The organism is Bradyrhizobium sp. 27S5, assembly GCF_037217225.1.
GTDB lineage: Bacteria > Pseudomonadota > Alphaproteobacteria > Rhizobiales > Xanthobacteraceae > Bradyrhizobium > Bradyrhizobium septentrionale.
Window position 1 is genome coordinate 5740991 of record NZ_CP147714.1, and the last position, 55500, is coordinate 5796490.

General features: G+C 64.9%; 55 protein-coding genes, 1 pseudogene and 1 riboswitch (2 of these 57 only partly in view). Of the genes and pseudogenes, 22 read left to right on the forward strand and 34 right to left on the reverse strand.

Annotation, left to right across the window (positions count from 1 at the left end; all coding sequences use genetic code 11):
• Positions 1-729, forward strand: partial view of a threonine aldolase family protein gene (locus WDM24_RS27095; RefSeq protein ID WP_338827877.1) — the 3' portion only. It extends 339 nt beyond the left edge of the window; 729 of the gene's 1068 nt are visible here — the last part of the coding sequence; its start codon lies off the left edge, out of view; its stop codon occupies positions 727-729.
• A 44-nt stretch (positions 730-773) separates the two neighbouring features.
• Here WDM24_RS27095 and WDM24_RS27100 read toward each other — a convergent pair whose 3' ends face one another.
• The 5 genes from WDM24_RS27100 to grxD form a co-directional block, all read right to left on the reverse strand.
• The gene (locus WDM24_RS27100) at positions 774-2279 is read right to left on the reverse strand and encodes a serine hydrolase (RefSeq protein ID WP_338827879.1); all 1506 of its coding nucleotides are present in this window, start codon (positions 2277-2279) and stop codon (positions 774-776) included.
• Positions 2280-2300: 21 nt separating this feature from the next.
• Complete coding sequence (locus WDM24_RS27105; RefSeq protein ID WP_338832453.1) at positions 2301-3563, reverse strand: serine hydrolase domain-containing protein; 1263 nt, start codon at positions 3561-3563, stop codon at positions 2301-2303.
• Between the two features lie 97 nt (positions 3564-3660).
• Positions 3661-4941 carry a serine hydrolase domain-containing protein gene (locus WDM24_RS27110; RefSeq protein ID WP_338827881.1) on the reverse strand — a complete coding sequence of 427 codons (1281 nt, stop codon included), beginning with the start codon at positions 4939-4941 and terminating at the stop codon, positions 3661-3663.
• Positions 4942-4990: 49 nt separating this feature from the next.
• On the reverse strand, positions 4991-5542 hold the full coding sequence (locus tag WDM24_RS27115; RefSeq protein WP_166307171.1) for an O-acetyl-ADP-ribose deacetylase: 552 nt from the start codon (positions 5540-5542) through the stop codon (positions 4991-4993).
• Positions 5539-5871, reverse strand: a complete 333-nt coding sequence (gene grxD / locus WDM24_RS27120) for a Grx4 family monothiol glutaredoxin (RefSeq protein WP_166298133.1) — start codon at positions 5869-5871, stop codon at positions 5539-5541. The genes WDM24_RS27115 and grxD overlap by 4 nt, the downstream gene beginning before the upstream one ends.
• A gap of 294 nt (positions 5872-6165) precedes the next feature.
• On the opposite strand from grxD, the gene egtB reads away from it, so the two are divergent.
• From egtB to WDM24_RS27135, 3 genes are read left to right on the forward strand one after another with little or no spacing between them, the layout of a single operon-like run.
• Positions 6166-7419 carry an ergothioneine biosynthesis protein EgtB gene (gene egtB, locus WDM24_RS27125; protein WP_338827883.1) on the forward strand — a complete coding sequence of 418 codons (1254 nt, stop codon included), beginning with the start codon at positions 6166-6168 and terminating at the stop codon, positions 7417-7419.
• Positions 7420-7472: 53 nt separating this feature from the next.
• On the forward strand, positions 7473-8441 hold the full coding sequence (egtD, locus tag WDM24_RS27130; RefSeq protein ID WP_338827884.1) for an L-histidine N(alpha)-methyltransferase: 969 nt from the start codon (positions 7473-7475) through the stop codon (positions 8439-8441).
• Positions 8442-8475: 34 nt separating this feature from the next.
• A complete protein-coding gene (locus WDM24_RS27135; protein ID WP_338827887.1) occupies positions 8476-8874 on the forward strand; it encodes a DUF4345 domain-containing protein in 399 nt (132 codons plus the stop codon).
• Positions 8875-8886: 12 nt separating this feature from the next.
• Here WDM24_RS27135 and WDM24_RS27140 read toward each other — a convergent pair whose 3' ends face one another.
• The 3 genes from WDM24_RS27140 to WDM24_RS27150 are packed head-to-tail and all read right to left on the reverse strand — an operon-like array spanning position 8887 to position 10765.
• Entirely contained in the window at positions 8887-9309 is a 423-nt protein-coding gene (locus tag WDM24_RS27140) for a hypothetical protein (protein WP_338827889.1), read from the reverse strand.
• 7 nt (positions 9310-9316) lie between these two features.
• Positions 9317-10498, reverse strand: a complete 1182-nt coding sequence (locus WDM24_RS27145) for a low temperature requirement protein A (RefSeq protein WP_338827891.1) — start codon at positions 10496-10498, stop codon at positions 9317-9319.
• A 30-nt stretch (positions 10499-10528) separates the two neighbouring features.
• Positions 10529-10765: a BolA family protein gene (locus tag WDM24_RS27150; protein WP_016843470.1), complete on the reverse strand. Its 237-nt coding sequence runs from the start codon at positions 10763-10765 to the stop codon at positions 10529-10531.
• 187 nt (positions 10766-10952) lie between these two features.
• Here WDM24_RS27150 and WDM24_RS27155 point away from each other — a divergent pair, with 187 nt between their 5' ends.
• Entirely contained in the window at positions 10953-11312 is a 360-nt protein-coding gene (locus tag WDM24_RS27155) for a DUF427 domain-containing protein (RefSeq protein WP_016843469.1), read from the forward strand.
• Positions 11313-11401: 89 nt separating this feature from the next.
• Here the strand turns inward: WDM24_RS27155 and WDM24_RS27160 are convergent, their stop codons facing one another.
• Positions 11402-11575, reverse strand: coding sequence for a DUF1328 domain-containing protein (locus WDM24_RS27160; protein ID WP_166298137.1), 174 nt, complete (start codon positions 11573-11575; stop codon positions 11402-11404).
• Positions 11576-11763: 188 nt separating this feature from the next.
• Between WDM24_RS27160 and WDM24_RS27165 the strand changes: the two genes are divergently transcribed.
• Together WDM24_RS27165 and WDM24_RS27170 are read left to right on the forward strand one after the other, a co-directional pair.
• Positions 11764-12948 carry an acyltransferase family protein gene (locus tag WDM24_RS27165; RefSeq protein ID WP_166298138.1) on the forward strand — a complete coding sequence of 395 codons (1185 nt, stop codon included), beginning with the start codon at positions 11764-11766 and terminating at the stop codon, positions 12946-12948.
• A gap of 199 nt (positions 12949-13147) precedes the next feature.
• Positions 13148-13408 carry a GlsB/YeaQ/YmgE family stress response membrane protein gene (locus tag WDM24_RS27170; RefSeq protein ID WP_338827894.1) on the forward strand — a complete coding sequence of 87 codons (261 nt, stop codon included), beginning with the start codon at positions 13148-13150 and terminating at the stop codon, positions 13406-13408.
• 169 nt (positions 13409-13577) lie between these two features.
• Here WDM24_RS27170 and purL read toward each other — a convergent pair whose 3' ends face one another.
• A complete protein-coding gene (gene purL, locus WDM24_RS27175; protein ID WP_338827896.1) occupies positions 13578-15797 on the reverse strand; it encodes a phosphoribosylformylglycinamidine synthase subunit PurL in 2220 nt (739 codons plus the stop codon).
• 249 nt (positions 15798-16046) lie between these two features.
• Between purL and WDM24_RS27180 the strand changes: the two genes are divergently transcribed.
• Together WDM24_RS27180 and WDM24_RS27185 are read left to right on the forward strand one after the other, a co-directional pair.
• Positions 16047-16520 carry a PaaI family thioesterase gene (locus WDM24_RS27180; RefSeq protein ID WP_166298141.1) on the forward strand — a complete coding sequence of 158 codons (474 nt, stop codon included), beginning with the start codon at positions 16047-16049 and terminating at the stop codon, positions 16518-16520.
• 92 nt (positions 16521-16612) lie between these two features.
• Positions 16613-17590 (forward strand): DMT family transporter, encoded by a 978-nt coding sequence (locus WDM24_RS27185; protein ID WP_338827898.1) that lies wholly within the window; start codon positions 16613-16615, stop codon positions 17588-17590.
• Between the two features lie 7 nt (positions 17591-17597).
• Here WDM24_RS27185 and WDM24_RS27190 read toward each other — a convergent pair whose 3' ends face one another.
• The 6 genes from WDM24_RS27190 to purC form a co-directional block, all read right to left on the reverse strand.
• Positions 17598-18335 carry a tetratricopeptide repeat protein gene (locus WDM24_RS27190; protein WP_338827900.1) on the reverse strand — a complete coding sequence of 246 codons (738 nt, stop codon included), beginning with the start codon at positions 18333-18335 and terminating at the stop codon, positions 17598-17600.
• Positions 18336-18536: 201 nt separating this feature from the next.
• Positions 18537-19499 (reverse strand): tripartite tricarboxylate transporter substrate binding protein BugD, encoded by a 963-nt coding sequence (locus WDM24_RS27195; RefSeq protein WP_338827902.1) that lies wholly within the window; start codon positions 19497-19499, stop codon positions 18537-18539.
• A gap of 5 nt (positions 19500-19504) precedes the next feature.
• Positions 19505-20206, reverse strand: a complete 702-nt coding sequence (gene purQ / locus WDM24_RS27200) for a phosphoribosylformylglycinamidine synthase subunit PurQ (RefSeq protein WP_166206990.1) — start codon at positions 20204-20206, stop codon at positions 19505-19507.
• Between the two features lie 4 nt (positions 20207-20210).
• Complete coding sequence (locus WDM24_RS27205; protein WP_338827904.1) at positions 20211-20780, reverse strand: hypothetical protein; 570 nt, start codon at positions 20778-20780, stop codon at positions 20211-20213.
• Between the two features lie 13 nt (positions 20781-20793).
• Entirely contained in the window at positions 20794-21036 is a 243-nt protein-coding gene (gene purS / locus WDM24_RS27210) for a phosphoribosylformylglycinamidine synthase subunit PurS (RefSeq protein ID WP_029083848.1), read from the reverse strand.
• A 15-nt stretch (positions 21037-21051) separates the two neighbouring features.
• Positions 21052-21819, reverse strand: coding sequence for a phosphoribosylaminoimidazolesuccinocarboxamide synthase (gene purC / locus WDM24_RS27215; RefSeq protein ID WP_016843454.1), 768 nt, complete (start codon positions 21817-21819; stop codon positions 21052-21054).
• Positions 21820-22170: 351 nt separating this feature from the next.
• Here purC and WDM24_RS27220 point away from each other — a divergent pair, with 351 nt between their 5' ends.
• Positions 22171-22494: a DUF1476 domain-containing protein gene (locus WDM24_RS27220; protein WP_029083849.1), complete on the forward strand. Its 324-nt coding sequence runs from the start codon at positions 22171-22173 to the stop codon at positions 22492-22494.
• A gap of 32 nt (positions 22495-22526) precedes the next feature.
• Here WDM24_RS27220 and WDM24_RS27225 read toward each other — a convergent pair whose 3' ends face one another.
• Positions 22527-23471, reverse strand: coding sequence for a LysR family transcriptional regulator (locus tag WDM24_RS27225; RefSeq protein WP_338827906.1), 945 nt, complete (start codon positions 23469-23471; stop codon positions 22527-22529).
• 111 nt (positions 23472-23582) lie between these two features.
• On the opposite strand from WDM24_RS27225, the gene WDM24_RS27230 reads away from it, so the two are divergent.
• Positions 23583-24410 carry an isocitrate lyase/phosphoenolpyruvate mutase family protein gene (locus WDM24_RS27230; protein WP_338827907.1) on the forward strand — a complete coding sequence of 276 codons (828 nt, stop codon included), beginning with the start codon at positions 23583-23585 and terminating at the stop codon, positions 24408-24410.
• 67 nt (positions 24411-24477) lie between these two features.
• On the opposite strand, the gene cynS is transcribed toward WDM24_RS27230, so the two are convergent.
• The 7 genes from cynS to WDM24_RS27265 form a co-directional block, all read right to left on the reverse strand.
• On the reverse strand, positions 24478-24966 hold the full coding sequence (cynS, locus tag WDM24_RS27235; protein ID WP_106951845.1) for a cyanase: 489 nt from the start codon (positions 24964-24966) through the stop codon (positions 24478-24480).
• A 62-nt stretch (positions 24967-25028) separates the two neighbouring features.
• A complete protein-coding gene (locus tag WDM24_RS27240; protein ID WP_338827908.1) occupies positions 25029-25952 on the reverse strand; it encodes an ABC transporter ATP-binding protein in 924 nt (307 codons plus the stop codon).
• A 204-nt stretch (positions 25953-26156) separates the two neighbouring features.
• The gene (gene ntrB, locus WDM24_RS27245; RefSeq protein WP_338690726.1) at positions 26157-26996 is read right to left on the reverse strand and encodes a nitrate ABC transporter permease; all 840 of its coding nucleotides are present in this window, start codon (positions 26994-26996) and stop codon (positions 26157-26159) included.
• Positions 26997-27161: 165 nt separating this feature from the next.
• On the reverse strand, positions 27162-28553 hold the full coding sequence (locus tag WDM24_RS27250) for a CmpA/NrtA family ABC transporter substrate-binding protein (RefSeq protein WP_338827909.1): 1392 nt from the start codon (positions 28551-28553) through the stop codon (positions 27162-27164).
• 106 nt (positions 28554-28659) lie between these two features.
• Positions 28660-29538, reverse strand: a complete 879-nt coding sequence (locus WDM24_RS27255; protein WP_166298149.1) for a sulfurtransferase — start codon at positions 29536-29538, stop codon at positions 28660-28662.
• Positions 29539-29589: 51 nt separating this feature from the next.
• Entirely contained in the window at positions 29590-30723 is a 1134-nt protein-coding gene (locus tag WDM24_RS27260) for an acyl-CoA dehydrogenase family protein (RefSeq protein WP_338827911.1), read from the reverse strand.
• Positions 30724-30757: 34 nt separating this feature from the next.
• Positions 30758-31300, reverse strand: a complete 543-nt coding sequence (locus WDM24_RS27265; RefSeq protein ID WP_338827913.1) for an OsmC family protein — start codon at positions 31298-31300, stop codon at positions 30758-30760.
• 267 nt (positions 31301-31567) lie between these two features.
• On the opposite strand from WDM24_RS27265, the gene WDM24_RS27270 reads away from it, so the two are divergent.
• Positions 31568-32230, forward strand: coding sequence for a TetR/AcrR family transcriptional regulator (locus WDM24_RS27270; protein ID WP_338690735.1), 663 nt, complete (start codon positions 31568-31570; stop codon positions 32228-32230).
• A gap of 11 nt (positions 32231-32241) precedes the next feature.
• Here the strand turns inward: WDM24_RS27270 and WDM24_RS27275 are convergent, their stop codons facing one another.
• On the reverse strand, positions 32242-32970 hold the full coding sequence (locus tag WDM24_RS27275) for an SDR family oxidoreductase (protein WP_338827914.1): 729 nt from the start codon (positions 32968-32970) through the stop codon (positions 32242-32244).
• A 102-nt stretch (positions 32971-33072) separates the two neighbouring features.
• Entirely contained in the window at positions 33073-33963 is an 891-nt protein-coding gene (locus WDM24_RS27280) for a LysR family transcriptional regulator (RefSeq protein ID WP_338827916.1), read from the reverse strand.
• 85 nt (positions 33964-34048) lie between these two features.
• On the opposite strand from WDM24_RS27280, the gene WDM24_RS27285 reads away from it, so the two are divergent.
• Together WDM24_RS27285 and WDM24_RS27290 are read left to right on the forward strand one after the other, a co-directional pair.
• Entirely contained in the window at positions 34049-34510 is a 462-nt protein-coding gene (locus tag WDM24_RS27285) for a PACE efflux transporter (RefSeq protein WP_338827918.1), read from the forward strand.
• A gap of 235 nt (positions 34511-34745) precedes the next feature.
• Complete coding sequence (locus WDM24_RS27290) at positions 34746-35972, forward strand: ABC transporter substrate-binding protein (protein WP_338827920.1); 1227 nt, start codon at positions 34746-34748, stop codon at positions 35970-35972.
• 75 nt (positions 35973-36047) lie between these two features.
• Here WDM24_RS27290 and WDM24_RS27295 read toward each other — a convergent pair whose 3' ends face one another.
• Entirely contained in the window at positions 36048-36965 is a 918-nt protein-coding gene (locus WDM24_RS27295; RefSeq protein WP_338827922.1) for an MBL fold metallo-hydrolase, read from the reverse strand.
• Between the two features lie 126 nt (positions 36966-37091).
• Between WDM24_RS27295 and WDM24_RS27300 the strand changes: the two genes are divergently transcribed.
• Complete coding sequence (locus tag WDM24_RS27300) at positions 37092-37214, forward strand: hypothetical protein (RefSeq protein ID WP_338827923.1); 123 nt, start codon at positions 37092-37094, stop codon at positions 37212-37214.
• Positions 37215-37292: 78 nt separating this feature from the next.
• Here the strand turns inward: WDM24_RS27300 and WDM24_RS27305 are convergent, their stop codons facing one another.
• Together WDM24_RS27305 and WDM24_RS27310 are read right to left on the reverse strand one after the other, a co-directional pair.
• Entirely contained in the window at positions 37293-38597 is a 1305-nt protein-coding gene (locus tag WDM24_RS27305; protein ID WP_338827925.1) for an adenylate/guanylate cyclase domain-containing protein, read from the reverse strand.
• 194 nt (positions 38598-38791) lie between these two features.
• Positions 38792-40495 carry an Ig-like domain repeat protein gene (locus tag WDM24_RS27310; RefSeq protein ID WP_338827927.1) on the reverse strand — a complete coding sequence of 568 codons (1704 nt, stop codon included), beginning with the start codon at positions 40493-40495 and terminating at the stop codon, positions 38792-38794.
• Between WDM24_RS27310 and WDM24_RS27315 the strand changes: the two genes are divergently transcribed.
• Positions 40434-40616 (forward strand): hypothetical protein, encoded by a 183-nt coding sequence (locus WDM24_RS27315; protein ID WP_338832586.1) that lies wholly within the window; start codon positions 40434-40436, stop codon positions 40614-40616. The genes WDM24_RS27310 and WDM24_RS27315 overlap by 62 nt on opposite strands.
• Here the strand turns inward: WDM24_RS27315 and WDM24_RS27320 are convergent.
• From WDM24_RS27320 to WDM24_RS27340, 3 genes and pseudogenes are all read right to left on the reverse strand, one after another.
• Positions 40613-41401 (reverse strand): Ig-like domain-containing protein, encoded by a 789-nt coding sequence (locus tag WDM24_RS27320; RefSeq protein ID WP_338827929.1) that lies wholly within the window; start codon positions 41399-41401, stop codon positions 40613-40615. The genes WDM24_RS27315 and WDM24_RS27320 overlap by 4 nt on opposite strands.
• An 87-nt stretch (positions 41402-41488) precedes the next feature.
• Positions 41489-42700 (reverse strand): annotated as a pseudogene (locus WDM24_RS44540) (Ig-like domain repeat protein); the annotation flags it as partial.
• 1106 nt (positions 42701-43806) lie between these two features.
• The gene (locus WDM24_RS27340) at positions 43807-45006 is read right to left on the reverse strand and encodes a TrmJ/YjtD family RNA methyltransferase (RefSeq protein ID WP_338827930.1); all 1200 of its coding nucleotides are present in this window, start codon (positions 45004-45006) and stop codon (positions 43807-43809) included.
• Between the two features lie 316 nt (positions 45007-45322).
• Between WDM24_RS27340 and WDM24_RS27345 the strand changes: the two genes are divergently transcribed.
• From WDM24_RS27345 to WDM24_RS27355, 3 genes are all read left to right on the forward strand, one after another.
• A complete protein-coding gene (locus WDM24_RS27345) occupies positions 45323-47050 on the forward strand; it encodes an alpha/beta fold hydrolase (RefSeq protein ID WP_338827932.1) in 1728 nt (575 codons plus the stop codon).
• Positions 47051-47263: 213 nt separating this feature from the next.
• The gene (locus WDM24_RS27350; RefSeq protein WP_338690760.1) at positions 47264-48478 is read left to right on the forward strand and encodes an NADP-dependent isocitrate dehydrogenase; all 1215 of its coding nucleotides are present in this window, start codon (positions 47264-47266) and stop codon (positions 48476-48478) included.
• Positions 48479-48514: 36 nt separating this feature from the next.
• Entirely contained in the window at positions 48515-49015 is a 501-nt protein-coding gene (locus WDM24_RS27355) for a DUF3455 domain-containing protein (RefSeq protein ID WP_338827934.1), read from the forward strand.
• Position 49016: 1 nt separating this feature from the next.
• Here WDM24_RS27355 and WDM24_RS27360 read toward each other — a convergent pair whose 3' ends face one another.
• Together WDM24_RS27360 and alaS are read right to left on the reverse strand one after the other, a co-directional pair.
• Positions 49017-50267 (reverse strand): cyclic nucleotide-gated ion channel, encoded by a 1251-nt coding sequence (locus WDM24_RS27360; protein ID WP_338832454.1) that lies wholly within the window; start codon positions 50265-50267, stop codon positions 49017-49019.
• Positions 50268-50278: 11 nt separating this feature from the next.
• Complete coding sequence (gene alaS, locus WDM24_RS27365) at positions 50279-52969, reverse strand: alanine--tRNA ligase (RefSeq protein WP_338827935.1); 2691 nt, start codon at positions 52967-52969, stop codon at positions 50279-50281.
• 201 nt (positions 52970-53170) lie between these two features.
• Positions 53171-53260: riboswitch (glycine riboswitch) on the forward strand.
• A 140-nt stretch (positions 53261-53400) separates the two neighbouring features.
• Between alaS and gcvT the strand changes: the two genes are divergently transcribed.
• The 3 genes in view from gcvT to gcvP are tightly spaced (at most 23 nt apart) and all read left to right on the forward strand, a layout consistent with a single transcriptional unit that may run on beyond the window.
• The gene (gcvT, locus tag WDM24_RS27370) at positions 53401-54546 is read left to right on the forward strand and encodes a glycine cleavage system aminomethyltransferase GcvT (protein ID WP_338827937.1); all 1146 of its coding nucleotides are present in this window, start codon (positions 53401-53403) and stop codon (positions 54544-54546) included.
• Between the two features lie 20 nt (positions 54547-54566).
• Positions 54567-54932 (forward strand): glycine cleavage system protein GcvH, encoded by a 366-nt coding sequence (gene gcvH / locus WDM24_RS27375; protein ID WP_029083871.1) that lies wholly within the window; start codon positions 54567-54569, stop codon positions 54930-54932.
• 23 nt (positions 54933-54955) lie between these two features.
• Positions 54956-55500, forward strand: partial view of an aminomethyl-transferring glycine dehydrogenase gene (gene gcvP, locus WDM24_RS27380; RefSeq protein ID WP_338827939.1) — the 5' end (the start) only. Its footprint extends 2329 nt past the window's final position; the window shows 545 of its 2874 coding nt (coding positions 1-545); its start codon is at positions 54956-54958; the stop codon falls past the right edge of the window.

The window sequence follows — 55500 nt, forward strand, 5'->3', positions numbered from 1 at the left end:
CAGATCACGCAGCTCTCGGGCGACGACGGCCAGTTCACGCCGGACACCTTCCGCGCCGCGCTGCATCCGCGCACCCGCTACCAGCCGCCGCAGGTGCTCGTCAGCGTCGAGCAGACCGCCAATATCGGCGGCGGCACGATCTGGAAGAAGGCCGCGCTGGACGAGGTCGTGAGCATCGCCAAGGCGCACGGCCTTATCACCCATATGGACGGCGCGCGGCTGCTGAATGCGACCGTGGCGTCAGGCATCTCGCCGCGCGACATGACCGCGGGCTGGGATTCCGCCTGGATCGATTTCTCCAAGGGCCTGGGCGCGCCGATCGGCGGCGTGATCGCCGGCACCCGCGCCTTCATCGACGACGTCTGGCGCTGGAAGCAGCGGCTCGGCGGCTCGATGCGGCAGTCCGGCGTCTGTGCCGCCGCCTGCATCCATGCACTCGATCACCACGTCGACCGCCTCGCCGACGACCATGCCAATGCACGGGCGCTGGCGCGCGGGCTGTCGCAGATCAACGGCATCGCCGTGCAGGCGCCGGAGACCAACCTAGTCTTCTTCAAGCCTGACGGCGCCGGCGTATCAGGCGACAAAATGGTCGCCGAGCTGCGCAAGCGCGGCGTGACGCTGGCGATGATGGATGGCCGGATCAGGGCCTGCACGCATCTCGATGTCACGGCGGCGATGATCGAGGAGATGATCGGCCACGTCAGGGACATCGTGCGCGCGGCGTAGCCCCCACAGCCCGGATGGAGCTCCACAAAATCCGGGCTACCAGACTACGGCAACCGCTTTCCGACGTAATCGGTTCCTTCCTGGTGAAGGGTCACTTGCATTGCCGCGTTCTGACCGTCCGTGTCGAATGACAGCACGGCATCGACGACCTTGAAAAAGAACTCGCGATCGCTGGCGGCGAAGATTTCGCGCCGCTCCCGCCCTGTCGCCTCGCTGAACAGGCGATCTCCTTCCCTTGTAACGTGGATCGAAAATTCGGGCGTGAACCGATAGGTCCCGACCAGACGGTCCAGCGCCTGCGGGCTCACCGTGGCGAGCTTCCCGACCTTGGCCTGACGATCCGGCCAGCCGTACTCGGCCGCGATGCTGCGCAGGATTTCGTCGACGAGGATCCGCCCGCCCCAGCCGTTGGTCATGACAACAGCGCCATCGCCATTCTCGAAAATGACCATGGTGTCGATGAAGCCCTCGTTCACCCCGTTGTGCCAGAATTGCCGGTTGGGCGCCGAGCCGCGAACCAGCCAGCCCATCCCACGTCGTCCTATCCCGGGGGGTAGCCCGTCGGCACTGCCCAGAACCGGCGAAAGCATCTCGGCCGTCATCGATTGCGACAGAACGGGATTGCTCCGACCGGCCAACGAATCCAGCAGGGCGAGCAAGAGACGGGCGAGATCGCTCGGCGTCGTCCATAATCCCGCCGCGGCCAGCTCGGGATAGACATGCGCCCCTCCGGGCACCGGCGCGCCGTCCGCCCGGTACGGCGTCGCGGCCATCGGCAAACGAGCCGCAGGCAATGGCTGCGCGAAGCTGGAATGCGTCATGGCGAGCGGCTTGAAGACAATGTCATCGAGCAGCGCCGGAAACGGCCGCCCCGTCACGTCGATGAGCAATTGCTGGACGATCGTGTAGCCGCCGCCGGAATATTCAGTCTGCTTGCCGGGTTCGTGCTCGACCCGAACGGGCGCAGTGTTCGCAGGCGGCCTGCCGTCGAGGATCTCGACAAGCGAGGGGACCGGCTGGCCGGCCTGATAGCCCGGGTAGAAGGGCACGTTCGTTCCGGCCGTATGGCTCAGCAACCGCCGAACCGTCACCTGGGATTGGGAATACGGATGGTGCGGGATCTTCCAGCTCTTGAGCGCGACGTTGACGTCGGCATCGAGATCGAGCTTGCCGGCCTGAACGAGCGCGAGCGCGGCAATGGCGGTCACCGGTTTGCTGATCGAGGCCGCCTGGAACAGCGTTTCCGGCACCAAGGGCGGACCGCCGATGGCGACAGAGCCAAAACCGCGCGCCCATTCGATGGCGCCGCCATGAATCACCGCGATGCTGACACCGGGAACGTGCAGTTCGTTCATGCGATCGGACAACGTCATCGGCGCATCGCCATCGACGACGATCGCCGTCCTCAGGCCGTTTACGACGTGGTCGATCCGCTGCACGACGTCGGCATCACCCCGTTCTTCGGCCAGAACGGGCCGACACGCGGCCACCGCGGCAAGCGTGACGGCCACCAGGATGAGCTTGCGGAAGGTGAATGTCATTGCCTGCATGACCACCTCCGCCCACCACCTCTAGCGCCCCATCGCCTGGTAGATCAGCAGCTTGAGCTCCTGCTGGATCCGGCCGCGCTGTGATGGCGTCTGCACCATGAAGATTCCGAACAGATCGTCTGCGGGATCGATGAAGAAGAACGTGCCCCCGACACCGTCCCAGCGATACTCGCCCAATGGCCACGACGTGTTCGGCGGCACCGAGGTGCGGACCGCGAAGCCTAGGCCGAAGCCGGAGTTCGGACCCGGGTAATAGTTCTTGTCGCGCACGACCCCGGTCTCCGGACCGATATGGTCCGACGCCATCAGCGCGATGGTCTCCGGCTTCAGATAGCGCCGGCCGTCATAGCTGCCGCCGTTGAGAAGCATCTGCGAGAAGCGAGCATAGTCGCCGATGGTGCCGACCATCCCGCCACCGCCGGATTCCCAGCGCAGCGGCTTGCGCGGGTCGCGAATTTCGGCCACCGGACTGATGGTGCGATCCTTCGGCATCGGCTCGGCGACCAGCGGCCATTTGGCGCGGTCGGCGACATAGAACGCGGTTTCGTTCATCCCGAGCGGACCGAGCAGCCGCTCCTTCTCGACCTGAAACAGGGATTTCCCTGTGATCACTTCGATGATGCGGCCGAGCACGTCGGTGGAATGACCGTAGTCCCATTGCGTACCGGGTTGCTCAGCAAGCGGCAGCGCCGCGAGCCGCGCCACGAACTCGGCATTGTCGGGATCGTTGTTGAACAGGCCAGCATCGGCGTAGGTCGTGTTCACGATACCACCACCGTAATAGCCGTACGGCAGGCCGGCGGTGTGGCGCATCAGGTCCTCGATGGTGACGGGACGCTTGAGCGGCGCCAGCATCATCGTCGCCTTGCCCTCATCGCCGCGCTTTTCCACGCCGACCTTCATGCCGGCAAAGGCCGGGATGTATTTCGACACGGGATCGCTGAGCGCGAGCTTGCCTTCCTCGACCAGCATCATCGCGATGACGGTGGTGATCGGCTTCGACATCGAATAGAGGCGGAAGATGGTATCCGCGCTCATCGAGAGCTCGGTGGCGACGTCGCGAACCCCGAACTTCTCGTAATAGACCGGCTTGCCGTGCTGCTGCAGCAGCAGGATCGCGCCGGGAATCTTGCCGGTTACGATCTCGTTCCTGACATAGTCGGAGACCTTGGCGAGGCCTTCCGGCGAGAAGCTGTGCGCGGCCGGCCCCGCGGCGCCGGCCTTCGCACCCGTTGCGACGAACGCGACCGCGAGTGCCGCGACGACTGCGCGGCACCCACGCATGTAAGAGCATGACCGGTTGAATCCGGTCATGCTCTTGTTCCTTTGTTTTGACGCGTTTTCTCCACGCGAACCGGTATCCACTTCGCTCGAAAACGCTCTAGTTTTCCATGGCTTCATAGACGAGCAGCTTCAGCGTCCGCTGGACGCGCTGGCGCTCGGTCGGCGTCTGCTCCAGGAGGATGAAGAAGAAGTCCTGCTTGCGGTCGATGACGAAATAGCAGCCGCTGGCGCCATCCCATTTCAGTTCGCCGAGATCGCCGGGCGGCGGCGGCTTGGCGTTGCCGGGATCGGTGCGCACCCCGATCCCGAGCCCGAAACCGAAGCCGTCGCCGGGGAAGTAGAAAACGTCGCGCCCGACGCCGGAGCCCGGGCCGACCTGGTCGGTCGTCAGCTGCTTGAACGTCTCGGGCTTCAAAATGGTCTTGCCGTCGAGGGTGCCGCCATTGAGCAGCATCTGCGCGAAGCGCGAATAATCCGCCATGGTCGAGACCATGCCGCCGCTGGCGGACGCCCATTTCTTGACCTTGGTCGGATCGTTGACCCGGCCGACCCGGAAATCGCTGTCGTTCGGCATCGGCTCGGCCATCAGCTTCTGCTTCTCGGGATCGGTGACGAAGAAGCGGGTGTCGTTCATGCCGAGCGGATCGAGCAGCTTCTCGCGCTCGATCGTCAGCAGCGGCTTGCCGGTCGTCACTTCCATCACGCGGGCCAGAATGTCGGTGGAATGGCCGTATTGCCAGAGCGCGCCGGGCTGGTTGTGCAGCGGCAGCTTGGCGATCCGCTCGGCGAATTCGGCGAGGTCGAAATCGCCGCCATAGATGTTGGCTTCCTTGTAGGCCTTGCGGACCAGGCTATCGCCATAGAAGCCGTAAGTGATGCCGGAGGTGTGCCGCATCAGGTCGAGGATCGTGATCGGCCGCTCCAGCGGCACCAGCTCGAGCGTCTTGGTGCCGTCCTCGGCCTTCTTCTCGACGCCGACCTTCATATTGGCAAAGGACGGGATGTATTTCGAGACCGGATCGTCGAGCTTGTACTTGCCATCCTCCAGAAGCTGCATCGACACCACGGCGGTGATCGCCTTGGTCATCGAAGCCAGACGGAAGATGGTCTTGTCCGTGATCGGCGCCTTGCTGACCACGTCCTGCACGCCGAAGGATTCGTGATACACTGGCTTGCCGTGCTGCTGGATCAGGACGATGGCGCCGGGAATCTTTCCGGTCGCGACCTCGTTCTTGAAGAATTCGCCGATCTTGGCGAGCTTGTCGGGATTGAAATGCGCACCCGCCGGAATCTCATAGGTGCCCTCGGCGCGGGCCAGCGGCGCCGCAAGCAACAGCGCGGCGGCCGCGACCGCCCGCCAAAATCCAAATAAACTCATACGGTTTATCCCTCCCCGAAAATCACAAGGAAGTGTAGCGGCGGTATCATCAGGCACAAGGGCTACCGAGGGTGTCCAGGACCTTCTGATGAAGCTCGCCGCTTTGGACCGAGAAGCAGCAGAAGATCACATGCGTGAGGTCGGGTGCCGCCGCCAGGGTATCGACGACGGCCTTGACCGCGATACCGGCGGCGCGGTCCGGCGGGAAGTGGTAGACGCCGGTCGAGATGGCAGGAAATGCGACCGAGCCGAGACGGTTGGCGTGGCAAAGCTCGATGCCGCGGCGATAGCAGGATGCGAGCAGCGCGTCCTCGTTTTGGGTGCCGCCATTCCACACCGGGCCGACCGCATGGATGACGTGCTTGGCAGGCAGCTCATACCCTTTGGTGATCTTGGCATCACCGGTCTTGCAGCCATGGAGGGTGCGGCATTCGGCGAGCAGCTCCGGGCCCGCAGCGCGATGGATCGCGCCGTCGACGCCGCCGCCACCGAGCAGCGACGAATTGGCCGCGTTGACGATGGCGTCAACGCGCAGGGTCGTGATGTCGGTAACGATGACGTCGAGCCGCGCCTTGCCGATCTGGCGCGCGCTCAAGGTCAGGCAACCACGTCGACCGGGATGCCCTTGTCGGCAAACAGCTGCTGCAATTCACCGGCCTGGAACATCTCGCGGATGATGTCGCAACCGCCGACGAACTCGCCCTTCACATAGAGCTGCGGAATCGTCGGCCAGTTCGAATAGACCTTGATGCCGTCGCGCAGCTCGGCCGATTCAAGAACGTTGAGGCCCTTATAGCCGACACCGATGTGGTCGAGGATCTGCACGACCTGACCGGAAAACCCGCACTGCGGGAATTGCGGCGTGCCCTTCATGAACAGCACGACGTCGTTCGCCTTCACTTCGTTGTCGATGAATTGCTCGATGCTCATTTTCGCTTCCTTCGGGGGCGGCGCTCTCAAGCCCTAACGGACCGGCCCGCCCTTCTAACCCGTGACTGGCTATATATGTAGCTCAAACCATTGTGCATCCAAAGCAAAATGGCGGAAATCTGGCATGCGGCAGGAGCCGGGCGGCGCCCCAAAAGGGGCCGGGATTACCTGACGATCCCAATATCATCATGGGGGGAGGCTTTTTTCCTGTAACCGAACCCCTATCTAGGACGAACTGTCCGTCTGGAACCAGTTTGCCGAAGCAACGTTCTCCCCTTGAATCGGAGACCATCGTTGACGAAACCAGCCTCTGCCGCGGCCGCCATTCCCGGCGCCTCCCCGTCATTGTCCTCCGAATCCGGGTCGTCAGCCCAGCGCCTGGTGGATGCCTATCGCGCGGTCCGTGACGAGACCGAGCGCCGGGCCGCGCCGCTGTCCGCGGAAGACCAGCTGATCCAGTCGATGCCGGATGCGAGCCCCGCCAAGTGGCACCGCGCCCATACGACCTGGTTCTTCGAGCAGTTTCTGCTCGGCGAGCACGTCAAGGGCTACACGCCGTTCCACCCGGACTACGCCTATCTGTTCAATTCCTATTATGTCAGCGCCGGTCCCCGGCACGCCCGCCACCAGCGCGGCCATCTGACCCGCCCGACCGCCGACGAAGTCACCGCCTACCGCTGCCATGTCGACGCCGAAGTGGTGAAATTCTTCCAGACCGCCGCAGCGGACAAGCTCGAGGCGCTGGTGCCGCTGGTAGAGGTCGGCCTCAATCACGAGCAGCAGCATCAGGAGCTGATGGTCACCGACATCCTGCATGCCTTCGCCCAGAACCCGATCCCGCCGGCCTACGATCCGGCCTGGCGCTTCCCGGCATCGCAGCGCGGCACTGAGGAATGGTTGACGCTGAACGAAGGCATCCACACCGTCGGCCACGCCGACGACAGCTTTCATTTCGACAATGAGAAGCCCGCGCATCGCGCTCTGGTTGGTCCGGTCAAGCTCGCCAAGAACCTCGTCAGCAATGCCGACTGGCTCGCCTTCATGAAGGACGGCGGCTATTCCACCGCCACGCTGTGGCTGATGGACGGCTTCGGCGCCGTGAGCAACGAGGGCTGGCAGGCGCCCGGCCACTGGCGCGAGATCGACGGCGAATGGAAGATCATGACGCTGGGCGGCCTGCAGCCGATCGATCCGGCAGCCCCGGTTTGCCATGTCAGCTATTACGAGGCCGACGCCTTCGCCCGCTGGGCCGGCAAGCATCTGCCGACCGAGATGGAATGGGAGGTCGCCGCCCGCGCCGGTCTGCTCAACGATGCCTATGGCATCGTCTGGCAATGGACCCGCAGCTCGTATTCGCCGTACCCGGGCTACCGCGCGATCGAGGGCGCGCTCGGCGAATACAACGGCAAGTTCATGGTCAACCAGCTGGTGCTGCGCGGCTCGTCGCTGGCGACGCCATCGGGTCATAGCCGTGTCACCTACCGCAACTTCTTCTATCCGCACCATCGCTGGCAATTCACGGGGTTACGCCTCGCCGACTATGCCTGATTGAGTCCTGTCGACATCAATATCGCGCCGGTAAGCGCGTTCGGGAGAGTATCATGAATGTGCATGCCGCCGCTTTGGCCAAAGCGTATCCGTTCGACGAAGCGACCTCGGCGTTTGCCGGCGATGTGATCGGCGATCTCGCCCGTCACCCGAAGCGGCTGTCGCCGAAATATTTCTACGACGCCACCGGCTCGGAGCTGTTCGAGCAGATCACGGTGCTGCCGGAATATTATCCGACGCGCACCGAGCTCGGCATCCTGCGCGACCGCGGCGACGAGATCGCCGCGATCATTCCGGAAGGTGCTGCGCTGGTCGAGTTCGGCGCCGGCGCGACCACCAAGGTGCGCCTGCTGCTCGAGCACTGCGAATTCGCAGCTTACGTGCCGGTCGACATCTCCGGCGATTTCCTCAAGGCCCAGGCCGATGGCCTGCGCAAGGATTTCCCCGGTCTCGGCATCTACCCGGTCGCGGCGGACTTCACCACGCCGTTCGCGCTGCCCGAGGCCGTCGCCGGCATGCCGAAGGTCGGCTTCTTCCCGGGCTCGACGCTCGGCAATTTTGAGCCGAGCGAGGCCTTGGCCTTCCTGCGCAGCGCGCGAAAAATCCTCGGCCACGGCGCGCAGATGATCATCGGCGTCGACCTCGAGAAGGACGAACGCGTGCTGTACGACGCCTATAACGATGCGGCCGGCGTCACCGCGCGCTTCAACCTCAATGTGCTGGTGCGCATCAACCGCGAGCTCGGCGGCAATTTCGACCTCTCGGGCTTCACCCACCGCTCGATCTACAACCGCGACCGCCATCGCATCGAGATGCACCTGATCAGCCGCAAGGCGCAGACCGTGCGCATCCTCGGCAACACCTTCGCATTCCGCCCCGGCGAGAGCATTCACACCGAAAACAGCTATAAATACTCGCTCGAGCGTTTCACCGCGCTGGCCCGCAGCGCCGGCTGGACGGTGCGCAACAGCTGGACCGACGCCAACACGATGTTCTCGGTGCACGCACTGGTCGCCGATTAGCCAGGACCAGAACCGAGGGGATGGGGCAACGACCATGGGCAGGCGCGGGCTGCAGATCGCAACGGGCTTGCTCGCCCTCGTCCCGATCCTGACCGGCATCATCACGATGCTCGGCGTCAGCGACCCGCTCTACGCCTCGTCGGGCGTCCCGGCGCTGCCGGTGCTGGACAGCAATCTGCGCTTCTTCGGTGGGGTCTGGCTCGGCCTTGGTCTCGCGCTGATCTGGCTGGTGCCACGCATCGAAAGCGAGAGCGTGCTGTTCCGCGTGGTCTGGGGCGGCATCTTCCTCGGCGGCGTCGGCCGGCTGCTGTCGATCGTGATGGTCGGCGCCCCGCCGATCCCGTTCATCGGCTTCACCGCGCTCGAATTGATCGGCGCACCGCTGTTCGTTTATTGGCAGCACCTCGTGGCGACTGCCGCCGCTCGCAGGTAGGTGATGCGAGAATCATTGCTGACGCTGCTGCGCTCCACGTAGGGGGGCCTGTGTCTTCTCGTCTTGCAGGTTGACCAGGTGTCCGTCCGCGATCACCGCCCTGAACATGCCGTCGCCACCCTTGCCATAGGACCAGAGAAGATCGGCACCGTCCCGTCGCTCCGGTTCACCCAGCCACAGCACCAGCTTCGAGACGGGATCGCCCGGCGCAACTCGGTTCGTCCAATCCACAGGCGCGGCCCATTGCCCGCAATCACCGAGCCAGTAGCACACACGCGTCAAGCAACGCGTGCTAACCGCATTTGTGGCATGTTTGCCTCCGATCGTGTCGCAAAGGGGCCATAGAGGCCGTAAGCCGAGCAGAGTGCCCCGTGTCACTTCCTCAGCGATAACGGCCGCCGTCAGAACAAGCGCGATGGCTGCGATCCGGCGCATGGGCGCACTACTCCTCACCTTCCGTCGACCGCAGCGAGATCGACTCCCAGGCCGCGACCATGATCATGATCGCGGTGGTGACGAGCGAGAGCACCAGTGGCGACATGTCGTGAGCAAAATAGGCGGTGATCGCCAGCGCGATGAGGCCGACGCCGTGCGAGAGCTGCAGGAAGTTGCGGATCACGAATTTGAACAGGATGGTGCCGACCAGGAACAGCACGGGACCGCCGACCGAGCTCACGATCGTCTTCAGATCGGAATGGCCGCCAGGGTGCTTCAGCACCAGCTCGTCGGCGACCGCGGTGAGGATGATGCCGCCGACGATCGGCATGTGCAGATAGGTGTAGGCGATCCGCGCCACGCGGCCGGATTGCTCGGATTTCGAGATCATCTCCGAGCCGGCCTCGGCGCCCTTGTGGAAATAGATCCACCACATCGCGATGCTGCCGACCAGCGCCGAGATGAACGCGGCGACGTTCTCCGGCGTCCAGGTCAATTCGGCGAAGGTCGCGCCATCGACCACGATGGCCTCGCCGAGTGCGATGATGATGAACCCGGCGCAGCGTTCGGCCATGTGGCCGCCCTCGACCGACCAGGCCTCCATCGAGGAGAAGCCGAGCCCCGGGGTCCAGAAGCGGGCGGCCGGCGCGACATATTCGATTGTCAGCGCCGCGATCCACAGCCACATCCGCGTCTCGTGCTCGGCAAAGCCGCCGAGAACCCAGAGCACGGCCGAGCAGGACAGCCAGGTCAGGATGCGGATCGCGTTGTGGCGCACCGCCGTCCGCTGCCGCGGCGTCACCAGCAGCCAGAACGCGGTGCGGCCGACCTGCATTGCCGCATAGGTGCCTGCAAACCACAGCCCGCGCCCCTCGAAGGCGGTCGGTATCGAGGTCGACAGCAACAGCCCGCCCAGCATCAGCACGAACAGCAGCAGGCGGACCGGCGTCAGGTCGGGATTGAGCCAGTTGGTGACCCAGGTGGTGTAGACCCACACCCACCACACCGCGAGGAACAGCAGCGTGACCTGCACCGCCCCCAAAGGGGTGAAGTGGTGCAGCAGCGTATGCGACAGCTGCGTGACGGCGAAGACGAAGACGAGATCGAAGAACAGCTCGGCATTGGTGACGCGGCTGGGCTGGTTCGGCACGATGACGCGAAACATCGCGCCGCGCGGATTATCTGCCATCGCTTGGGGCCCCCGCCCGGTTGCCGGGGACTAGCCTTCCGGCACGCCGGTTTGCAGGGCCAACGCGTGCAGCACGCCGCCCATCTGGCCCTTCAGCGACTGGTAGACGATCTGGTGCTGCTGGACACGGGACTTGCCGCGGAATGACTCGGATATGACAGTGGCCGCATAGTGGTCGCCGTCGCCGGCCAGATCGCGGATCGTCACCTCGGCATCGGGGATCGCTGCCTTGATCATCGATTCGATATCACGGGCGTCCATCGGCATCCCAGTCCACCTCCGTCAGGTCGTTCGAATCAGGCCGGCTCGGCCAAGGTAAAACCTAGGATAAAACCTGGCGCTTGGGGTCTTCTAGGTCATCCCGGGCACACTATATTCCCATTCCCAGCGAATTAAACCTGCATCAATCGGTCACAAGCCATCACGCCGAAATGACCAGAAGAGGCGCAGAATCATGAAGCTCCCCGGCCCCGACCATCCGATCACGATCACGCCCAATGCCAAGCGCGTCCGCGTCACCGCCGACGGCGTCGTGATCGCCGAGACGACCCATGCGCTGACCCTGAAGGAAGCAAGCTATCCTGCCGTGCAATATGTCCCCCGGCAGGACGCCAACATGGAGCTGTTGACCCGCACCGAGCGGACCACGCATTGCCCCTATAAGGGCGACGCGAGCTATTTCAGCATCAAGGCCAATGGCAAGACGCTGGACAACGCGATCTGGACCTATGAGGAGCCGTTTCCGGCCATGACCGAGATTGCCGGCCATCTGGCGTTCTATCCGGACAAGGTGAAGATCGAGGAAGTGGCCTAAGGCCGTCTGCCGCAAGCGCCTCGCGTCATCCAAGCCTGAAAAACGTAAATGCCCGGGCATGACGACGACAGTGTTCGGCCGGATCTCCGTTAGGCTCTGAAGATCGTGAGCCCGAGGACCAGGAGTACCAGGAAGATCACGACGAACACGTAGAACAGGAAGCGGGCGATATCGGCGGACGCGGCGGAAATGCCGGTGAAGCCCAGCAAGCCCGCGATGATCGATACAACAAGAAAGATCAGCGCCCATTTCAGAAGTGTCATTGCTTGCTCCTCATTACCGCGCGTCCGCGCGGCCGCCAGTTTTCCCGGTAACGCCCGCTACCGACCACAGTTCCAAAAACGAAACAGCTGAAATGACCGACCTCGACACCAGGGAAGCAAGACAATTGGGCCTTGCTGAATCGGGTTCCCGGCTGCAACATCAGGGTGCAGACCCGGCTGGGGGCACCATGAAATCGATTGCTCACGCGGCTCCGGCCGTCGACATCCAGGCAGCACCGAAGCTCCACAAGCGTAACGTCGCGTTGGACCGTGCGCGCACCTTCCTGACGCTGGTCGTGCTGCTGCATCACGCGGTGATCCCCTACACCCATTTCGGGCACACCGACCCGACATCCTGGATCGGCTTCGACTGCGTGGTGCTCGCCACCGACAGCTTCTTCATGGCGATGTTCTTCTTGCTGTCGGGGCTGTTCGTCTGGCCGGGGCTCGGCCGCAAGCCGTGGCTGATCTTCCTGCGCGACCGGCTGCTGCGGCTCGGCCTGCCGTTCGTGATCTGCGCGGTCACCGTGATTCCGATCGCCTATTACGCGATCGCGCTACGCGCGACGCCGGAGGTGACCTTCTCCGAATTCTGGCGGAAGACCATGACGTTCGGGCCGTGGCCGAGCGGCCCGATCTGGTTCGTCTACGTCTTGATGACCTTCGACCTGACCGCGAGCCTGCTGTACCGGGTGTCGCCGCACCTGCTCGATCCCATCAACCGTCTCTCGATCATGGGATTCGAACGTCCGTCGAAGTTCTGGCTGTTCCTCGTCGTCGTCAGTGCCGCCGCCTACCTGCCCATGCTGGTCCATTACGGCCAGAACTACTGGTTCGAACTCGGACCGTTTTCGGTGCAGGCGAGCCGCGTGCTGCTGTATGCGTCCTATTTCTTCATTGGCGCGGGGATCGGGGCGGCCAACTTCGAGAACGGCGTGCTCGGCGCGCACGGACGGCTCACCGAGCGGCGCTGGTTCTGGACGGGCATCACGCTGATTCCCTACTGCATGATGTGGGTCATGATCTACATCAAGCGCGAAATCATCGGTAACCCCGATCCGCTGCCGGGCTGGTATCTTGCGATCTACGGCAGCTTCTACGTGCTGTTCAGCGCCTCGATCCTGTTCGCGATCCTGGCCTACTTCCTGCAATCGAGAGACGGCGGGCCGACGCTGCTCGACCGCATGCAGGGGGATGCCTACGGCATGTTCCTGGTGCACTATCCGATCGTGCTGTGGCTGCAATACTGGCTGTTTGATTTCGACCTGCCGGCGATCGCCAAGGCTGCGATCGCGTTCTTCGCCACCGTGGCGCTGAGCTGGGCCGCCACCGCAGCGCTGCGCAAGCTGCCGGGCGCCAATTACGTGCTGTAGCTTCGGCCATGATGCGTGATCGCATCATGGCCTCCCTCGTCGGTGCGCGGCCGGCGCGCATCAAGGCAGCCGCGGACAGGTGCGTTGCAGCAGGGCCGGTTGTGAACCGGAATTTGCGCGCAACCTGCCTTTGGTCACATGCCGCCGGGCGATTCTCGTTTATGCTCGCCGGACTGATTGACCTCAGGGAGTCCCAGGGATGAACGACCCTCAAGTTGGATGGATCGCCGCCATCATCGTCGGCGGATTGGCCGGCTGGCTCGCCGAGATGTTCATGAAGACCGGAACCGGCATCGTCATGAACATCATCCTCGGCATCGTCGGCGCCGCGCTCGCGAACTGGCTGTTGGGTCTGCTCGGCGTGTCGCTCGGCGGAGGATGGATCGGCTATCTCGTTGCCGGATTCATCGGCGCCTGCGTGATCATCTTTGCCTGGCGCTCGATCCGCGGCGCGACCTAAAGCATGATCCGGAAAAGTGCGAAGCGGTTTTCCGAAAAGATCATGCTTAAAAAGTGAGCTAGAGCGTGATCCGGAGCGATCGTGCTTGAACGAAAAATAGCGCGATGATGGCTTCATCGCGCTATTGAGGTCTTCTTCGCTTGACGTTGCAGCGCCTGGTCCGCCCGGATCAGGCGGCCGTGCTGTGCATGTAGTTCGGCAGCCAGTGCTCGAACGCGCGCGACAGGTTCTCGACCGAGACCTGCGGCTCGCCGGCGACGGCAATGGCATCGCCACCCGTGGTGCCGATGCGCGCGCAGGGCACGCCGGCCCCCTTCATCTTCGCCAGCACGAGGCCTGCGTCGGCCGCCGGTACGGTGACGATGTAGCGGGCCTGATCCTCGCCGAACCAGTAGGCATGCGGGACAATCGATGACGGCGCGGCGAGGAGCTGCGCGCCAATGCCGCTTGCGATCGCCATCTCGGCGAGCGCGATCAGGAGGCCGCCGTCGGAGACGTCATGCACCGCGGTCGCGGTGCCGGCGTGGATCATGCCGCGCACCACGTCGCCGTTGCGCTTCTCGGTGGCGAGATCGACCGGCGGCGGAGCACCCTCCTCGCGGCCGCAGACATCGCGCAAATAGACCGACTGGCCGAGCCAGCCTTGCGTATCGCCGACCAGGAGGATCGCCTCGCCCGCCGCCTTGAACGCCAGGGTCGCCGACTTGGTGAAGTCGTCGAGCAGACCGACACCGCCGATCGAAGGCGTCGGCAGGATGCCGCGGCCGTTGGTCTCGTTGTAGAGCGAGACGTTGCCGGAGACGACCGGGAAGTCCAGCGCGCGGCAGGCTTCCGAAATGCCCTTCAGGCAGCCGACGAACTGGCCCATGATCTCGGGGCGCTCGGGGTTGCCGAAATTGAGATTGTCGGTGATCGCGAGCGGCCGGCCGCCGACCGCGGTGATGTTGCGCCAGGCTTCGGCGACCGCCTGCTTGCCGCCCTCGAACGGATCAGCCTCGCAATAGCGCGGCGTGACGTCGACGGTGAGCGCGAGGCCCTTCGGCCCGTCCTCGACGCGGACCACGGCGGCATCGCCGCCGGGACGCTGCATGGTATTGCCGAGGATGACGTGGTCGTACTGCTCCCACACCCAGCGCTTCGAGCACAGTTCGGGCGTGCCGATCAGCTTTTCCAGCGCCTCGGCGATTCCGAGCGGCGGCTTGACGTCCTGGCCGCGGATCACCGGCAGCGCAGTCGAGGCGACGTGCGGACGGTCATAGACCGGCGCCTCGTCGCCGAGCTCCTTGATCGGCAGATCGGCCATCACGTCGCCGCCATGCTTGACGACGAAGCGCTTGCTCGGCGTGGTGTAGCCGACGATGGCGAAATCGAGCCCCCATTTGCGGAAGATCGCCTCGGCCTCTTGCTCCTTCTCAGGCTTGAGCACCATGAGCATGCGCTCCTGGCTCTCCGAGAGCATCATCTCGTAGGCGCTCATGCCGGTCTCGCGGGTCGGCACCGCGTCGAGGTCGAGGTCGACGCCGAGATCGCCCTTGGCGCCCATCTCGACCGCCGAGCAGGTCAGGCCCGCCGCGCCCATATCCTGGATCGCGATCACGCAACCCTTTTCCATGATCTCGAGGCAGGCTTCGAGCAGCAGCTTTTCGGCGAAGGGATCGCCGACCTGCACGGTCGGCCGCTTCTCCTCGGAGGCGTCGTCGAACTCGGCCGAGGCCATCGAGGCACCGTGGATGCCGTCGCGGCCGGTCTTGGAGCCGAGATAGACGATCGGCATGTTCACGCCGGAGGCCGCCGCATAGAAGATCCTGTCGGCATCGGCGAGGCCCACCGCCATCGCGTTGACCAGGATGTTGCCGTCATAGCGGGTGTGGAAGCGCACCTGGCCGCCGACCGTCGGCACGCCGAACGAATTGCCGTAGCCGCCGACGCCCGCCACCACGCCCGACACCAGATGCCGAGTCTTGGGGTGCTCGGGCGCGCCGAAGCTCAGCGCGTTCAGGCAGGCGATCGGGCGCGCGCCCATGGTGAAGACGTCGCGCAGGATGCCGCCGACGCCGGTGGTCGCGCCCTGATAGGGCTCGATGTAGCTCGGGTGGTTGTGGCTCTCCATCTTGAAGACCACGGCCTGGCCGTCGCCGATATCGATCACGCCGGCATTCTCGCCGGGGCCCTGGATCACCCAGGGCGCCTTGGTCGGCAGACCGCGCAGATGGATCCGGGACGACTTGTATGAGCAATGCTCGTTCCACATCGCCGAGAAGATGCCGAGCTCGGTGAAGGTCGGAACCCGTCCGATCAGCTTGAGGATGCGCTCGTACTCGTCCGGCTTCAGCCCGTGGGCGGCGACGAGTTCGGGGGTGATCTGGGGCTCGTTCTTGGGCGCGTTCATGGGACCCTTAATAGGTAGATCGAACGGGGGCGAAAAGGCCTTTTACGGGGCATTTTCGGCCTGTCCAGAGCTTTGCGGCGATCAGAGCCCCGCGCGACGGGGCTCTGGATTTCTGTTTTGAGGCGTTTTCTACGCGCAAACCGGTGCCCACTTCGCGCGAAAACGCTGCGCCCCGCGGGGTGCGGGATTTGCACAATGGGGATGGATCGGATTTAAGGACCCGAACCCGATAATTGAAGGCCATATTTCGTGAACGAGCTCGCCAAGACCGCATTCAACCGCCGCCCCGACCTCCACGTCGAAACCGAGGGCGAATTCGCCGGCTGGCGGACCTGGACCCGGGACAATTTCGAGACCCATACCGGCCCCTTTTACCACCGCATGGACGAGAACGGCCGCATCAGCTGCGCGTTCCGGGTCGCCAAGAGGCACCTCAACGGCTCCGGCAATGTCCATGGCGGCTGCTTCATGACCTTTGCCGATTACTGCCTGTTCGCGCTGGCCGGCTCGGTGCTCCAGGGCCCCGGCGTCACGGTGTCGTTCGCCTCGGAGTTCCTCGACGCGGCCCGCGAGGGCGACCTGATCGAATGCACCGGCGAAGTCACCCGCGCCGGCATGTCGCTGATCTTCGTGCGCGGCATGCTGACGTCGGCCGAGCGGCCGCTGTTCACCTTCTCCGGCACCATCAAGCGGGTGAAGCGCAAGGCGGCGGCTGCCGGTTGACGCATTGGCTGCGTCCGCAAGCCTCTGGCTCCAGTACCGGTCCCGAAGTATCAGTGTCCTCGCCCGCCAAGGCGCGAAGGGAGCCAATCAAGGTGCCGAAGAGCACAGCGAAGACGGGCGGCGTGACGGCTCCCGCGATCACACCCACTCCGTCGACGTCTGCGCCGGGCGCACGCGGCTGGCGCGACTATGCGTTGCTCGTGGCGCTGGCCTGCTGCTGGAGCTCGACCTATCCGCTGACCAAGATCGGGCTCGGCTCGATCCCGCCGGTCACCTTCATCTCGGCGCGCTCGCTGGTCGCCGCAGCCTTCCTGCTCGTGGTGCTGCGGATTCGCGGCATCCGTATCCCGACCGACCTCAAGGCGTGGAAGCTGTTCGCGTTCCAGCAGACCATCAACTCGACGATCCCGTTCCTGGTGATCACCTGGGCGCAGCTCCATGTGCCGGCTTCCAACACCGTGGTGCTGGCCTCGACGACGCCGATCTTCGCCTTCCTGATCACCTGGGCGATCACGCGGCACGAGCCGGCCTCGCTGCTCAAGCTGGTCGGCGCGATCCTCGGCCTCGCCGGCACGGTCGCGATCATCGGCCTCGACGCGCGCTCGGGCTTCGGCAAGGAGATCTTTGCCGAGATCGCGATCCTGCTTGCGACCGTGTCGTTCGCCTGCGCCACGATCTTCGGACTGCGGCTGTCGGATTACGATCCGATTGTGGTCGCGGCCGGCTCGCTGTTGTTCGGCGGCACCGTGCTGCTGCCGGTCGCCCTGATCGTCGATCATCCCTGGACGCTGCACCCGACGCCGCAGGCGCTGGTCGCAACCGTCACCATGGGCATCTTCTCCAGCGCGTTCGGGTTGATGCTGTTCTACATGTGCCTCACCCGCCTTGGCACGCTCACCACCAATGCGCAGGGATATCTGCGGATTCCGATCGGCGTCGCGCTGTCGGTGCTGCTGCTCGGCGAATCGGTGCCGTCGAACCTAGCGCTCGGCCTCGTGCTGGTCATGGCCGGCGTCGCCGCGATGACGGTGCCCGCTGAGGCCATCAAGCGCTGGCTGCGAAGGCTGTAACCGCGCTTCAGGCCGACAGCTGCTTCTCGGCGATCGAGAGCCACTCGGCCTGGGCGTCGCGCAGGTATTTCGGCGCGCGCCGCATCTGGATCAACAACTCGTTGAACACCATGCGCGCCTCGCCGGTGCGGCCGACCAGCTGCAGCAACAGGCCGTAGCGGACCCGCGCCTCCGCGCCCTGAAAATACTGCGTGACCGCCTGATATTCTTCCAGCGCCTCATCGAGCCGGCCGATTTCGGCGAGCGAGCGGGCATAGAGCAGATGCCCCTCGGCGGACTCGAAATCCGGCCAGCGCTCGCGCAGGGCGTCGAGCGTCGCCAGTGCTTCGGCCGGCTGCTTGCGGGCGAACTGGGCCTGCGCCTTGGCCAGCGCGTAGGCGGGATCGTCGCCCTGTGGCAGGCCCAGGACGCGGTCGTAGTGGCTCTCGGCCTCCTCGAAGCGCCCGACATTCTGGCACTCCGCGGCCAGCGCCGCGCGGTTGGCGATCGTATCGGATGTCGCGAGCCGGTCCGACAGTTCGCGATAGCGCTTCTCCGGATCGAGCCGGTTGGCGACGCGCTTGCGCGCCTGCGCGGCGCCCGGTCCGCCCCACCATTCCGGGATCAGCTCGACGACGATATAGGCGAGCGCGCCGATCAGCGGCACCATCAGGATGATGAAGGCCCAGGGTTGCAGGCGCCCGGTGCGCGCGGCGTGATAGATCAGCGAGATGTCGAGCAGCAATATGACCAATGCAACAGGCATTGCGGATCCCCGCGAAGCGGACAGTTCATCCAAATCGCCTCCGTCATAACGTGCCCTTCACTCTGCGACAATCCTCGGTTGTTGCGCCGGCCGACTTAGCGTGAAGAGATCGTGAAGCGGAAGCCGCTACCCCTGCATTGGTCTCGGACGGAACCGGGCAGGTTCATGGGCACAGCGCTCCGAAAGCACCGCGCCAAGCCGCTACTTCTTGTCGTCCGCGAGCAGTGCCCGGTATTTCGCGACGTCGCGGGTCACGAGTTGCTGCAGCACCTCGGGCGCGAGCTCGTTGGCGTCGGGCGCGACCGTCGACAAATCGACAAACCGCTTCTTCACCGCCTCGCTCGCGACCGCGGTGCGCGCGGCAGCGTTCAACTTGCCGATGATCTCAGGCGGGGTCCCCTTCGGCGCGAACAGGCCGTTCCAGCCCTGCGCCTCGAACTCGGGCAGGCCGGCCTCGGTCGAGGTCGGCAGCTCCGGCAGCGAGGCGAGCCGCACCGTCGAGCCAACCACGACCGCTTTCACGAGCTTGTCGTCGATCGCCTGCGACACCGAGGCCGCGGCATCGCAGACGCCGTCGATCTGGCCGCCGATCGCATCCGTCAGCGCCGGCGCCGCGCCGCGATAGCCTACCAGTTGGACGTCGACGCCGGCGGCATGCACGAAGCTCTTGCAGATCAGATAATTCGAGGAGCCGACGCCGGCATGGCCGAGATTGATCTTGCCCGGGTTCTTCTTGGCGTAGTCGATGAATTCCTTGAGGTCCCTGGCCGGAAAATCCTTGCGCAGCGCGACGATGCCGAAGGTCTTGGCGACCACGGCGATCGGCGCGAAGGAGTCGGGCGTGAACGGCAGCTTCGGATAGATCGTGTAGGTCGCAGCATTGGTGCCGGCATTGCCGATCGCGATCGTGTAGCCGTCCGGCTCGGCGCGCGCCGCGCGCGTCAGCGCGGTCGAACCGCCGGCGCCGCCGACATTCTCGATGATGATGGTCTGGCCGAGCGCTGCGCCCATCTGGTCGGCCACCGCGCGGGCGATCACGTCGGACGTGCCGCCTGCCGCGAACGGCACGATCATCGTGATCGGGCGCTTCGGGAAGTCCTGGGCGTGTGCCGCCGTCGCAAGCACAAGCGCCGCAGCCGCGGCAACGCACCACCGGCGCAGCATTGTCGTTACGCCGCCTTTTCGAACTGCTGGACCAGGCCTGCGAACAGGCCGCGGCCGTCGGTGCAGCCCATGATCTCTTCGACGTGGTTTTCCGGATGCGGCATCATGCCGAGCACGTTGCCGCGCTCGTTGACGATGCCGGCGATCGAATGCGCGGCGCCGTTGAAGTTCGAGGCCTCGTCGACCACGCCATCGGCAGAGCAGTAGCGGTAGAGCACCCGCCCGTCGCCTTCGAGCCGCTTCAACGTCTCCTCGTCGGCCTCGTAATTGCCCTCGCCATGCGCCACCGGCACGCGGATCACCTGGCCGGCATTGTAGCCGCGGGTGAACGGCGTGTCGGAGCGTTCGACCTTCATATGCACGTCGCGGCAGACGAATTTCAGCCCGGCATTGCGCATCAGCACGCCCGGCAGCAGCCCGGACTCGCAGAGGATCTGGAAGCCGTTGCAGACGCCGAGCACGAGCCCGCCCTTGGCGGCGAAGTCGCGCACCGCGTCCATCACGGGCGCACGCGCCGCGATGGCGCCGCAGCGCAGATAGTCGCCATAGGAGAAGCCGCCGGGCACCACCACGAGGTCGGTGCCTTTGGGCAGCGCGGTCTCGGCGTGCCAGACCATCGCGGTCTCATTGCCGGAGGCGAGTTTCAGCGCACGCGCCATGTCGCGCTCGCGGTTGATGCCAGGGAAGACGAGGACGGCTGATTTCATCGGATCACCGGATTTTCGACGCTAGTGCAACCATGAATTTTGCGTAGTTGTCATTGCTGGCCTTCTCGTCGCGCGCCGAACTGATCAGGCTGGCAGAGGCGCGCGCACCGAACAGCAAGCCATTGACTTGGTACTCGCTGGCACCGTTGGGCGTCACCGTCAGGCGCCGTGCCCGAAACATCCGCGGCACCGCAGTGCCCTTGTCGCCATCGACACCGAGAATCGTGATGCGCTGTCCCGGCGTTCGTTGCTGCAGCGCCTTGATGATCTGGTCCTGGCTGTCACGGAACTGCTCCAGGGTCATCGGATTGTCGGCAGCATAAAGCCGATAGCTGACCTTCGACCCCGCACCACAGCTCGCTTGCTCGCAGTGGAAGATGTGCCTGTCAGGACCACTGCGCTCGTAGCGCCATCCGCTCACCGCAACCAGCGGCGGTTGTGTCGCGGTGGCGGCAGGCGCCGGCTTCGGTTGGGCCGACGCAGCGCCGATGCCGGCAGCCGTCAGCAGGGCAAGCAGGAACGGTCGGACCAACGCGCAATTGCTGCCGGAAAAGGCGGGAGCGGCTGATGTCATTTGGCTCGCTCGGTTAGCTGAGAACCTCGACCCGGTAGTTCTCGATCACGGTATTCGCCAAGAGCTTGTCGGCGGCGGCTTTCAGCGCCGCCTCCGCCTTGGCCTTGTCGGTCGCGGCGAGCTCGATGTCGAACACCTTGCCCTGGCGGACGCTGGCGACGCCGTCGACGCCGAGCGATTTCAGCGCGCCCTCGATCGCCTTGCCCTGCGGATCGAGGATGCCCGACTTCAATGTCACAGTCACACGTGCCTTCACGGTCGCCCCTTAAGTCTAGCTCTTCACCAGCACCGGGCCGCTGCCGGCCGGCCGCTCGTTCTCGATCAGGATGCCGAGGCGTTTTGCCACCTCGGTATAGGCTTCGAGCAAGCCACCCAGGTCCCGGCGGAAGCGATCCTTGTCGAGCTTCTCGTTCGACTTGATGTCCCAGAGACGGCAGGAGTCCGGCGAGATCTCGTCGGCGACGATGATCCGCATCATCTCGTTCTCGAACAGCCGCCCGCACTCCATCTTGAAGTCGACGAGGCGGATGCCGATGCCGAGGAAGAGGCCGGTCAGGAAGTCGTTGACGCGGATGGCCAGCGCCATGATGTCGTCGATCTCCTGCGGCGTGGCCCAGCCGAAGGCGGTGATGTGCTCTTCCGACACCATGGGGTCGTTGAGCTGGTCGTTCTTGTAATAAAACTCGATGATCGAGCGCGGCAGCTGGGTGCCCTCCTCGATCCCGAGCCGCTGCGACAGCGAGCCGGCGGCGACGTTCCGCACCACCACCTCGAGCGGCACGATCTCGACCTCGCGAATCAGCTGCTCGCGCATGTTGAGACGGCGGATGAAGTGGGTCGGCACCCCGATGTCGTTGAGGTGCTGAAACAGGTACTCCGAAATCCGGTTGTTGAGGACGCCCTTGCCCTCGATCACCTGGTGTTTCTTGGCATTGAACGCGGTCGCGTCATCCTTGAAGTGCTGGATCAGGGTTCCCGGCTCCGGGCCTTCATACAGGACCTTGGCCTTGCCTTCATAAATGCGGCGTCGACGGCTCATTGGGATGTACCGTGTTTTGTTGAAATCCATGGATTTGGGTGCTCCGGATGATCAGGGGTTACGACCCACGACGGAGCTGCCGCGGAGGCCTGGAACCTGGGCAATCCAACTGGAAACAGAACAAGAACCATGCCTGTTCGCAACCTATCTGATTGGGTCATCCAGCACAATCGATACCGCCCCTTTGGGGGCACTTATACCGCCCTATCATAAAGGGCCGATTCCGCGTGTTTTGCCTGCGGCTTAACGGCTCGTTGTCTTGCCGATTCCTCCCCCCTATCTAGGCAGGCATTGGGGCTGCCGCAACGCGCGGCGGCCCTTCATTCAGCAAAGGGAACTGGAACTTCAGCCATGAACGAATTCAACAAGCGCGAGGAAGGTTTCGAGAAGAAGTTCGCCCTCGACGAGGAACAGAAGTTCAAGGCCGAAGCCCGCCGAAACAAGCTGCTCGGCCTGTGGGCCGCCGAGAAGCTCGGCATCTCAGGTGACGCCGCCAGTGCCTATGCCAAGGAGGTGGTGGCCGCCGACTTCGAGGAAGCCGGCGACAATGACGTGCTGCACAAGGTTCTGAAGGACCTCACCGCCAAGGGCCAGGCCGTCACCGAGCGCGACGTCCGCGCCAAGATGGACGAACTACTGGCCGTGGCGGCGGCCCAGGTAAAGGCGGGAACGTAATCCCCGGCAACGCTGAACGCCAACCTGGCTGGTTACCCGCGCCGGACACCGTTCCGGCGCGATCCGTTTGTGGACCTCGCCTTGGTGAAGTCGGCGCGGATGATGTCGAGGAGACGGCGTGACGCGGCGCTGAGGAAGCCGCCATGCCGCGTCACCGCGACGACCTCGTGACTTGCCGTGAGATTGCCGACGCGGATCGTCGCGATCGTTCCGGCGCGCAATTCCTCCGCCGCATTGCTCTGCGACAACAACGCGATCCCGAGCCCGGCCTCGACCAGCCGCTTCTGGGCCGTGAGGCTGTCGACCGGCGTCCAGTCGACCTCGCCGAGCCCGCTGGTCAGGAACAGGGCGAACACGTGCGAGGCAGTGATCTCGCGGCGTCCCGGCACCTCGGGAAAGGCGATCCAGCGCTCATCCCTGAGGTCCGCGAGCTTGCCGATCCTGCGTCCGGCCAGCGGATGGTCCGGCGCGCAGACCACCTGGAGCGGCTCGGCAAACAGCACCTCGCAATCGAGATCGCGTGAACGGTCGCGGTCGTAGCGCAGCCCGATCGTCGCCTCGCCGCGCCGGATCAGATCGCTGACCTCGGCGCTGGTTGCGGTGCGCAGCGTCAGCGCGACGTCCGGATGCTGGCGGGCAAAGCGCTTCAGCACCTTCGACAGCCGCTCGCCGGCCAGCGTGCCCGTCACCGCCAGCGCAACCGGTCCGGAATTGTCGCGCAACAACGCCCGCACCACATTCTCGGCGTCCTGCGCCGCGGCCACCGCGCGCTCGGCATAGGGCAGCATCACCCGCCCGGCATCGCTGAGCCGGGTCTTGCCGGCGATCCGCTCGAACAGCGGCACGCCGAGCTCCTGCTCGAGCAGCGCGATGCGCCGGGAGATCGCCGGCTGCGAGCGATGCAGCGCCTTCGCGGCATTGGAGATCCCGCCGCGCCGATGCACCACCAGGAACGTGTTGAGCGCCTCGCTGTCCATCGCCGACCTCATGCAAAAAGCTGATGATATCGAAAGAAATAACAAATTTGTCTGATGGGCGAAACCGCCCTATCGCTACGGCCAGCGGCATTTGCAAGGACAGGAGCTCACATGCGCAGCCAGGCAGACAAGGCAGCACGGTTTCGCGAGCTGCATCAGCGGAGCGGGGCCTTCATCATTCCCAATCCATGGGACGCCGGATCGGCAAAGCTGCTCGCGGCGATGGGTTTCGAGGCGCTCGCGACCACCAGCCTCGGCCTCGCCAACACGCTGGGACAATCGACCGTCGGCCTCGACGCCATCATCGAGAATTGCCGCGCGATCACTGATGCCACCGACCTGCCGGTCAACGCCGACCTCGAGAATTGCGGCGCTGACATGCCGAAGCTGGCGGCCGAGGCAATCCGGTTCGCCGCGGAAGCCGGCGCAGTCGGTGGCTCGATCGAGGACTCAACCGGCAATCCCGAGCATCCGATCTACGATTTCTCGCTCGCGGTCGAGCGGGTGCAGGCCGCGGTCGAGGCCGCGCGCGCCCTGCCCTTCCCGTTCACGCTGACGGCGCGGGCGGAGAATTTTCTCTGGGGACGCAAGGACCTCGACGACACGATCAAGCGGCTGCAGGCCTTCGAGGCTGCCGGCGCCGACGTCTTGTATTCGCCGGGCCTGTACGACCTCGCCACCATCAAGACCGTGGTGTCGTCGGTGAACAAGCCGTTCAACCTGGTGATGGGCTTTGCCGACCCGACCCTGACGGTCGCGCAACTCTCCGCCGCCGGCGTCAAGCGCATCAGCGTCGGCGGCGCGATGCAGCGTCACGCACTCGCCGCGTTCCTGCGCTGCGCTCGCGAGATGAAGGATCACGGCGCCTTCACCTTCGTGCGCGACATGGCGCCGGTGAAGGAGGTGCGCGAAGCGTTCGCTGCCGCGAAAGGCGAATAGGGAGTGGCGAGTGGCGAGTGGCGAATAGTGAATTCCATTCGCTACTCACTATTCGCCATTCGCTCTCTCACTCCTCCTTGAAACCGTATTCCGGCACGTTGCCGCTCGCCCCGTAATATTTGTACGGCAGGAACTTGCCCGACATCGTGATCTTGACGCGGTCGCCCTTCGGATTGGCGACGCGTTCCATCGCCATGTCGAAGTCGATCGCCGACATGATGCCGTCGCCGAACTCCTCCTCGATCAGCGCCTTCCAGGCCGGGCCGTTGACCATCACCATCTCGTAGAAGCGGTAGATCAGGGGATCGGTCGGCGGCATCGGCGTGCCGGTGCCGCGCATCGGCACCTCGTTGAGCATCGCGGTCTCGGCCTTCGACAGTCCGAACAATTCGCCGGCATTGGCCGCCTGCGGTTTTGTCAATTTCATCTGGCCGAGGATCGCGCCGACGATCAGGACTTCGGAATAGCCGCCGATCTTCTCGCAGATGTGCTTCCAGCTCCAGCCCTTCTCGCGCTTGATGTCGAGCAGCTTTTCGGTGAGGTCTTCGCGTTTCATGGCAGGGTCTCCCTTGTTTGTCATGCCCGGGCTTGTCCCGGGCATCCACGTCTTTGGTTGGCTCAGGCAGACGTGGATGGCCGGGACAAGCCCGGCCATGACGCCTGTGGATTTGGTTCGGCTCCGGCAAGCGCCAATTCCGGCAAGCCCGGCCGCACCGTCGGCACGTCGCGCGGATCGTGGCCGGTCACGTCAGCCGCAAAGCTCTTGCTGCGGCTGACCAGGAAATCGACGATATGGTTGCGGAGCGCATAATAATAGGGGTGGCGGTGCAAATCGATGCGGCCGCGCTCCTTCGGCAGCGGGTTCTCGACGATCTCGGCCAGCACCGCGCCGGGTCCGTTGGTCATCAGGAAGATCTTGTCGGCGAGAAAGATCGCCTCATCCACGTCATGGGTGATCATGAAGGTGGTCTGCCCGGTCTCCAGGCAGATGCGCCGCACCTCGTCCTGCAGCGTGCCGCGGGTCAGCGCGTCCAGCGCCGAGAACGGCTCGTCCATCAGCATGATCTTCGGCGTGATCGACAGCGCCCGCGCGATGCCGACGCGCTGCTTCATGCCGCCGGACAGTTCCGACGGATGCTTGTGCTCAGAGCCGGTCAGCCCGACCAGATCGATGAACTTCTGCGCATGGGCCCTGACCCGGGCGCGGTCCCATTTGCGCCATTTCGAGCTCACGGCGTAGGCGACGTTGCCCAGCACCGTGCGCCACGGCAGCAGCGCATGGCTCTGGAAGATCACGGCGCGGTCGAGGCTGGTGCCTTCGATGCCCTGCCCGTCGACAATCACCGTCCCCTCGCTCGGCTCGTCGAGCCCGGCCAGGATATTCAGCACCGTGGTCTTGCCGCAGCCGGAATGGCCGATCACGCAGCCGAACTCGCCGCGCGTCATCGACAGCCAAAAATTCTCGAACACCGTGGTGGTGCCGCCGCCGGCGCCGGGATAGCGCCGGGCGATGCCTTCGATCGAGATGAACTTGTCGGTCATCCGCAGTAACTCCGCGAACGAGCTGCGCTCCCTCGCCCCGCTCTTCGCGGGGAGAGGGTTGGGGTGAGGGGCTCTCTCGGCGAGGACGGAGACAGCTGGACTCGCGGTGAGTCCCCCTCACCCGATCGCTTCGCGATCGACCTCTCCCCGCAAGCGGGGCGAGGTGAACATGCGGCGGCGCTCGTGGACGTCATCAGCACTGCATCACTCCGGAAACGTCACCATGCGCGTGACGCGCGCCAGCACCTGGTCGAGCAGCATGCCGACGAGGCCGATCAGGAGGATCGCGATGATCACATTGGTGATCGACAGGTTATTCCACTCGTTCCAGACGAAATAGCCGATGCCGGTGCCGCCGACCAGCATCTCGGCGGCGACGATCACGAGCCAGGCGATCCCGATCGATATCCGCATGCCGGTCAGGATCGTCGGCGCCGCCGCCGGCAGGATCACGGTGAAGGCGCGCCTGACGGTGCCGACCTCGAGCGTCCGCGCCACGTTGATCCACTCCTTGCGCACGCTCGCCACTCCGAAGGCCGTGTTCAACAGCATCGGCCACACCGAGCAGATGAAAATGACGAAAATCGCCGAGATCGAGGAGTCCTTGATGGTGTAGAGCGCGAGCGGCATCCAGGCCAGCGGCGAGATCGGTTTCAATATCTGGATGAACGGGTCGATCGCCTTGCTGATCAGAGGCGACATGCCGATCATGAAGCCGAGCGGGATCGCGACGATCACCGCGATGAGATAGCCGAGCCCGACCCGTCCGATCGAATAGGCGAGCTGGATGCCGAGCCCCTTGTCGTTCGGCCCGTTGTCGTAGAACGGCCGTTTCAGATGCTCCCACAGCTTGGCCCCGACATCGAGCGGCCCGGGCATCGCCGACTTACCCTGGGTCGCGGTCAGCCCCATCAGTTTTGCATACTCGGGACTCATATTGGCCGTCGTCCCCGCGCTGCGGGTCGCGAGATGCCAGGCGCCGAGAAAGGCAGCGAGCAGCGCGATGGAGACGATGGCGGCGCGAAGGCGGAGGGAGAGTGTCATGCGCGCTCCCTCAATCCGTCGTCCCGGCGAAGGCCGGGACCCATACGCCGCGCTCGCGCAATCGGGCACGCAGGGAGACGTCGCGCCAATCACCGCCGGTCGTGGTTATGGGTCCCGACCCCGTCCGCAACCGCGCACTAGGCCGGGACGACGGAGAGATTCCCCTCACGACGACTTCCTGATCTTGAAGCTCGCGAGATAATCGTCGGGCTTGGCCGGATCGAAGGTCTTGCCCATCACCGAGAACGACTTGTACGAGGTGGCGGGCGGCGCGAGCCCCATCTCGGCCATCACCTTTTTGGTGTCGGTGGCGAGATAGACCTGCTCGGCGACCGCGTGATAGTCGACGTCGCCCTTGATCTGTCCCCAGCGCTTCATCTGCGTCAGCATCCACACCGCAAAGGACTGCCAGGGGAACGGATCGAAGTCGACGCGCTTCGGATCGGTCTTCACGCCGCCGAGGCCGTCGGCATAGGTGCCGGTCAGGACCTGCTCCAGCACCGTCACCGGCGCGTTGATGTAGTTGGCCGGCGCGATCGCCTCCGCGATCTGCTTGCGGTTCTCAGGCCTAGACGCATAGCCGGTGGCGTCGACGATCGCGCGGGTCAGCGCCGCGAAGGAGTTCGGCGCCGTCGTGATGAATTCGCGGCTGGCGGCAAAGCTGCAGCAGGGATGGCCGTCCCAGATCTCCTTGGAGAGAATGTGCAGGAATCCGACGCCGTCATAGATCGCGCGCTGGCAGATATTGTCGGGCGCGAGGAAGCCATCGATGTTGTCGGCGCGCAGATTGGCAACCATCTCCGGCGGCGGCACCGAGCGGAGTTGCACGTCGGTATCCGGATCGAGCCCGTGCTCGGCGAGATAGTAGCGCAGCAGGTAGTTGTGCATGGAGTAGTCGAACGGAATGGCGAACTTCATGCCCTTCCAGTCCTTCGGATCGCGCCTGTCCTTGTGCTTCATGGCAAGGGTGATGCCCTGCCCGTTGATATTCTCGATCGCGGGCACGGTGAACGGAATCGCATCGGCGCCCAGGCCCAGCGAGATCGCGATCGGCATCGGCGCCAGCATGTGGGCGGCGGCGTATTCCTTGTTGATGGTCTTGTCGCGGATCACGGCCCAGCCGGCGGTCTTCACCACCTCGACGTTGAGACCCTGCTTGGCATAGAAGCCGAGCGGCGCCGCCATGATGATCGGGGTCGCGCAGGTGATCGGGATAAAGCCGACCTTGAGGTCCTTCTTCTCCAGTGGACCGGCATCGGCGAACGCTTCGGTCACCGTCTTCAGCGGGAAGAATTGCGACAGCGCGGCAAGCGCGGTCGCGGCGCCGACCGATTTCAGGAAGGCGCGGCGCGCGATATCCTGCGGAAACACCGCCCGCATCACTGCCGACGCGACGATGCTTTCGTAACGCTTCTCATCGCTGACATCTGCGACCGGCTCGCAGCGCAGCGCGCGCGCCGCATGATCGTGCTCGGCCGCGGTGCGATGCAGCCCGCAGCCGCAGGGCGATCGCGCAAGCGCGCGGTCGGCGTCGAAGGCATCATCTGACGTGGACATGCTGCGCCCCATTGTCGCACCGAAGCACGGAGAGCGCCGCGATCCGGTTCATTGATCGGCGTCCGGCCGCGTTTTGCGCCGCCGGACGCCAACAAACATGCAGGTTCTATGCCGCCTTGCCTGTTACGACGGCAGCGGTCGGCAAGCCTTCGTCGATCGGCAGCGACGGGTCGCGCGACCACTCGTTCCAGGAGCCGAAGTACATCCGCACGTCCTTCACGCCGGCGTTCTTCAACGCCAGGAACGTGTTCGAGGCGCGCGCACCCTTGAAGCAGTAGAGATAGACCGGCGTGGTCTGCGAGATGCCGACGGTGGCGCATTCCGCGAGGATCTCGTCCTTTGACTTGAAGCGCGGGCCCTCGCCGGTCGGCTTCATCATGCGGTACCATTCGAGCCAGACGGCGCCGGGGATGCGGCCCTTGCGCGGGCAGAAATCCTTGCCGTAGGGCGAGGAGCTGTCGCCGATCCACTCGTCGACGTCGCGCACATCGAGGATCGCGATCCCTGGCTTGTCGAGCGCCGCCAGCATCGCCTTGGCGTCGATCATGATGTCGCCGGCCTCGGGCACGATCGCGAAGGAGGCCTTCGCCGGCACCGTCACGTCGGTCGTAACCGGCAGGTCGGCCGCCTTCCAGGCATCGAAGCCGCCATGCAGCACCTTGATCTTGGGATAGCCGAGCATGGTCAGCAGATAATAGCCGCGGCAGGACTGGCCGAAGCCGGAATTCATCGACTGCTCGTAGATCACGGCGGTCTCCTTGCCGGAGAGACCGGCGGCGCCGAACGCGTCGGCGAACTTGGTCTTCAGCTCGTGGATGCCTTCCGGCGTCGAGGTCGCAAGGAACGTGAAGATGTCATGCACATTGACGGCACCGGGCAGATGTCCCGCCGCAAAGGCATCCGGATTCCGCGTGTCGATGATGACACACGGTTCTTTGGTGATGAACCCGGCAAGTTCGCCGGCGGTGATCAGAACGTCCGTCATGGCAGCCTCTCCTGTTGCGTGGTTGCAGTTGTGGTGGTCCCGAACTCTCTCTCACCCGTCCGCCAGCATCTTGCGCAGCTGCTTGGTGGCAGGCGTGACGATGGCGACGAAATAGGCTTCGCGCAGCCTGCGCTGGGCGCGGTGGCTCATCAGGTAGCCGCGCGCGCCGCAATGGAGCATCGCGGCATGCGCGACCGCGACGCTGGCATCGCCGATCCGCAGGCGCAGCGCGACGACACGGCGCCAGTAGCTGTCGTCGGCATTGTAGGGATCGTGCGCCAGCGTCATCGCCTCCTTCTCGAACTCGGCATAGAGCTCGCGGAATTGCACCGGCTGCTGCGGCAGATAGCGGTTGACGTGACCGAGCGGCGCATGGACCTCGTCCATGATGTTGATGCAGTCCTTCATCAGGCCGAGGCCCATGCCGGCCTGCAGCAGAATGAATCCGGCGCGGATCTTCTTGACGAACGGCGCGGCCGGCTCGGCCAGGATCAGATCGTCAGGCACGAAGACATCGCGAAACTGGACGCCATAGGTGCCGGTGCCGTCCATCGCCAGGAACGGCTTGCACGGCGTCAGCGTGATCGCGGGGTCTGAGCAGTCGGCGAGGAACATCACGGTGCCGCCCGGCTCGCCCTTGGCGATGCCGCCCTCGTCCTCGCGCTCGAAGATAGTGCCGAAGTAATGGTCGGGGCCGAGATTCGACACCCAGGGCAGCGCGCCGCGCACGATGTGGCCGCCATCGACCTTGCGGCCCTTCAGCTTCAGCCGCTCGATGCCGAAGAAGCTCTTCATCGGGTTGGAGAGCCCGGTGCCGCCGAGCGCGCGCCCGCTGGAGAAGCAATTGCCGAAGCGCGCGGCGAGCTTCATGTTGGTGGAATTGGCGACGTACCAGACCAGCGTGTTCTGGCACCAGGCCATGAAGGCGGTGGCGCCGCAGACCTCGCCGAGCGCGGCCATCGACTGGATCGCCCAGCGCAAATCGGCGGGGCCCTCCTGCGGCACGTGGCTGCTCCACGCCCCGACCTTGCCGAGCCGGCGCAGGAATTCGCCGGGATAGACCGAGCCGGCATCGATCGCGGATGCAAGCGGTGCCAGCTCCTGACGGGCGAGGCGCGCGACCTCGTCCGTAATGGTCGGTGCGGGATCTTGAGCTGCGACCCGCGATAAAGCCAGTGAACCCATGGATGGTCTCCGCACCTGGAATGGCGGTCGAGCGCTACGCGCTGACCTCGAGATTGACGGGACGGGTGAAGGTGTTGGCGACCGGCGACCACTTCTTCACATGCGCCACCAGCGCGTCGATCTCGGCCTGCGCGACGCCCTCGCATTCCATGTCGACCTTGACGCGGACGTCGGTGAAGCCGACAGGCTTCTCGCTGACGTCGCCGGTGCCCCACACCGCGGTGATGTTGAGATCGCCCTCGAGCTGGAGCTCGAGCTTGTTGACGATCCAGCCGCGATGCACGGCGTTGGCATGCAGGCCGACCGCAAGGCAGGAGCCGAGCGCGGCGAGCGAAGCCTCGGAGGGATTCGGCGCAGTGTCGTCACCGAGCAGCCCCGGCGGCTCGTCGACGATGTAGGGCGCGAGGTTGCGGATGTAGTTGGCGTGGCGGAACTTGCCCTCGGCCACCGTCTTGCATTTCAAGGTCTTGATCACCTTCGGGTTGGCCTTGCCGTTGGCAATCAGCTGCTCGAGCCCGCCTCTGTCGATCGGCGCGAGGCAGCCGGTCAGTGCGGTTTTTTGAGCGACAGCGGTCATCAGTTTTCTCCCTGGGAGCGATTGAAATGGTCAGGATACCGAACGGTCTGTTTCCTGCACGAAGCGTGCCAGTCCGCCACCAAATCAAAAGGTGAAATCGCGCAGGCGCTTAGCTCTGCCTGCCTGCGGATTGATCAGGGTGCGGCTGCTCAAACGCGGTGCATCTGCCGCGCTGCCGCGATTATTTTCAGCGCAGGACCGCGCAGATAACCGCCCCCGTGAAGATGCGGCTTGATGATTTCACCGCGCTCCGATTTACTGCCGCGCATGGCCAAATCGCTTGCAAAGAAAAAACCTGCCGCCGCGTTCGCCGCCGGCGATGACGAATCCGCGCGCGGACGCCTGCTCAACGCGGCGACGCATCTGTTCTGCAAGAACGGCATCAACGCCACCGGCATCGATGCGATCATCGACGAGGCCGGCACCGCCAAGACCACGCTCTACAAATTGTTCGGCTCGAAGACCAACCTCGTGCACGCGGTGCTGGAGAGCGAAGGCAAGCAGTGGCGCGAATGGTTCATCGGCGCGATCGAGGCCGGCGGCGGCGATCCGCAGACCAAGCTGTCGCGGATCTTCCCTGCGCTGAAGGTCTGGTTCGCCGAGGAGCGCTTCTATGGCTGCCCCTTCATCAACGCGGTCGCCGAGCACGACAAGGACGCGAAGCAGTTCCGCAATATCGCGCTGAAGCACAAGAAGGTGGTGCTGGCGCATATCGAAAAACTCGCCGCCGAGATGGGCGCGGCCGAGCCGGCCGTGCTCGCGCACCAGCTCGCGCTATTGATCGACGGCGCCATCGTCGCCGCGATGGTGTCGTGTGATCCCGCTGTCGCCGACACCGCGGGCCTCGCCGCGGGCAATTTGTTCGCGCCGGCCAAGGTGAAGAAGCCGAAGCGCGCAGGCGGCGCGGCCGAGCAGCTGGTCGCGGTGTAAGGCAGATACTCCTACAGATCGAAATTCGTCGGCATCATCACGACGTCGCGAATCGTCATGCTGCGCGGCCGCGTCAGCATGAACATCACGACTTCGGCGACTTCGCTCGCCTCGAGCAGGCTGCCCGCCGCCTTGGCCTCCTGCAGCTTCTCCGCCGGCCAGTCGGCCAGCAGCGCGCTGATCACCGGCCCGGGCGAGATCGAGCCGACGCGGATGCCGTGCTTGAACACCTGGCGCCGCACCGTCTGCACGAAGCAGTTGACCGCCCATTTCGACGACGCATAGACCGGCTCCCACGGCGTCGGGAAATGCGCGGCCAGCGAACTGGTGACGATGATGTCGCCGCTGCCGCGCGCGATCATGTGCGGCAGCACGTCGTGCACGTTCTTCATCACGACGTTGACGTTGAGGTTCAGCATGCGGTCGATCGCTGATGTGTCGGCATCGACGAGATCGCCGCCGACATAGCTGCCGGCATTGGCGTGCAGGATGTCGAGCCGGCCGGCCCCCGCCAGCACCTTCGGCAGCAGCGTCGCGCAATCGGCGGGATCGAGCAGGTCGATCACCAGCGGGATCACGGCATCGCCGTGCTTGCCGGCGAGCGCCTGCAGCGCCGCGGCGTCGCGGTCGACCATCACCACGCGCGCGCCCGCACCCAGCATCGCCTCGCTGCTCGCCAGCCCAATGCCCGACGCCGCCCCGGTCACGGCCGCGACCTTGCCTTCCAATTGCTTCGCCATCGTCTCCACCTTGTCAGGTCAGTGCGGCGTACATGGCAACACATCACGGTCGCAATGTCAGCTCCCATGCGACGAGCGACGTTGTCTGACGCACACGTCTTGTCACATGCGGAGCATCGGCGGTCGCGTGGCGAAACGGCGGCGCAGCCATTTTGCCGCCGGCCCCGCCGGCCGCTGCTTGTGCCAGACCACTTCGAGCGCGACCGGATGCGCGCCCTCGTCGAATTCCAGTTCGGGAATTGCCAGTTCTTCGGCAACCGACGAACTCGCCATGATGTGTGCCGGGATCAGCGCCCAGCCGACGCCTTGCTTGAGGATTTGCAGGATCACCCAATGGCTCTCGACCCACCACACCTCGGCCGCCACGCGCAGCCGATGACGCTCGGTGCCTTCATTGCGCACCGTGACCATGATCTGGCGATGCCGCTTCAGCTCCTCCCAGTCCACCCGCCCATGCGCCAGCGGATGGTTCTTGCCGCAAACGAGCTGCAGCGCCACCCAGCCGATGGTCTTGAAGCCGAGTTCAGGCGGCAGATGCTCCTGCCGCCACATCACGCCGACATCGGCCTTGCCGTCGAGCACGAGACGGCTGACGTCCTCCATGATCGGAAACAACAGCTCCAGTTCGACATGGGGAAAACGCCCAGCGAATTCCGCAAACAGCTCCCCGACCGCGCTCTCCGGATAGAGCTCGTCGATCGCCACCACCAGCCGCTTCTCGACATGCGCCTCGAAACTGCTCGCAACACCGATCAGGTGCTCGCGACGATCGAGGATCAGTTTTGCTTCCGGCAACAGGCGCGCCCCAGCTTCGGTCAGCACCGGGTTGCGGCCGGCGCGATCGAACAGCGCGATGCCGAGGTCGGTTTCCAGGTTGGCGACGTGGGTGCTGACGGCCGATTGCGCTTTCTTCAGAAGCCGCGCCGCACCGGAGAACGAGCCCTGCTCGGCAGCCGCCACGAAGGATTCTAGCTGGTCCATGGAAACGGGCATCTATCGCTTTTCCAGATACTATCCAACTTTGTTATCGCACAATATCAGATAGAAAGCCGGTCACAACGACAAGAAAGGTTTCATCATGTCAATGCGTTCCTTCTCCGACCGGATTCGGCACGCAGTCCTGTTCGAGCTGATCGGTATCGCCATCTTCACGCCGGCGGCCGCCTGGCTGTTCAATCAGCCGATCGCCCATATGGGCGTCATCGGCGTCGTCTCGGCGACGGTGGCGACGGCCTGGAACTTCATGTTCAATCTCGGCTTCGACCACGCACTGGTCCGCTTCACCGGCCGTGTTGCCAAGACGATGCCGATCCGTGTTGCGCACGCGATGCTGTTCGAGGCCGGTCTGATCGTGCTGCTGATCCCGTTTGTCGCTTGGTATCTCGGCATCTCGCTGTGGGCCGCGCTGATGATGGATATCTCCATCGTCGCGTTCTATCTGGTCTACGCGTTCGCATTCAACATCGCTTACGATCGCGTCTTTCCGCTGCGCCGGCTCGGCGCGCACGGTCGCACGGCAAGCCGGGCCCTGCCGGCCTGATCGGCCTCAATGCCCGGCGCGGTGCCTGGGATCGTTTGATCTGCCGCGCCGGACCCTGACACCGCAGCAATATTCCTGACGGTAGCGACTGCGCACAAGTTCCGCCGTGCAGCGCTCATACACTGGTTCGATCCGGCTTGAGCGCTGTACGGTGCTGGAAGCCGACATGCCCGTCAGAGGCTGCCAAACGGCCAACAATGCCAAAACGGCCAACAACAAGAAGCGGAGGACTCCAATGACAACAACCCGTTCAATCCAGCCGACCCGCCGTCATCTCATCAAGGGCGCTGCCGCCACCACTGCAACGCTGCTGCTCGGCAAGCCCGCGATCGCCAAAGGCAAGACCGAGATCGTGATCGGCAACATCGATGCCTATTCGGGACCGGCTGCGGTCTATTCGTCGATCGGCCGCACGCCGGGCGGCTATTTCAAGATGATCAACGAGCAAGGCGGCATCAACGGCCGCATGATCCGGTACATCACTTATGACGACGCCTACAGCCCGGCCAAGACGGTGGAACAGGCGCGCAAGCTGGTCGAAGGCGACGAGATCGACGTGCTGTTTGCGCCGCTCGGTGCGCCGACCAATGCGGCGATCATGAAGTACATGAACCAGAAGAAGGTCCCGCACCTCTTCATCGCCTCGGGCGCCACCAAGTTCGGCGACTACAGGAATTTCCCCTATACCATGGGCTTCCAGCCCTGCTACCAGATCGAGGGCCGGGCCTTCGCGCAGCATGTGCTGTCGACCCAGGCCGACGCCAAGATCGGCATCGTCTACCAAAACGACGATTTCGGCCGCGACGTCTTGAAGGGCTTCAAGGACGGCCTCGGCGCCAAGGCATCCGCCATCGTGGCGGAGCTGTCCTACGAAACCGCTGATCCGACCATCGACAGCCAGGTGGTGCGCTGCAAATCCGCCGGCGCCAACGTGTTCATGAGCATGACCACGCCGAAATTCGCAGCCCAAGGCATCAAAAAGATCGCCGAGCTCGGCTGGCAACCGGCGCATTACATCGGCAACAACGCCTCGTCCGCGGGCTCGACGCTGAAGGCCGCGGGGTACGACGTGTCCAAGGGGATCATCTCCAGCGCCTATTTGAAGGATCCGGTCGACGCCGCCTGGGACAGCGATCCCGCGATCCAGAAATGGCGGGCCTTCCTCGACAAATACGATCCGGCAGCCGCCAAGAACGACATCTATGCCGTCACCGGCTATCTCACCAGCCAGATCCTGGTTCAGGTGCTGAAGCAATGCGGCGACGACGTCTCGTCCGACAGCATCATCAAGCAGGCGGCGAACCTGGAGGATTTCGAATCCGACATGCTGCTGCCGGGCATCAAGATCAACACCTCGCCATCAGACTATTATCCGCTCGAGCAGTTGCAACTGGTGCGCTTCAGCGGCGAACGCTACGAGCCGATGGGACCGGTGATCGACGGCGGCATCTCGAAGGCCTGATCGCGGCGCCACCCAGGGCGTGAACTCATCAACGCGATGAGCACGCGCCCTGGCTTGGCCTAACCCGACAAGCGCTCAGTAGTCCCAGAACACCGGCACCCAGCGGAAGGCGTCGCCGTCGGCCGCCACATGGCCGACGGAGGGGAACGGCAGGTGCGTGGCCACCAGCAGCCCACCGGTCTCCACCAGCTCGCGCAAGAGACGGATACGAACGCGGGCCGCCTCCTCGGGGTCGTGCTCGAAGCCGTTGTACCAGTCGGGGTGCTCGAACCCGGCCGCGAACACGGCGTCGCCTACGAATGTCAGGCTGTCGCCGCCGGACGCGAGGCGAACCACGCTGTGCCCGGGGGTGTGGCCGCCGGTGCGATGGACGACCACCCCCGGCGCGATCTCATGCTTGTCCTCGAACGTGCAGAGCTGGCTCTGGTACTCTTTCCTGAACCGCTTGGCGGTCGCCCGAAGCGCGTCCGGGAATCCCGGCGGCATCGAGACGTGGGAAAAATCAGGCGCCTCCCAGAACTTGACCTCGGCGGCCGCCACGTGGATCCGCAGGTCCGGACGCAGCTGCTCCTTCACCCCGTCGACGAGCAGCCCGCCCACGTGATCCATGTGCATGTGGGTCAGCACCACGTCGGTCACGGACCCAAGATCGATGCCGGCGGCCTCCAGCCGCTTGATCAATTGCCCGGCCCGCGGCAAGTGCAACTCCGGATCGAGCCCCAGCCCGGCGTCGACGAGGATGGTCTGCCCGCCGCTCCGCACCACGACCACGTTCAGCGCCCAATCGAAGGCGTCCGCCGGCAGGAACATGTCGTTCAGCCAGGCCGCCCGGACGGCCGGCGCGGCGTTGTGTGCCAACATCGCGGTTGGGAGCGGCAGCACCCCATCGCTGACCACCAGCACGTCAATCTCTCCGATCCGCAACGCGTAGCGCGACGGAACCAGCTCTTCGGGCCCCGGCCGACCGAGGTGTGAGGTGTTGTGTAGGTTCATGGTTCTCTCCAGCTGACCGACCACGCTGCGTTGCGGCGTGGTTGCGTTAGAATGGAGAGATGTCTAGCGAACCGCCTCTGCTGCTGCGCCAGAGTGATTGTCGTCAGTGTAGAGGGATTGCTGCCGATGCGCGCAAAGGCGACGGCCCGACAGCGCGGCGCGCCCGAGGAAAATGAGCACGAACGATCACAACGCGAACGCGAATGGACCTTCGCGCCACCCGGTGATGGCATTTTCAACCTGCTGTAGAAATGACAACTTGACTGACACGAGGTGTGGCAAAGATGAGCGCGGGGAGCGCCGGCGTCCCGCCACGTGGTCATGCATTCACCTTTCGACAGCGAAAATACGCCATTCGCCTGGAACGCCTTTGAGCGAATGACTGCCTCGGTCACCAAAGCGCAAGCCGGACCCCGCCACCAGATCCTTGACCGTACCCGACACCAGCACTTCGCTTGCACCGGCAAGGGCCGCGACGCGAGCACCGATGTGAACAGCAATTCCGCCGACATCATCGCCCATCACTTCGCACTCGCCTGTGTGCAGTCCGGCTCTGACGTCAATGCCCAAGCCCCTGACCTCGTCGGCAATTGCGCACGCGCAACGCACGCCGCGGGCCGGTCCGTCGAAGGTGGCGAGCACGCCGTCGCCGGTCATCTTGACTTCGCGGCCGCGGAATCTGGAGAGGCTGCGCCGGATCACGGCATGATGATGATCAAGCAGGTCGCGCCATCGATGGTCGCCGAGCGTGGCGGCTTTCTCTGTCGAACCGACGATGTCGGTAAAGAGCACCGTGGAAAGCACGCGATCGACCGCAACGGGGGGCCGTGAGCCGGTCAGAAACTCCTCGATTGCATCGGAAATGTCACCGGCATTCTCACCGAAGAAAGGGAGATGGTCTTCCCCCGGCAACTCCAGATAGCGCGCGCCTGGAATATGCTTCGCGAGAAACCGGCCCCCCTCGACGCTGACGACCCTGTCGTCGGTCCGATGGATGACAAGGGTAGGAACCCGAATTGTGGAGACGATCTCGCTGACGTCGATCAGGTGGTTCATGCGGGCGAACGACGCGGCACCGGCCGGGCTATTCGACATCCGTTCGTTCCTGGCCCACCAGCGAGTGACTGCCGGATCATGCGCGCGGGAGGGCGCGTACCGCGTCAGGCTGAGGCCGCTTCCCCAGGCGCGCCGGATATATTCGAGGCTTTGCTCCAGCCTCACCTGCGCGAATGTTGATGCAGGATAGGCGTTGCAGAGCACCAGCGCGCGGCAGCGATCGGGATAGGTCGCGGCGAACAACGCCGACATCGTGCCACCCTCGGAGTTGCCGAGGAGCGCCGCCTGCTCCATGCCCGCAGCATCCATCACCGCCCGCAGATCGTCCATACGCTGGTCGAGACCGGGGAAGTCGGTCACGCGATCCGACAGGCCGGTGCCACGCTTGTCGAACATGGCGACCCTGGCGTAGCTGCCCAAGCGGAGCAGCCAACGAGTAACGTCCGGCTCCTCCCACCACTGCTCGACATTGGTGAAGCCAGGGGGCACGAAAACGACATTGACGGGGCCTTCGCCGAAGGTCTGATAGGCGATGTGAACGTCGCCGCTCTTGGCGTACCGCGTGTCCGGCTGCATTAACGCCCCCCACGCTCCCCGAGGTTTTCACGGCCAGCGCGGAATTATAGCGAAAGATTGGATCGTCCGAAACGGCTCAAGGTCGCCTGCCCAAGCGCGTCGAAAGCCAGCTCGGTACGCTGTCACAGCCGCCCATGTTCGATCGAGACCGAACGCGTACCCAGGCGCCGAAGGTGACTGTGTGGAAACCCTGCCTATTGCGCGCTGAAGGGCACCTGCCCCCTCGCCTTGAAGGTCCAGGTCTGGAAGTTCGCGCCGATGCCACCATATTCGGCGCCGACGCCGAGGGCGGCGCCGCCTTCGAATTTGGCACCAAGTCCCGCGGTCACGCGCGCCGACCAGCCGTCAAGCAGCGGCGTCGAGGCGAGCGGAACGCCGCCGGCCGCGACGATCGCGGCCGCATTGTCCTGGTTGAAATAATAGTCGCCGTAGATGCCGAGATACGGCGCGAGCAAGACGATATCGGTCCAGGCGAATGGATAGATCGCCTTCATGCCGGCCGAGGCGCGGCCGCTCGAGAAGCGGCGGCTCGCCTGCTGGGTGCCGAGTGAATCGACATAGGCGCCTTCATTCTCCCACAACGCATAGACCTTCGCCGACGGCTCGAAGGCAAAACCCCACGCCTTGTAGGTCCCGGTCAGACCGGTTGCGACCATCCAGCGATCGCCGCTGAAATTGCCCTGGGCCGTGCCGGCAACGCTGTTATAGCCGATGCCGGAATAGGTCACGGCGGCGTCGTAGCGCAGCGTCGGCGTGATCTTCCAGCCGAGATAGGAGCCGATGGTCCAGCCGTCGCCGGTCAGCTTGCCGTTGATGTCCTGCTCGGTATAGCTGAAATTCTCGTAGCCGCCGACCACGCCAACCAGGAAGTCCGGCCGCATCCGGTAGGTCAATCCCGCCAGCGCGTTGATCTGCTGGCCATAGAGCGGCGCTGCTGCGGTGGTGGTGCCGGCGGCCGTGGTCGTCGAGGTCAGGCGGTCGATCCCCGAGCCGCGGACATCGACCCAGAACAGCCAGTCCTTGTCTTCGCGGAAATTCTTCGTCGGCGCCTTGCGCGGCATCTGCTGGTCGATCGCCGCGAAGGCATCGTCGACGCGGCGGCTGCCTGTCTGGCCCGTTCGCCCATTGCCGGTGCCTGCAAGGTCGCCGCTCGCACTGTATGCGCTGCGGGATTGCGCGGGATTGACTCCGGCTTCGCCAACATCGTTGCCATCGGCGGCGAAATTGAATCGCATGCCCGACGGGCCCGGGGTGGCAAAGTTGCCGCCATTGTCGTTGAAGCCGTCGGAGATCGCCGAGTCGATTGCCCCCGAAATCGCCTGACCCGAGGCCTGCGCCACCACCTTGGTGACGTTGACCTGCAACTCACGCAGCTTGGCGCTGTCGGACGGCGTATTCACCGTCTGCGCCAACGCTTGCGAGGCGCTCGGGTTGAAATTGGCGCCGCCGCCATAGCTCGCCATGATCGAATGGCTGCCGGCGGCGAGCGTCGTCGTGGTGATAGTCGCGACGCCGGCAGATAGCGTGGCGGTGCCGATCGCGGTCCCGCCGTCGCTGAACGTCACCGTGCCGCCGGGCGTTCCGCCGAGACCCGTGACGACAGCGGTGAACGTCACCGGTTGCCCGGATGGGCTTGGATTGAGCGAGGAGGTCAGCGTCGTGGTGGTGGCGCCCTGCACCACCTGCGATACCGCAGCCGAGGTCGAACCGGTGTAGCTGCCGTCACCGCTGTAGACAGCAGTCACCGCGTGCGTACCCGCGCTCAGCGCATTGGTCGAGAAGGTTGCGGCGCCGCCGCTCAGCGGCACCGGTCCGCCGATCGTCGTTGCGCCGTCCTTGAAGGTCACCATCCCTGTCGGCGTGCCGCTGGCGCCCGTCACCGTGGCGGTGAAGGTCACGGACTGCCCGGCCTTGCTCGGGTTCGCCGAAGACGTCAGCGTCGCGGTCGAGGACGTGACATTGACATTCTGGGTCAGCGCCGACGACGTCGAGCCGGTGAAATTGGTGTCGCCGGCCTAGACCGCGGTGATGGAATGCGCCCCGCCGGTCAATGCGGTGGTGCTGAAGGTCGCGATGCCGCCGGCCAGCGTGACCGGCGCGCCCAGCGCCGTGGCGCCGTCCTTGAAGGTCACCGTGCCGGTCGGCGTGCCGCTGGTGCCCGTCACCGTGGCGGTGAAGGTCACGGACTGCCCGGCCCGGCTCGGGTTCGCCGGCGACGTCAGCGTCGTGGTCGAGGGCGCGACGTTGACGTTCTGGGTCAGCGCCGACGACGTCGAGCCCGTGAAATTGGGGTCGCCGCCGTAGTCCGCGGTGATGGAATGCACCCCTGAGGTCAACGTGGTGGTGCTGAAGGTCGCGATGCCGCCGCTCAGCGTGACCGGCGCGCCAAGCGTCGTCGCGCCGTCCTTGAAGGTCACCGTACCGGTCGGCGTGCCGCCCGACGCCGTCACCGTGGCGGTGAAGGTCACGGACTGGCCCGTGCTGCTGGGGTTGACCGAAGACGCAACCGAAATGGTGGTCGCCCTGGTGCTGACACTGATGTTACCGGTGCCGGTGATGGCGCTGCTCGCCGTATCGATCGCCGTGACGGTGCGATTGCCGGCGGAGTTCAACACGACCGAAAACGTATGCGCGCCGGCGTCGCCGGGGCCGAACGTGTAGTTCGCGGGCAAGACCGCCGCGCCGTCATTGCTCGTGAAATGCACCGTGCCGAGATAGCTCGTGGCAATATTGCTTGAAGCATCCAGCGCCGTGACCGTGACGTTGAACGCCGTTCCCGGCGCGGCGGACGCAGGCGCAGACATGGAGAAGTGCGTGGCCGGTCCGGCGTTGATGGCCTGGCTCAACGCTGACGACGTCGACGTGGAATGGTTGGCATCTCCCTGATAGACGCCGGTGATCGAACGGCTCCCGATTGGAAGCGACGAAGTCGTGAAGCTCGCAGACCCGCCGCTCAACGTGCCGGTGCCCAACAGGGTCGCACCGTCGAAGAATGACACGGTTCCGGTCGGCGCGCCCGACGTCGGCGACGCCGGAGCAACGGTTGCTGTGAACGTCACCGCTACGCCCGCCGTGCCCGGATTTGCCGACGATGACAACGTCGTGCTCGTGGCGTCCTGGTTGACGGTCTGGGGAACGCTGAAGACCGAGCTGCCGTTGAAGTTGGTGTCGCCGCCATAGGAAGCGCGGAGCGAATGGTTGCCTAGCGAGAGCGACGAGGTGGTGAAAGTGGCAACGCCGCCGCTCACCGTGCCGGTGCCGATCGGCGTCCCGCCGTCGGAAAACGTCACCGTTCCCGTCGGCGACAGCGAGGTCGAGATCGCAGGCGTGATGGTTGCCGTCAATGTCACGGACTGGCCGACCGTGCTGGGGTTGGCCGACGATGCCAATGCCGTTGTGGTGGAGTTGGGATCTACCCGCTGCGCGACAGCAGAAGACGTGCTGGTCGTGTAATTCGAGTCCCCGACATAGACGGCCGTGATCGTGCGGCTTCCCGTCGGGAGCGACGAGGTCGTGAAGGTGGCCCTATTGCCGCTCAACGTCCCGGTGCCGATCAATGTGCCCCCGTCAAGGAAGTTCACGGCCCCGGTCGGCGTACCCGTGCCCGGCGCCGTCACGCTGACGGTCGCCGTGAAAGTGACCGGCTGTCCTGCGACGCTGGGATTGAGCGATGAGGTCAGCGCCGTCGTCGTGCTGGCCTGAACGGCAGTGAGGTTGACGGACCGGGTGTTGGAGATGTTGTAGGCGGTCGTATTATCCGGAACGAACCGGGCTATGATCGAGTGAGGTCCCGCGCTGGAGAACGTCGAGGTCAGGGTGACTGCCCCCGCAACGACAGTGCCAGCTGGGTTCAAGGGGCCTGCGTCGATCGCAACCCGCATGGTCCCCGAAGGCACCGAGCTATCGGCGGCGCTCACGGTTCCGTTGATGGTGACCGTTTCTCCAACGACAGGGCTGAAATTGGACACCGATTGAATTGTAAAGGTCGTGTTGGTCTGTGCATGCGCCGCAGCGGCAGAAAGAAGCATCGCAAGACAGATCGCCGTGACGTACCGTCCGGCTTGCGCCGAACTCGCGCGCAACATGCGCGCAAAGGCGCTCATCCCCAAAAAGGCAGCCACCGGAAAACCCCAACCCCACGAAACGGCGGAGGCGAGCGAGCCCGCAACGCGCCAAACTCATCAATTATTTTCAGCCAGAAAGTCGCCGCCACTTAGCAACGACAACGATGCAAAGACAATTGGCACACGCACAGATCTCGCTGCATCCACCCGGAGAACAAGCAATTCTCTCGCCGCGTTACTCAACTGCAACAACGCGAACTCGCGGCTCACTGCCGACAGTTTGCATCTCGTGCGGTGCATGCGCTGAATGAGAATATCCCGTGCGCAAAGTGATATTCATCGGCGCTGACGATCGACGAGAAACGTCTGACCGCAGATGATGCGAATCGAAATTGGAGACGGCGGACACTCGGCACGTCAGGCGACAACGAGTGCAAAGGCGACCCGACGGGCAACTCAGCAAAACCTGTCAAGCCCACGCGCTGAAAATATTTCGCTTTATCAGAAAAACAACTCAGTGTATGGTTCGCCCGTCTCACCCGATCGAGGGGCGCTGCGCATCGTCACGGGTGTTGCGGTGAGATGCGGTGGACGCTGATTGCGCAACTGACGAGTGCGCATGACGCGGACGGTGAAGTCGTGTGGTCCTGACGCCCTAGCGGCCGGTGTCCTTTTGTGAGACGCAACTGCGTCTTGCGAAGGCGGTGACAAGCAAGCCCAGTCTCGCCGGGGAGAGCACGAAGTAAGCCGTAACCCATCGCGCAGGGAAAGCCGGATTGCTCCGGTTACACCTGTGGTCCTACCCCCGAGCTCTCTACCCTTTTGCTCGGGGCCCATGGGTGCGATCGGCACCCGGCTTTCCCTGCGCCCTCTATTCTCAGAGGGCGAAACGAAGAGCAAAGCTCGGACGATTCATGTCGCGAGAACGCGGTTGTTTGACTCACAGGCCGGGCCACACATTCACCGTCGTCCCGGCGAAGGCCGGGACCCATAACCACAAATGCCGATTGTTATGCACCGTTGGAACGACGAGTCCCGTCAACCACATCTGCCGCGGCGTATGGGTCCCGGCCTTCGCCGGGACGACGTGTGGAGAGTATCCGGGCCTCAAATCGATTCTTGCGCGAACGGAACGCCCGCAAACCTCACCGCCCCTGCCGCAAACTCCCCTCCAGCCGCGCCAGTTCGCCGTCGAGATCGCGCTCGACGTCAGCCACATGCATGTCGACCACCCGATAGTCGCGCGCCTCGAGCCAGGCGCGGCGCTTGGTGCGGTCAGCGCCGATGGCCTCGCTCTCGTTCGGATTGACCAGCTCGATCGCGATCCGGTGCACGAACGAGACGAAGTCGGGGATGTGGCGGCCGACCGGGGTCTGGCGCTTGAACTGGCCGGCGAAGCGGCGGTCCCGGGTCAGCGCCTGCCACAGGATCCGTTCGGCGTCGGTCGGATTGCGGCGGAGCAGCCGGGCGAGGCCGCGGACCGTGCTGCTGTTGTCCGCGGCCGCACCGCCCCCTCCCTGTTCGGCGAGCAGCGCCCGCAGCCTTGTCGCCTGGGCACCGTCGAGCACCCCGCCCTTGGCCGGGCCCTTGCGCCCCTCGGCGATCGCCATCACCACGCCGTGCAGCGTGTGCATGTCCTGCTTGGTCGGATCCATCCGGGTGAATATGTTGCGCAGGTTCACCAGCATGGTGTCGCGCTTCTCCGCCGGCCGCAGGAACTCGACCTTGTCGAGCTCGGTGACGAGGTTGTCGAAGAACGCCTGCATCTGGTGCTGGGAGGCCGGCTCGGACCGCTCGGGCATCGCGAACGGCAGCGCGCCCGCGGTCGACAGCTTGAACCACTCATAGCCCATCAACAGCACCGCCTGCGCCAAATTGAGCGAGGCGAAGCCCGGGTTGACCGGGAAGGTGATGATGCGGTTGGCGAGCGCGACCTCCTCATTGGTCAGGCCGGAGCGTTCCCGCCCGAACAGGATGCCGGCGCCCCCACCGGAGGCGACATGGCCGACGATCTCGCCGGCCGCGCCTTCCGGCCCGACCACCGGCTTGGCCTGGTCGTGCGCGCGGGCGGTGGTCGCAAACACCAGCGTCAGGTCGGCGATCGCCTGCTCGACGGTGTCGAACAGTTCAACCGAACCGATGATGTGGTCGGCGCCGGCGGCGGCGCGTTGCGCGGCGACATTCGGCCAGCCGTCACGCGGATTGACGATGCGCATCCGGGTCAACGCGAAGTTACCCATCGCGCGCGCGGCCATGCCGATGTTCTCGCCAAGCTGCGGCTCGACCAGGATGACGACGGGACCGGCAAGGTCGTGCCCTGCCTTGGTCTTGTCGGTGCCGGACATCTCACTTCACTTTCTGATTCAACGTCTGAAGGTTTTGAATCAGCTTCCGAAGAGCCTGATTCAAAGTCTCATGCAGGCGGCCCAAGAGCAGCATCGACCAGCTGTGTACCGGTTTTGCGCGGGACCATTTTCTCCAAGGAGATAACAGGGTTAGCGGCGATTGCGAATCCTCAATCGGAGTCCAGGTGGCACGCAGCGCAGGCTGCCGCTTGCGCGCGCTTCGCCTTCGGATAGGCTATCAACCACAACCAAAGCGAAGCTGTAAAGGCACGCTTGAGACGCCGGTTGAACGGCGAGGCACCTTGGGGGGACGACGATGCGGGGCAGATGGACGCTGGCGATTGTGGGCCTGGTTTTGATCTTGGCGGGGGGCCTGCTCGCCCACCTCACGCAGACCGCAGGCGGCATCCGGATCGAGGAAGTCAGGTTCAAGGGCGCCAAGGGCAACACGATGAGTGCCCTGCTCTATATCCCGGCGAATGCCACGGCGCAGATCCCGGCGCCAGGCATCCTCGCGGTCCACGGCTACATCAATTCGCGCGAGACCCAGGACGGCTTCGCCATCGAATTCGCCCGCCGCGGCTATGTCGTGCTGGCGCTCGACCAGACCGGCCATGGCTACAGCGACCCGCCCTCCTTCGCCAACGGCTTTGGCGGACCCGACGGCCTTGCCTATCTCCGCAGCCTGCCATTCGTCGACAAGGAGAACATCGGGCTCGAGGGCCATTCGATGGGCGGCTGGACCGTACTGGCCGCCGCCGCCGCGATGCCCAACGACTACAAGTCGATGGTGCTGGAGGGGTCTTCGACCGGCAAGCCGTTCGCCGCCGAGGGCACCGCGAGCTGGCCGCGCAACACCGCTTTGGTGTTCGCCCAGTACGAGGAATTCTCCACCCTGATGTGGGGCGTCGACCTCGCCCGCGACGTCGCCACGAGCCCAAAGCTCTGGGCGCTGTTCGGCACCCAGGGCGCGGTCGAGCCGGGCAAGGTCTATGGCGATCCTGCTGCGGGCACCGCACGGGTGCTGTACACGCCGGCGATGACCCATCCGGCCGAGCACATCTCGCATGAGGCGATCGGCTACAGCCTCGACTGGTTCGCCAAAACGCTGAAGGGCGGCACGGCGCGCCCCGTTGACGACCAGATCTGGTTCCGCAAGGAGATCGGGACCCTGATCGCGCTGATCGGCTTCGTCGCGCTCGTGATCGGGACGTTCGACGGGCTGCTGGAGGCACAGATGTTCTCCCGCCTGCGGCTGCCGGCGGTCGCCGACGGCACCATGCCGCCGCATGAGGCCGCGAGCGGCCGGCGCTGGACCACGGCGTTCATCCTCTCGGCCTTCATTCCGGCGCTGACCTATTATCCGGCCTTTGCGCTGGGCGGCACCTTCGTGACCCCGAGCACGTTCCTGCCGCAGGGCATCACCAACCAGATCCTGGTCTGGGTCATCATCAACGGCCTGATCACGCTCGCCCTGATGCGGTTCGCGCCGAAGCGCGCCAGCCGGGCCGGCCTCGTCGGTCAATCCGTCGTGATCGCGGTGATTTCGGTTGCGGTCGGCTATGCCGCGCTCTGGCTCGCCGACCTCGCGTTCAAGATCGACTTCAGGTTCTGGATCGTCGCACTCAAGTTGATGAGCGCGAAGCAATTCCTCATCTTCCTGATCTATCTGATTCCGTTCACGACGTTTTTCGTCGTGGCGCTGCACGTGCTGCACCGGAATTTCTCGACCATGGATGCCCCGCGCGGGGCGCTCTATCTGACCAACATCCTGGCGCTGACGTTCGGTTTCATCGTGTTGCTGGTCCTGCAATACGGCACGCTGTGGCTGACCGGAAAACTGTTCAATCCGATCCCGGACCCCAGTTTCGTGCCGCTCTCGACCATCGTTGCGATCCAGTTCGTGCCGCTCCTGGCGATCGTCGCCGCGATCGCGACCTTCACCTGGCGGCGGACCGGATCGAGCCTGCCGGGCGCCCTGATCGCGGGCCTGTTCGTGACCTGGTACATCGTGGCCGGGACGGCGACCCAGGTCCCATTTTAGAGGGTTTTCAAGCGAAGCGGGCACCGGTTCGCGTGAAGAAAACCCGTCAAAGACAAGGACCGGGAGCCGCCATCAGAATGGCGGTTCTCGATGAAAAGATGGGCTTAAAGTGCATAACCGGTCCGCTTCCGCCGGCCCCCGGGCGGTGCTATAGCGCAGGCGTATTCCAACCCGCGGTCAAAAGCGCGCTGTTCCCAAGAGGGCCCCTCCGTCATGGCAAAAATCAAGGTATCCAATCCCGTCGTCGAGCTCGATGGCGACGAGATGACCCGGATCATCTGGCAGTACATCAAGGACAAGCTGATCAACCCGTTCCTGGATGTCGAACTGCTGTATTTCGATCTCGGCATGGAATACCGCGATGCGACCAATGACCAGGTGACCATCGACGCCGCCAACGCCATCAAGAAGGTCGGCGTCGGCGTCAAATGCGCCACCATCACCCCGGACGAGGCCCGGGTGAAGGAATTCAACCTGAAGGAAATGTGGAAGTCGCCGAACGGCACCATCCGCAACATCCTCGGCGGCTGCATCTTCCGTGAGCCGATCATCTGCAAGAACGTGCCGCGCCTGGTTCCCGGCTGGTCCAAGCCGATCATCATCGGCCGCCACGCCTTCGGCGACCAGTACCGCGCCACCGACATCAAGTTCCCAGGCAAGGGCGTGCTGACGATGAAGTTCGTCGGTGAAGACGGCGCCGTGATCGAGAAGGAAGTGTTCAAGGCGAACGGTGCCGGCGTCGCAATGCAGATGTACAATCTCGACGATTCCATCATCGATTTCGCCCGCGCCTCGTTCAATTACGGCCTGATGCGCAACTACCCGGTCTATCTGTCGACCAAGAACACGATTCTCAAGGTCTATGACGGCCGCTTCAAGGACATCTTCCAGGACGTATTCGACCGCGAGTTCAAGAAGGACTTCGACGCCAAGGGCCTGACCTACGAGCACCGCCTGATCGACGACATGGTCGCCTCGGCGCTGAAATGGTCCGGCGGCTATGTCTGGGCCTGCAAGAACTATGACGGCGACGTGCAGTCCGACACCGTGGCCCAGGGCTACGGCTCGCTCGGCCTGATGACCTCGGTGCTGCTCACCCCGGACGGCAAGACGGTGGAAGCCGAAGCCGCCCACGGCACCGTGACCCGCCACTATCGCGAGCACCAGAAGGGCAAGGAGACCTCGACCAACTCGATCGCGTCGATCTTCGCCTGGACCCGTGGCCTCGCCCACCGCGCCAAGCTCGACAACAATCCGGAACTGGCGAAGTTCGCCACCACCCTGGAGAAGGTCTGCGTCGCGACCGTCGAAGAGGGCTACATGACCAAGGACCTCGCGCTGCTGGTCGGCGCCGACCAGCGCTGGCTCTCGACCACCGGCTTCCTCGACAAGGTTGCCGACAACCTCGGCAAGGCGATGGCGGCCTAAGGCCGCCTGTTGCCGAACGTTGCAGTGAGCGTGACCATGACCCTACTCGGCCGGGTGACGCTCGCATCCTTGTTGCTGACCGGATCGGCGGCGCTCGCTGCCGATCCCCTGCCCGCCCCCGTTGCGGCGCCGGACGAGACCGCGGTCCTCACCGTCCACGCCGAGGGCGCCCAGGTCTATGAGTGCAAGCCGGTCACCGACGGCAAGCTCGCCTGGTCGTTCCGCGAACCCATCGCCACCCTGATCGCCGGCGGCCGCACGGTCGGCCGGCACTATGCCGGCCCGAACTGGGAGCATGTCGACGGCAGCGCCGTGACCGCCCGCACCGCCGGCAGCGCACCCGGCGCGACGGCCGCCGACATTCCCTGGCTGAAGCTCGAAGTGATTGCCCACCGCGGCAATGGCCTCTTCACCAGCGTCGCCACCGTGCAGCGGATTAACACCTCGGGTGGTGCGCTCGACGGCGCCTGCGACAAGGTCGGCGCGTTGCGGAGCGCCCCCTATTCGGCGGATTACGTGTTCCTGCGCCGCGACTGAGCTAGTCGCGGATGCCGCCGTCGGTCTCGCGCGGCGCCTGCGCGATTTCGCCGGCGGCAAGGTCGCCACCGGCCGTGAGCGGATCGGCGAGCCGCGCCTCCGCCGTTTCCCGGACATGGGCGGCGAGCGCCGGCATGCGCTCGATCAGGGCATGGAAGTCCTGCGCGTCGAGCGCCAGCAGCTTGGTCTTGCGCGTCGCCGTCACTGTGCCGGAGCGGTTGGTGCGTCGGAGCAGCGCGATCTCGCCGAAGAACGCGCCGTCGGCAAGCTTCACAAGCTGGCTCGGCAGGTCGATCTCGACCTCGCCGGCGGTGATGAAATACATCGACGACGCCGCGTCGCCGCGCCGCACCAGCACCTCGCCGGCCTCGATGGTCTGCGACCGCAGCAGGCGCATGATGTCGGCGATATCGGCGGCGTTGAGATGCGAGAACAGCGGCACCCGCGCCAGCATGCCCCAAGTCACGACGAAGTCGCGGCGCCGGACCTCGTCGGCGAACGCGGTCGAGACGATCGCGACCGGCAGCGCGATCATCGCGAAGCCGACCACGATCGCAACCACGGTGACGATCCGCCCGAGCGGCGTCACCGGGACGACGTCACCGTAACCGACGGTGCCGAGCGTCACGATCGCCCACCACATCGCCTGCGGCATGGTGCCGAACTTGTCCGGCTGCACCTTGTGCTCGATGGCATAGAGCAGCGAGGCGAACAGCAGCACCGCGCCGGTCAGGATCACGACGCAGCCGAACAGCGTGCGCCGCTCGGCGTGCAGCGCCGCCAGCAGCGAGCGCATCGCGGTCGAATAGCGCACCAGCTTCAGGAACGGCAGCATGCCGAACAGCACCAGCGCGGTCTTGTCACCAATCACAAGCGCGATGGCCGACGGCAGGAAGGCGAGCAGGTCGATCACGCCGAGCGCCGAGAAGGCGTATTCGAGCCGCGCCTGCAGCGGCGTCATGTCGCGCAGCGAGCGGCCGACCACGCTCCAGAGCCGCGCGGCATATTCCAGCGCAAAGGCGATGACGGCGGCGATTTCAATCGCCGTGAACAGCCACCACAGCTGCGCGTCGAACTCGGGCACCGATGCCAGGATCGCCGCCAGCACATCGACACTGATGATCGCGATGACGAGCCGGACAAAGCGCGAGCCGACCGAACGCGGCAGGTGGTCCTGCTCGAGCAGCTCGCAGAGACGGTCGCGCAGCCCGGGATCGCTGATCGTGGGCTTGCCCGGAGCCGTCGCCACGATCAGCCTCTCCGTCAGGCGCCGGCCGATGCCTGCTGAGTCATGGCCTGCTCGATCGCCGACAGCGCGGCATCCGCCTTGGCGCCGTCGGGGCCGCCCGCCTGCGCCATGTCGGGCCGGCCGCCGCCGCCCTTGCCGCCGAGCACCTCGGAGCCCTTGCGCACCAGCTCGACCGCATTGAAGCGCGAGGTCAGATCGGCGGTAACACCGACCACGATACCGGCCTTGCCGTCCTCGGTGACGCCGACGATCGCGACCACGCCCGAGCCGATCTGCTTCTTGCCGTCGTCGACGAGGCTCTTCAGGTCCTTGGTCTCGACGCCCTCGACCGCGCGGGCGAGCAGCTTGACGTTGCCGACCTCGCGCACGCCCGAGGCCGCGCCGTTCGACGACGCGCCGCCACCGCCCATCGCGAGCTTCTTGCGGGCGTCCGACAGGTCGCGCTCGAGCTTCTTGCGCTCTTCCATCAGCGCCGTGATGCGTGCCGGCACATCCTCGATCGTGGTGCGCAGCTCCTGCGCCGCGCTCTTGGCCAGCGCCATCGTGTCATTGGCGTGCCTGCGCGCATGGCGCCCGGTCAGTGCCTCGATGCGGCGAACGCCCGACGCCACCGCGCCCTCGCCGGTCACCGAGATCAGGCCGATATCGCCGGTGCGGCGGACATGGGTGCCGCCGCAAAGCTCGACCGACCAGCCGAGCACGTTCTGGCCGTGCTCGCGGGCGCTCTTGCCCATCGAGACGACGCGGACCTCGTCGCCGTATTTCTCGCCGAACAGCGCGCGTGCGCCGGCCTCGCGGGCGTCGTCGACCCCCATGATGCGGGTCGTCACCTCGTCATTCTCGAGCACGACGTCGTTGGCGATGTCCTCGACCCGGGCAAGCTCGTCCGGCGTGATCGGCTTCGGATGCACGAAGTCGAAGCGCAGCCGGTCCGGCGTGACCAGCGAGCCGCGCTGGGCGATGTGATCGCCGAGCACCTGGCGCAGCGCCTCATGCAAGAGGTGCGTCGCGGAGTGGTTGGCGCGGATCGACGAACGCCTCGCGTGATCGACCTCGAGCTGCAACGCGGTGCCGACGTTCAGCGTGCCCTGCTCCACCGTGCCCAGATGCACGAACAGATCGCCTGCCTTCTGCTGCGTGTCGGTGACGCGGAACTTGACGCCGTCACGCGTAAGGATGCCGATGTCGCCGACCTGGCCGCCGGACTCCGCATAGAACGGGGTCTGGTTCAACACGATCGCGCCGCTCTCGCCGGTCTTGAGAGTGCCGGTCTCGGCGCCGTCCTTGACCAGTGCCGTCACCACGCCTTCCGCGCTCTCGGTCTCATAGCCGAGGAATTCGGTCGCACCGAGCTTCTCGCGCAGCGGAAACCAGATCGCTTCGGTCGTCGCCTCGCCCGAACCTGTCCAGGAGGCGCGCGCCTTGACGCGCTGCCGCTCCATCGCATCGGTGAACGCCGCCTGGTCGACGCTGATGCCGCGCGACTTCAGCGCGTCCTGCGTCAAATCCAACGGGAAGCCAAAGGTGTCGTACAGCGTGAACGCGGTGTCGCCGTCGAACATGTCGCCCTTCTTGAGGCCGGCGCTCTTCTCGTCGAGGATCGATAGGCCGCGCACCAGCGTCTTGCGGAAGCGCGTCTCTTCCAGCCGCAGCGTCTCCTCGATCAGGTTCTCCGCACGCACCAGGTCCGGATAGGCCTGGCCCATCTCGCGGACCAGCGCCCAGACCAGCCGATGCATCAGCGGCTCATGCGCGCCGAGCAATTGGGCATGGCGCATCGCACGGCGCATGATCCGGCGCAGCACGTAGCCGCGGCCCTCGTTCGACGGCAGCACGCCGTCGGCAATCAGGAACGCCGACGAGCGCAGATGGTCCGCGATAACCCGATACGACGCAACGGTCTGCTCGTTCGGACCGTGTCCGAGCGCGGATGCGGCCGCATCGATCAAATGGTGGAACAGATCGGTCTCGAACACGCTTTCGGCGCCTTGCAGGATCAAGGCCATGCGTTCCAGGCCCATGCCGGTGTCGATCGAGGGACGCGGCAGCGGCACGCGCTCCTCCTTCGTCACCTGGTCGAACTGCATGAACACCAGGTTCCAGAACTCGAGGAAGCGATCGCCGTCCTCCTCCGGACTGCCCGGAGGTCCGCCCCAGATATGCTCGCCGCGGTCGATGAAGATCTCGGAGCACGGACCGCACGGCCCGGTATCGCCCGCCGCCCAGAAATTGTCCGACGTCGCGATGCGGATGATGCGGTCGTCCGAGAAGCCGGCGATCTTCTTCCAATGGCCCGCCGCCTCGTCGTCGTCGTGGTAGATGGTGACGAGCAGCTTGTCCTTCTTCAGCCCGAAATCCTTGGTGACCAGGTTCCAGGCGAGCTCGATCGCGCGCTCCTTGAAGTAATCGCCGAACGAGAAGTTGCCGAGCATCTCGAAGAAGGTGAGATGGCGCGCGGTGTAGCCGACATTGTCGAGGTCGTTATGCTTGCCGCCGGCGCGCACGCATTTCTGCGCGGTGGTCGCGCGCTGATAGGAACGCTTCTCGACGCCGGTGAAGACGTTCTTGAACTGCACCATGCCGGCCGCCGTGAACATCAGGGTCGGGTCGTTGCGCGGCACCAGCGGCGACGACGGCACGATTTCGTGGCCGTTCGCCTTGAAGTAGTTCAGAAAAGTCGACCTGATGTCGTTGACGCTGCTCATGTTCATCCAATCGGAAATAGGGGCCGGTCAGCCGCAAAAAGGCGTCATTTCCGGCCGAACGCTTTTAGACAAGGCCAGCTGCGGTGTCCAGAAACTGTGCAGGCGGATCATGGGCTTGCCGCGGCAGCACAAAGCCCATTGGATAGTTGCTGCGGCTGCGTTGACAGTCTTGGTGGCGCCGTGTTTTCTACCTACCTATAGCTAAGTCACGTCGGGAGAGACCGGCCTTGCGCCGGCGCCGAAGGAGCAACCGCCCCGGAAACTCTCAGGCAAAAGGACCGCGTGACGTCTGACATCTGGAAAGAGGCGCTGGGGTCATCCCCGATGCGTCCGCCGACGGGATAATACTCTCAGGCACAGCGACAGATGGGGCTTTCTGCAGGTTTCTCAAGGGGAAATAGGTCCCCTGCGGGAACCGCGAGGGCCCTGTGATGCTTGCGCGCGAAACTTCCCCGCTGAAACAGACCCCGCTGCACGCGCTGCACCTGGCGCGCGGCGCCAAGATGGTGCCGTTCGCCGGCTATGACATGCCGGTGCAATACACCGCCGGCGTGCTCAAGGAGCACTTGCACACCCGCAGCAACGCCGGCCTGTTCGACGTGTCCCACATGGGCCAGCTCGCGCTGAAGCCCAAATCCGGCAAGGTCACTGATGCAGCGCTCGCGCTGGAAAAACTGGTGCCGCAGGACATTGTCGGCATCGCGCCGGGACGGCAGCGCTACGCCCAATTCACCAATGACGACGGCGGGCTGCTCGACGATTTGATGGTCGCGAATTTCGGCGATCATTTGTTCCTGGTGGTGAACGCCGCCTGCAAGGCCGAGGACGAGGCGCATCTGCGCGCGCATCTCTCCGACGCCTGCGAAATCGTGTCGCTGGCCGACCGCGCGCTGATCGCGCTGCAGGGGCCGACAGCCGAATCGGCGCTGGCGAAACTTTGTGCAGATGTCAGTTCGATGAAATTCATGGACGCCGGCCCGCGCCGCGTCGCCGATATCGACTGTTTCGTCTCGCGCTCCGGCTACACCGGCGAGGACGGTTTTGAGATCTCGGTGCCGGCGGACAAGGCCGAAACCCTGGTCACCGCACTGCTGGACAATCCCGACGTGCTGCCGATCGGGCTTGGCGCGCGCGACAGCCTGCGGCTCGAAGCCGGGCTTTGCCTCTATGGCCACGATATCGACACCACGACGACGCCGGTCGAAGGCGCGCTGGGATGGTCGGTACAGAAGGTTCGCCGCAGCGGCGGCGGCCGCGCCGGCGGTTTTCCGGGCGCCGACAAGATCCTCGCACAGTTCGCGCAAGGCGCTTCCCGCCGCCGTGTCGGCTTGCGACCGGAAGGCCGCGCGCCGGTGCGCGAAGGCGCCGTCCTGTTCGCCGATCCGACCTCGACCGAGCCAATCGGCAAGGTGACGTCGGGCGGCTTCGGCCCGAGCCTCAATGCGCCGGTTGCGATGGGCTATCTGCCGACCTCGCTTTCCGCGCTCGACACCACCGTTTTCGCCGAGGTGCGCGGCCAGCGGCTGCCGCTGAAGGTCGCCGCCACGCCCTTCGTTCCCAACACCTACAAACGCTGAACGCCAAAGGATCGATCCCCATGACGACGCTGTACACGTCCGACCACGAATGGCTCCGCATCGAGGGCGACGTCGCCACGATCGGGATCACCGACTACGCGCAATCGCAGCTCGGCGACGTCGTGTTCGTCGAATTGCCGAAGGTCGGCCGCAGCCTGAAGAAGGCCGAGGCCGCCGCCGTCGTCGAATCCGTCAAGGCCGCCTCCGACGTCTACGCGCCGATCACCGGCGAGGTGATCGAGGTCAACGAAGAACTCGCGGCCGAGCCCGCGCTGGTCAATTCGGATGCCGGCGGCAAGGCCTGGTTCTTCAAGCTGAAGATATCAGACAAGAGCGAGCTCGGCGGCCTGATGGATGAGGCCGCCTACGCCGCCCACACCGCCTAAAGGATCAGCCCGAGGATCAAGCCATGAACGCGCCCTTCAAGCCGATCAACGAAGCCGCCACCGATTTCGTCCGCCGCCACATCGGACCGTCGCCGCGCGACGTCAACGCGATGCTGGAGACGGTCGGCGCTGCGAGCCTGCAGGCACTGATGAACGAGACGCTGCCGGCGTCGATCCGCCAGAAGGCGCCGCTCGATCTCGGCCGCGCGCTGAGCGAGACCGAGGCGCTTTCGCATATGAGCGAGCTCGCCGCGCAGAACCAGGTGTTCACCTCGCTGATCGGCCAGGGCTATTCCGGCACCATCCTGCCCGCGGTGATCCAGCGCAACATCCTGGAGAACCCGGCCTGGTACACCGCCTACACGCCGTACCAGCCGGAGATCAGCCAGGGCCGGCTCGAAGCGCTGTTCAACTTCCAGACCATGGTCTGCGACCTCACCGGGCTCGACGTCGCCAACGCCTCGCTGCTCGACGAGGCGACCGCGGCGGCGGAGGCGATGGCGCTCGCCGAGCGCCACTCGCAGGTCAAGGCGAAGGTGTTCTTCGTCGACAAGGAGGTGCATCCGCA

Bases quoted from the DNA above. Each gene is read 5' to 3' on its own strand.
- WDM24_RS27100 (WP_338827879.1), bottom strand. From the start codon at position 2,279: ATGCAGGCAATGACATTCACCTTCCGCAAGCTCATCCTGGTGGCCGTC.
- WDM24_RS27105 (WP_338832453.1), bottom strand. From the start codon at position 3,563: ATGCGTGGGTGCCGCGCAGTCGTCGCGGCACTCGCGGTCGCGTTCGTC.
- WDM24_RS27110 (WP_338827881.1), bottom strand. From the start codon at position 4,941: ATGAGTTTATTTGGATTTTGGCGGGCGGTCGCGGCCGCCGCGCTGTTG.
- grxD (WP_166298133.1), bottom strand. From the start codon at position 5,871: ATGAGCATCGAGCAATTCATCGACAACGAAGTGAAGGCGAACGACGTC.
- egtD (WP_338827884.1), top strand. From the start codon at position 7,473: ATGAATGTGCATGCCGCCGCTTTGGCCAAAGCGTATCCGTTCGACGAA.
- WDM24_RS27135 (WP_338827887.1), top strand. From the start codon at position 8,476: ATGGGCAGGCGCGGGCTGCAGATCGCAACGGGCTTGCTCGCCCTCGTC.
- WDM24_RS27140 (WP_338827889.1), bottom strand. From the start codon at position 9,309: ATGCGCCGGATCGCAGCCATCGCGCTTGTTCTGACGGCGGCCGTTATC.
- WDM24_RS27145 (WP_338827891.1), bottom strand. From the start codon at position 10,498: ATGGCAGATAATCCGCGCGGCGCGATGTTTCGCGTCATCGTGCCGAAC.
- WDM24_RS27150 (WP_016843470.1), bottom strand. From the start codon at position 10,765: ATGCCGATGGACGCCCGTGATATCGAATCGATGATCAAGGCAGCGATC.
- WDM24_RS27155 (WP_016843469.1), top strand. From the start codon at position 10,953: ATGAAGCTCCCCGGCCCCGACCATCCGATCACGATCACGCCCAATGCC.
- WDM24_RS27160 (WP_166298137.1), bottom strand. From the start codon at position 11,575: ATGACACTTCTGAAATGGGCGCTGATCTTTCTTGTTGTATCGATCATC.
- WDM24_RS27165 (WP_166298138.1), top strand. From the start codon at position 11,764: ATGAAATCGATTGCTCACGCGGCTCCGGCCGTCGACATCCAGGCAGCA.
- WDM24_RS27170 (WP_338827894.1), top strand. From the start codon at position 13,148: ATGAACGACCCTCAAGTTGGATGGATCGCCGCCATCATCGTCGGCGGA.
- purL (WP_338827896.1), bottom strand. From the start codon at position 15,797: ATGAACGCGCCCAAGAACGAGCCCCAGATCACCCCCGAACTCGTCGCC.
- WDM24_RS27190 (WP_338827900.1), bottom strand. From the start codon at position 18,335: ATGCCTGTTGCATTGGTCATATTGCTGCTCGACATCTCGCTGATCTAT.
- WDM24_RS27195 (WP_338827902.1), bottom strand. From the start codon at position 19,499: ATGCTGCGCCGGTGGTGCGTTGCCGCGGCTGCGGCGCTTGTGCTTGCG.
- purQ (WP_166206990.1), bottom strand. From the start codon at position 20,206: ATGAAATCAGCCGTCCTCGTCTTCCCTGGCATCAACCGCGAGCGCGAC.
- WDM24_RS27205 (WP_338827904.1), bottom strand. From the start codon at position 20,780: ATGACATCAGCCGCTCCCGCCTTTTCCGGCAGCAATTGCGCGTTGGTC.
- purC (WP_016843454.1), bottom strand. From the start codon at position 21,819: ATGAGCCGTCGACGCCGCATTTATGAAGGCAAGGCCAAGGTCCTGTAT.
- WDM24_RS27220 (WP_029083849.1), top strand. From the start codon at position 22,171: ATGAACGAATTCAACAAGCGCGAGGAAGGTTTCGAGAAGAAGTTCGCC.
- WDM24_RS27225 (WP_338827906.1), bottom strand. From the start codon at position 23,471: ATGGACAGCGAGGCGCTCAACACGTTCCTGGTGGTGCATCGGCGCGGC.
- WDM24_RS27230 (WP_338827907.1), top strand. From the start codon at position 23,583: ATGCGCAGCCAGGCAGACAAGGCAGCACGGTTTCGCGAGCTGCATCAG.
- cynS (WP_106951845.1), bottom strand. From the start codon at position 24,966: ATGAAACGCGAAGACCTCACCGAAAAGCTGCTCGACATCAAGCGCGAG.
- WDM24_RS27240 (WP_338827908.1), bottom strand. From the start codon at position 25,952: ATGACCGACAAGTTCATCTCGATCGAAGGCATCGCCCGGCGCTATCCC.
- ntrB (WP_338690726.1), bottom strand. From the start codon at position 26,996: ATGACACTCTCCCTCCGCCTTCGCGCCGCCATCGTCTCCATCGCGCTG.
- WDM24_RS27250 (WP_338827909.1), bottom strand. From the start codon at position 28,553: ATGTCCACGTCAGATGATGCCTTCGACGCCGACCGCGCGCTTGCGCGA.
- WDM24_RS27255 (WP_166298149.1), bottom strand. From the start codon at position 29,538: ATGACGGACGTTCTGATCACCGCCGGCGAACTTGCCGGGTTCATCACC.
- WDM24_RS27260 (WP_338827911.1), bottom strand. From the start codon at position 30,723: ATGGGTTCACTGGCTTTATCGCGGGTCGCAGCTCAAGATCCCGCACCG.
- WDM24_RS27265 (WP_338827913.1), bottom strand. From the start codon at position 31,300: ATGACCGCTGTCGCTCAAAAAACCGCACTGACCGGCTGCCTCGCGCCG.
- WDM24_RS27270 (WP_338690735.1), top strand. From the start codon at position 31,568: ATGGCCAAATCGCTTGCAAAGAAAAAACCTGCCGCCGCGTTCGCCGCC.
- WDM24_RS27275 (WP_338827914.1), bottom strand. From the start codon at position 32,970: ATGGCGAAGCAATTGGAAGGCAAGGTCGCGGCCGTGACCGGGGCGGCG.
- WDM24_RS27280 (WP_338827916.1), bottom strand. From the start codon at position 33,963: ATGCCCGTTTCCATGGACCAGCTAGAATCCTTCGTGGCGGCTGCCGAG.
- WDM24_RS27285 (WP_338827918.1), top strand. From the start codon at position 34,049: ATGTCAATGCGTTCCTTCTCCGACCGGATTCGGCACGCAGTCCTGTTC.
- WDM24_RS27290 (WP_338827920.1), top strand. From the start codon at position 34,746: ATGACAACAACCCGTTCAATCCAGCCGACCCGCCGTCATCTCATCAAG.
- WDM24_RS27295 (WP_338827922.1), bottom strand. From the start codon at position 36,965: ATGAACCTACACAACACCTCACACCTCGGTCGGCCGGGGCCCGAAGAG.
- WDM24_RS27300 (WP_338827923.1), top strand. From the start codon at position 37,092: ATGCGCGCAAAGGCGACGGCCCGACAGCGCGGCGCGCCCGAGGAAAAT.
- WDM24_RS27305 (WP_338827925.1), bottom strand. From the start codon at position 38,597: ATGCAGCCGGACACGCGGTACGCCAAGAGCGGCGACGTTCACATCGCC.
- WDM24_RS27320 (WP_338827929.1), bottom strand. From the start codon at position 41,401: ATGTCTGCGCCTGCGTCCGCCGCGCCGGGAACGGCGTTCAACGTCACG.
- WDM24_RS27340 (WP_338827930.1), bottom strand. From the start codon at position 45,006: ATGTCCGGCACCGACAAGACCAAGGCAGGGCACGACCTTGCCGGTCCC.
- WDM24_RS27345 (WP_338827932.1), top strand. From the start codon at position 45,323: ATGCGGGGCAGATGGACGCTGGCGATTGTGGGCCTGGTTTTGATCTTG.
- WDM24_RS27350 (WP_338690760.1), top strand. From the start codon at position 47,264: ATGGCAAAAATCAAGGTATCCAATCCCGTCGTCGAGCTCGATGGCGAC.
- WDM24_RS27355 (WP_338827934.1), top strand. From the start codon at position 48,515: ATGACCCTACTCGGCCGGGTGACGCTCGCATCCTTGTTGCTGACCGGA.
- alaS (WP_338827935.1), bottom strand. From the start codon at position 52,969: ATGAGCAGCGTCAACGACATCAGGTCGACTTTTCTGAACTACTTCAAG.
- gcvT (WP_338827937.1), top strand. From the start codon at position 53,401: ATGCTTGCGCGCGAAACTTCCCCGCTGAAACAGACCCCGCTGCACGCG.
- gcvH (WP_029083871.1), top strand. From the start codon at position 54,567: ATGACGACGCTGTACACGTCCGACCACGAATGGCTCCGCATCGAGGGC.